The following is a 55,495-nucleotide window of genomic DNA, read 5'->3' on the forward strand; positions in this document are numbered from 1 at the left end:
CCATTGGCACCAGGCTGTGATCGGTCATGCCCGGTACGGTATTCACTTCCAGCAGCCAGAATTTGCCGCTGGCATCCTGCATCACGTCGGCGCGCGCCCAGCCCTGGGTGCCCACGGCCTCGCAGGCACGCGCGGTGAGGTCCTTCAGCTCCGCTTCCTTCTCAGCCGAGAGGCCGCAGGGGATGCGGTACTGGGTATCACTGGCCAGGTACTTGGCGTCGTAGTCGTAGAAGGTATGCGGCGTGCCCAGAGCAATCGGTGGCAGCACCTGGTCGCGCAACATGGCGACGGTGAACTCGGGACCGTCGATCATCTGCTCGACCAACACCTGCGAGTCGTAACGGCTGGCATCCTTCCAGGCTGCGATCAGCGCCTCGAGATCGTTGACCTTGGCCATGCCGATGCTCGAACCCTCGTGGGCCGGTTTGACGAACAGCGGGAAGCCCAGCTCGGCAGCTGCGCGGCGACAGTCCTCTTCGCAGCTCAGGGCAGCGTGCGCCGGTGTCGGCAGGCCCAGGCTCAGCCACACGCGCTTGGTGCGCAGCTTGTCCATGGCCAACGCCGAAGCGAGGATGCCGCTGCCGGTGTAGGGAATGCCGGCGCACTCGAGCAGACCCTGCATGGAGCCGTCTTCGCCGCCGCGGCCGTGCAGCACGATGAAGGCACGGTCGATCTTCTCGCTGTTCAGGCGAGCCAGAAAATCATCCCCCACATCGATGCCGAAGGCCTCCACGCCAGCCGCCTGCAGGGCGCTGAGCACGGCGTTGCCGGATTTCAGCGACACCTCACGCTCGGCGCTCTTGCCGCCGAACAGCACGGCAACGCGGCCGAATGCCTTGGGGTCGAGGGTATTGTGCAAACTCATTTCGACTCCCCCACGAACAGCGGGTGCTTGATCAGTTGCGGCGCCACCGCGCCGATATCGCCGGCGCCCTGGCACAGCAGGATGTCGCCGGCGCGCAACAGCGGTCTGAGCAGCGGCGCCAGGTCGACACCACGTTCGACATAGATCGGGTCGAGCTGACCGCGCTGACGGATGCTGTGACACATCTGCCGGCTGTCTGCGCCCGGAATCGGCTCTTCGCCGGCCGGATAGACCTCAACCAGCAGCAGCACATTGGCTTCGCTCAGCACCTGCACGAAGTCGTCGTACAGGTCGCGGGTGCGGGTATAGCGGTGCGGCTGGTAGACCATCACCAGGCGGCGCTCCGGCCAGCCACCACGCACGGCCTTGATCACCGCAGCCACTTCACGCGGGTGATGACCGTAGTCGTCCACCAGCATCACGCTGCCACCGTCCACCGGCAGCTCGCCGTAGACCTGGAAGCGTCGGCCGACGCCCTGGAAATCCGCCAGCCCGCTGACGATGGCAGCATCCTCGATGCCTTCGTCGGTGGCGATGGCAATGGTCGCCAGTGCATTGAGAACGTTGTGGTTGCCCGGCATGTTGACCGACACGTCGAGCGGTTCGCACTCCGGACGCAGCACGGTGAAATGGGTACGCATGCCTTCCTGGCGCACGTTGATTGCGCGCACGTCGGCGTCTTCGCTGAAGCCATAGGTCACGGTCGGGCGGCCGATCTGCGGCAGCAGTTCGCGCACCACCGGATCGTCCACACAGAGCACCGCCAGACCGTAGAACGGCAGGTTGTGCAGGAACTCGACGAAGGTCTTCTTCAGCTTGTTGAAGTCGCCGCCATAGGTGCTCATATGGTCGGCATCTATATTGGTGACCACCGAAACCATCGGCTGCAGGTGCAGGAAGCTGGCGTCGCTCTCGTCGGCTTCGGCGATCAGGAAACGGCTGGAGCCGAGCTGGGCATTGGTCCCAGCCGCGTTCAGACGACCACCGATGACGAAGGTCGGATCCAGACCGCCGGCGGCGAACACCGAGGCCAGCAGACTGGTGGTAGTGGTCTTGCCATGGGTTCCGGCCACGGCGATACCGTGGCGATAGCGCATCAGCTCGGCAAGCATCTCGGCCCGCGGGACCACCGGAATACGCCGCTCCAGAGCGGTGGCGACTTCCGGGTTACTGGTATTGATTGCGCTGGAGACCACCAGCACGTCGGCCTGCTCGGCATTTTCCGCGCGGTGGCCAATGAAGATGGTGGCGCCGAAGTTCGCCAGGCGCTCGGTCACGGCCGAGGCCTTGAGGTCGGAGCCGGACACTTCGTAACCCAGGTTGAGCAACACTTCGGCGATACCGCACATGCCGACGCCGCCGATACCGACGAAGTGAATGCGGCGGATACGGCGCATGCGCCGTACTTCGGCCTTGACTGCAGCAGGGGACTTAGCCACGCATCACCTCCTGGCAGATGTCGACCACCGTGCGGGTTGCATCGGGCTTGGCCAGGCGACGCGCGGTGGCGCCCATGACAGTGAGTTTTTCCAGGTGCATCAGAACCTCGGTGAGCTGCGCGGCAAGCCTGTCCGCGTCAGTGGCATGTTGCGGAAGAAGAACGGCTGCGCCCTCCTTCGCCAGATATTCGGCATTGCGGCTCTGGTGGTCGTCGATGGCGTGCGGCAATGGCACGAGAAACGACGGCAAGCCAGCGGCTGCAAGCTCGCTGACAGTCAGCGCACCGGCGCGGCAGACCACCAGATCGGCCCAGCCATAGGCGCGAGCCATGTCCTTGATGAAGGGCGCGACCTCGGCTTCGACCGCAGCATCTCGATAACGCTCCGCAGTGATCTCGGCATGTTGCTTACCGGCCTGATGGAACACCTGCGGACGCACATCGACAGGGATTTTCCCCAGCGCGGCCGGCAGCAGTTTGTTCAGCGGCTCTGCGCCGAGGCTGCCGCCGAGCACCAGCAGTTTCGGTTGACGCCCGGCCAGCGGCTCGCGCGGCGTCTCCAGGAACAGCTCTTCACGCACCGGGTTGCCGGTGGTGCGGCGCTTGTCGGATGCGCCGAAGGTATTCGGGAAGGCTTCGCAGATGCGCGTGGCGATGCGCGACAGCAGGCGATTGGCAGTGCCGGCCACGGCGTTCTGCTCGTGAATCACCAGCGGCACACCGGCCATGCGCGCAGCCAGTCCGCCCGGCCCCGTGACATAGCCGCCCATGCCCAGCACGCAGACCGGCTGCAACTCGCGCACGATACGACGCGCCTGCAACAGCGAGCGCAGCAACTGGAACGGCGCCTTGAGCAGGGACAGCTTGCTCTTGCCACGCAGGCCGCTGACGTTGATCAGGTGCAGCGGCAAACCGGCTTGCGGCACCAGCTCGTTCTCGATGCCACGCGGCGTACCCAGCCAGTGCACGCTGTAACCACGGGCCTGGAATTCGCGCGCGCAGGCCAGCGCCGGGAATACATGCCCGCCGGTGCCGCCGGCCATGATCAGGACATTACCGCGCATGGGCGACCTCCTGGTTCGGATCGGCGAAATCCTCTTCGCTGAACTCGATATCCTCGTTGCCCAACACGTTGCGCCGCTCCCATTCGATACGCAGCAGAACCGCCAGACTGACGCAGCAGATCACCAGCGACGAACCACCGTAGCTGAGGAACGGCAAGGTCAGACCCTTGGTCGGCAGCAGGCCGGTGTTCACCCCGATATTGATCAGGAACTGCCCAATCCACAGGAAGGACAGGCCGTAGGCCACATAGGCGGAGAAGAACTGCTTGGCCTTCTCTGCCCACAGGCCGATATACAGGCCGCGCACGCAAACGAAGACGAACAGCGCCAGGGTCGCCAGCGCGCCGACGAAACCCAGCTCCTCGGCCAGTACCGAGAACACGAAGTCGGTATGCGCTTCCGGCAGGTAGAACTGCTTCTGGATGCTGTTGCCCAGGCCGACGCCGAACCACTCGCCGCGACCGAAGGCGATCAGCGCCTGGGTCAGCTGATAGCCCGAGCCATACTGGTCGGCCCAGGGGTCGGTGAATGTGATAAGACGCTGCAGGCGATATTCCTGGGTCTGCACCAGCACGAACACCGCGCCGACCGCCAGCGCTACCATCAGGCCGAAACGCAGCATGCCGACGCCGCCGAGGAACAGCATGGCCATGGCCGAGCCCATCATCACCACGGTGGCGCCGAAGTCCGGCTCCAGCAGCAGCAGACCGGCCATCGGCAGCAACACCACGAACGGTTTGAAGAAGCCCATCCAGCTTTCGCGCACTTCCTCCTGACGGCGCACCAGATAGCCAGCCAGATAGACCACCACGAACACCTTGGCAATTTCCGACGGCTGCACGTTGAAGGCACCGAAGCCGATCCAGCGCCGCGCACCGTTGACCTCGCGGCCGATACCGGGAATCAGCACCAGCACCAGCAGGCCGAAGGCCGCCAGCAGCATCATCCAGCCATAACGCTGCCAGAAACTCATGGGGATCATCAGCACGATGCCGGCGGCCCCCAGACCGATGATCAGGTAAACCAGGTGGCGAATCATGTGGTAAAGCGGATTGCCGGACAGCGCTGCCGCCACTTCCGACGAGGCCGAGGTGATCATCACCAGGCCCAGGCCCAGCAGGCCGAGGCAGCCGGCCAGCATCGGGAAGTCGACATCGAAGCCGCGACCGAGCAGCGGTGAGGGGCGAGCGCGCAGGAAGGCCAGCATCAGAACAGCCCTCCCACGGCCTGGGCGAACAGACGTCCGCGTTCTTCGAAGTTCTTGAACATGTCCAGGCTGGCACAGGCCGGCGACAACAGCACCGCATCACCGGCCTCGGCCAGTTCGCTGCAGCGCTGCACGGCTTCGTCCAGGGTCGCCACGCGCACCAGCGGCACGGCATCGCCCAGCGCTGCGGCAAGCAGTTCGGCATCCCGACCAAGCAGCACCACGGCGCGGCAGAAGCGCGCAACCGGCGCCTTCAGTGCGGAAAAATCGGCGCCCTTGCCATCGCCACCGGCGATCAGCATCAGCTTGCCATCGATGTCCGCGCCCAGGCCTTCGATGGCCGCCAGCGCAGCACCCACGTTGGTGGCCTTGGAATCGTCGTAGTAATTCACTCCGGCGCGCTCACCGACCCACTGGCAGCGGTGCGGCAAGCCGGCGAACTGGCGCAAGGTGGCCAGCATGGCGTCCATCGGCAGGCCGACGGCATGACCGAGCGCCAGCGCCGCCAGGGCGTTGGACTGGTTGTGTGCACCACGGATCTTCAGTTGGCTCACCGGCAGCAACGCGTCGAAACGAAACGCCAGGCACTTCTCGCCGTTCTCTTCGAGCAGGCCGAAGCGCTTGAAGTCGGGTTTGCCCAGACCGAATTCCCAGCAGGTCACCTGATCGGCGATCAGCGGACGCGACAGCGCGTCATCACGGTTGATCACCACCTGTCGGGCACCACGGAAGATCCGGTGCTTGGCCAGGTGATAGGCCGGCAGGCCGCTGTAACGGTCCATGTGGTCTTCGCTGACGTTGAGACAGGTGGCCACTTCGGCATTGAGCTGGTCGGTGGTCTCCAGCTGGAAGCTGGACAGCTCCAGCACGTACAGTTCGACATCATCCGCCAGCAGGTCCAGCGCCGGGGTACCGAGATTGCCGCCCACGGCGACGCGCTTGCCGGCCGCTGCTACCATCTCACCGACCAGGGTGGTGACGGTGCTCTTGGCATTGGAGCCGGTGATGGCGACGATCGGCGCCTTGGCATGACGGGCGAACAGGTCGATGTCGCCGGACAGCTTCACACCACGCGCGGCGGCCTCGGCCAGCGCCGGGGTGGCGATGGCCAGACCCGGGCTCACGTAGAGCTCCGAGGCGCGGCAGAGAAAATCCACGTCCAGTTCGCCGCAACGGACTTCCACCTGCGGGTAGTCACGCTTGAGCGTTTCCAGCTCCGGCGGGTTCGCGCGCGTATCGGCCACGGCAAAGCGCACGCCCTGCTGCGCCAGAAAGCGCACCAGGGACATACCGCTCTTGCCGAGGCCGACAACGATGCGGAACTGGTCGGAAGCGATCAACGACACGCTCAATTACCTCAGTTTCAGGGTGGCCAGGCCGATCAGCACGAGAATCACGGTGATAATCCAGAAGCGGACGATCACGCGTGGCTCGGGCCAGCCCTTGAGTTCGAAATGATGGTGGATCGGCGCCATGCGGAACACGCGCTTGCCGGTCAGCTTGAAGCTGGCGACCTGGATGATCACCGACAGGGTTTCCATGACGAACACGCCACCCATGATGAACAGCACGATTTCCTGACGCACGATCACGGCAATGGTGCCCAGCGCGGCGCCGAGGGCCAGCGCGCCGACGTCGCCCATGAATACCTGGGCCGGATAGGTGTTGAACCAGAGAAAGCCCAGACCGGCACCCACCAGAGCGGCGCAGAATATGATCAGTTCACCCGACCCCGGCACATACGGGATCAGCAGGTATTCGGCGAAATTCACGTTGCCCGACAGGTAGCAGAAGATACCCAGGGCGCCACCGACCATCACGGTAGGCAAAATGGCCAGACCGTCGAGGCCATCGGTGAGGTTCACCGCATTGCTCGAACCGACGATGACGAAGTAGGTCAGTACCACGAAGCCGATCCCCAGCGGGATACTCACGTCCTTGAGCAGCGGCAGGATCAGCGTGGTTTCCACCGGAGTCTGCGCGGTCATATAAAGGAAGCAGGCGGCGCCCAGGCCGAACACCGATTGCCAGAAGTACTTCCAGCGGCTCGGCAGACCACGCGAGTTCTTCTCGATCACCTTGCGGTAATCATCGACCCAGCCGATGGCGCCGAACAGCAGGGTGACGGCCAGCACCACCCAGACGTAGCGGTTGGACAGATCGGCCCAGAGCAGGGTGCTGACGGTGATGGCAGTGAGGATCAGCGCCCCGCCCATGGTCGGCGTGCCCTTCTTCGACAGGTGCGACTGCGGGCCGTCGTTGCGCACGGCCTGACCGATCTGACGCACCTGCAGGGTGCGGATCATCCACGGGCCGAGCCACAGCGACAGCGCCAGGGCGGTAAGCACGCCGAGGATGCCGCGCAGGGTCAGGTACTGAAAGACCGCGAAGCCCTTGTGGAACTGTTGCAGGTACTCCGCCAGCAGCAGCAGCATTTAGTGAATCTCCCCAGATACGCCACACAGCGCCGCCACGACCTTGTCCATGGCTGCGCTACGTGAACCCTTGATTAGTAATGTGCTGCCGGCCTGCTCGGCGCGAAGCGCTTCGATCAGCTCGGCCTGATCGGCGAAGTGGCGACCTTTTGAGCCGAACGCCTCGACAGCGAAACGCATCAGCGGACCTACGGCATACAGCGCGTCGACCTTGCCAGCAGCATGACGACCAACATCGCGATGGCCCTGTTCGGCCCACTCGCCCAGTTCGCCCATGTCTCCCAGCACCAGGACAGTGCGACCGGAGAAGCCGGCGAGTATATCCACCGCCGCACACATGGACACGGGGTTGGCGTTGTAGCTGTCATCGATCACCCGCACTCCATTCGGAGCCAGCTGCGCTACGGCGCGGCCCTTGACCGGCTGCAGGCTTTCCAGCCCCTGAACCATGGCGACCAACGGCATGCCTAGAGCATGGGCTGCCGCGCAGGCCGCCAGCGCGTTGGCCACATTGTGCTCACCCAGCAGATTGAGCTGGATAGGTGCGCTGCCAACCGGGCTGCGCAGGATGAAACCCTGGCAACCGCGCTCATCACGCGCCAGATCACTGGCGTGGAAGGCTGCGCGGGTATCGCGCAGTGCGAAGCTGAAGACCCGGCGACCGGCAGCACGGCGCTGCCAGATGGCAAAGGCCTTGTCATCCAGATTGAGCACCGCCACGCCATCGTCCGGCAGGCCTTCGAGAATCTCGCCCTTGGCCTCGACGATCTTGTCCGGGCCACCGAACTCACCGACATGGGCATTGCCGGCATTGGTAATGATGGCCACCTGCGGTCGGGTCAGACTGACGGTGTAGGCGATCTCGCCGACATGGTTGGCGCCCAGCTCGATCACCCCGGCACGATGCTCCGCAGCCAGCTCCAGCAGGGTCAGCGGTACACCGAGATCATTGTTGAGGTTGCCACGAGTAGCCAGCACCGCGCCGTTCAGGCCGGCACGCAGGATGGACGCCAGCATCTCCTTGACGCTGGTCTTGCCGCTGGAGCCGGTCACCGCCGCCAACGGACCAGTGAAGGCATGGCGGTTCAGCGCGCCCAGCTGACCGAGTGCCATGCGCGTATCGGCCACCAGCAATTGCGGCAACGGCGCATTCGCCACTTCGCGTTCCACCAGCGCAGCTACAGCACCCTTGGCAGCAACCTCGGCCAGGTAATCGTGACCGTCAAAACGCGGCCCGGTCAGCGCAACGAACAACTGGCCGGCGGCGATGGTACGGCTGTCGGTACCGACGGCGGAGAAGGCGACATCCGCGCCGATCACGCGGGCGCCCAAGTCAGCAGCGACATCGCTGAGCAGCCAGGACTTAAGCATGAGCCGCCTCCCAGGCCGCCAGGGCCTTGTTCGCTTCGATCAGATCGGAAAACGGCTGGCGCACGCCCATGATTTCCTGGTAATCCTCGTGCCCCTTGCCGGCCAGCACCAGTACATCGGTGGTTTCAGCCTGAGCGACCAGTCGCGCAATGGCATCGCCCCGGCCGTGAATGAACTGCACCTGCTCCGGAGCAACGAAGCCCGCACGGATATCGTCAACGATCTGCGCCGGATCTTCGCTACGCGGATTGTCATCGGTTACCCACACCACATCGGCCAGACGCTCGGCCACCGCGGCCATCAGCGGGCGCTTGCCGCGATCGCGGTCACCGCCACAGCCGAACAGACAGACCAGACGCCCCTCGACATGCGGACGCATGGCTTCAAGTACTTTTTCCAGGGCATCGGGGGTGTGCGCGTAGTCGACCACCACCAGCGGCTTGTCGCCGCCGCCGAGGCGCTGCATGCGGCCAGCCGGCCCCTGCAGTTGCGGCATGACCTTGAGAATCTCGTCGAGGGCGTAATCCAGCCCCAGCAGGGCACCGACCACCGCCAGCAGATTGCTCAGATTGAAACGACCGAGCAGGTTGCTGCGCAGCACACCCTCGCCACGCGGCGTCACCAGGCGCGCGCGCACGCCGTGGTCATCGAAATGCGCTTCGCTGCAATAGAGGAAGGCGCCAGCATCGTTCAGGCTGTAGCCGATCAGGCGTGACTCCTGCGACTGCTGCGCCAGCTCGCGGCCGAATGCGTCATCAAGGTTGATCACCCGGCAACGCAGATTTGGCCAGGCGAACAGCTTGGCCTTGGCTGCGCCATAAGCCTCCATGCTGCCGTGGTAGTCGAGGTGGTCACGCGACAGGTTGGTAAACACCGCCACGTCGAACTCCAGCGCGGCGACACGGGCCTGATCCAGACCATGGGAAGAGACTTCCATGGCCACGGCGCGCGCACCGGCCTGTTTGAGCGAGGCCAGAGTCGCCTGAACACCCACCGGATCGGGCGTGGTGTGCTTGCCCTGCTCCAGTGCACCATGGAAACCGTTGCCCAGAGTGCCGACGATACCGCACGGCTGACCGAGCAGATCCAGTGCCTGCGCCAGCAACTGGCTGACACTGGTCTTGCCGTTGGTACCGGTAACGCCGATCAGATTCAGGCCACGGCTTGGCTCGCCGTAGAAGCGCCCGGCAATGGCCGAAAGCTGGCCGGCCAGTCCTTTCACGGAAACCAGCACAGCGCTGTCGGCATGCATAGCCGGCGCGCCTACGGCCTCGAAGGCAACGGCGGCAGCGCCGCGGGCGATGGCGTCGGCGATATGCACGCGGCCATCCTGCTGGGTGCCGGGCACGGCCAGAAACAGATCACCCGGACGCACCTTGCGACTGTCCAGGGTCAGTTCACGAATCAGCACGCCGCTCTCGGCAGCGGGCAGCAATTGATTGAGTGGCATGGGCATCAGTTACGCCCTCCCTGACCCACGGCGGCCATCTTCTGCTCGGGCGGCGGCAGGTTGTCCGGCGCGATGTTCATCAGACGCAGCGAACCGGCCATCACCCGGCTGAACACCGGCGCGGAGATCAGACCACCGTAGTAGGCGCCCTTGCCCGGCTCGTCGATGACCACGACCAGCGCAATGCGCGGGTCCTGCGCCGGCGCGAAGCCCGCGAACAGGGAACGATAGGAATTGGTCTGGTAACCCTTGGCCCCGGAGTTGGTCTTGCGTGCAGTGCCGCTCTTGCCCGCTACGTGATAACCCGGCACCTGGGCGCGGAATACGCCACGCGGCGCCTCGGTAACCTGCTGCAGCATGCCCTGCAGGGTCTTGGCCACATCCGCCGGCACCACCTGCATCGAACCGGGTTTTTCATCCACGCGGATCATCGACAGCGGGGTCATGCGCCCACCATTGCCCAGCGCTGCATAGGCATGCGCCAGTTGCACCGCAGTCACCGACAGGCCGTAGCCGTAGGACAGCGTGGCCGTTTCCGCTTCGCGCCACTTGCGATGGTTGGGCAGATTGCCAACGCGCTCGCCGGGGAAGCCCAGACCGGTATCGCGACCGAAACCGAGATTGCTGAATACCTGGTGCAGCTGCTCGCCGCCCACATCGAAGGCGATCTTGCTCATGCCGACGTTGCTGGAGTTGATCAGAATGCCGGTCAGATCCAGTGCCGGCCCCTGGGTGCGGGACACGTCACGAATGGTGTAGCGGCCAATCTGCAGCGTGCCGTTGCCCACCTGGACGATATCGCTGGGCTTCCAGCGGCCGGTTTCCAATGCGGCGGCCATCGACAGCGGCTTGATGGTCGAGCCGGGCTCGAACACATCGATCATTGCGCGGTTGCGCATGGCTGCCGGGGTCAGGTTGCGGCGGTTGTTCGGGTTGTAGGTGGGATGGTTGACCATCGCCAGCACTTCGCCGGTTTTCACGTCGACCATGACCAGGCTACCGGCCTTGGCGTCGTTTTCCAGCAGTGCATTGCGCAGCTCGCGGTGGGCCAGATACTGCAGGCGCAGATCAATGGACAACGCCAAGGCCTTACCGGCCTTGGCGTTCTGCGTGACCTGTACATCCTTGATCAGCTTGCCGCGACGGTCCTTGAGCACCTGACGCTTGCCCGGCACACCGGCCAGCCAGTCTTCGTAGGCCAGCTCCATGCCCTCACGCCCGCGGTCGTCGATATCGGTGAAGCCGACGACATGCGCAGCGACTTCGCCGGCCGGATAGAAGCGACGGAATTCCTCGATGGCGTATACGCCCGGCACCTTGAGATCGAGCACCGACTGGCCCTTCTCCGGGGTCAGACCGCGCACCAGATACATGAACTCGCGTTCCTTGTTCTGCTCCAGACGTGCAGCGAAGCTGGCCGGGTCCTGTCCGAGGGCGGCGGCCAGTGCCGGCCAATGTTCACGACCGGCCTGCAGTTCCTTGCCGTTGGCCCACAGCGTGGTCACGGGGGTACTGACCGCCAGCGGCTCGCCATTGCGGTCGGTGATCAGGCCACGGTGCGCCGGAATCGGGATATGACGGACACTGCGGGCATCGCCATGGGCCTTGAGGAAGTCATGGTCGAGCACCTGCAGATCGAGCATGCGCCAGGCAATGGCGCCGGCCATCAGGGCGAGCAATGCCAGCACCAGGCGGAAACGCCAGGGATAGAGCGCGCCTTCGAGACCGATCATGGTTGCACCATGCGCACGGCGGCGGGGTCGGGAATGTGCATTTTCAGCTGCTCGGTCGCCAGCGCCTCGATGCGGTTGTGCGCAGTCCAGGTGCTCTGCTCGAGAATCAGCCGGCCCCACTCGGCCTGCGCCTTGTCGCGCACGCTCAGTTCGCCATACAGCTCGTTGAGCAACAGGCGATTCCAATGCGCGCTGTAGGACACCGCCACAGCGGAAACCAGAATGGCGATGAACAACAGCAGCATCAGAAAGCTGCCGTTGGGCATGGATTTGATCAGCCGGCGGCTCACCGCAACTTCTCCGCGATGCGCATCACCGCGCTGCGCGAGCGCGGATTGGCCTTGAGTTCCGCTTCGCCAGCGTAGACCGGCTTACCGATCAGCTTGAGACGCGGCTCGAAGGCCTTCGGAATAATCGGCAGATCACGTGGCAGCTTGTCCGCCTCGCCCTTGGCCTGGCGTTTCATGAATTGCTTGACGATGCGGTCTTCCAGCGAGTGGAAGCTGATCACCACCAGGCGGCCACCCACCTCGAGGGTTTCCAGCGCAGCCTCGAGGCCGCGCTCGAGATCACCGAGTTCGTTGTTGACGTGGATACGGATGCCCTGAAACGCCCGAGTGGCCGGATTCTTGCCCTTTTCCCAGGCGGGATTGGCATCGGTCAGCACTTTTGCCAAATCCGCAGTGCGGGTGAATGGCTGTTCGGCGCGACGCTGCACAACGGCACGCGCCATACGTTTGGCAAAACGCTCCTCGCCGTAATCCTTCATCACACGGGCGATTTCGTCTTCGGCAGCCGTGGCGATCCAGTCCGCCGCACTCACACCGGCATCCGGATTCATGCGCATATCCAGTGGGCCGTCGTTGAGGAAACTGAAGCCGCGCTCCGGGTCATCCAGTTGCGGAGAAGACACGCCGAGATCCAGAAGGATGCCGGAGACCTGCCCGGAAATGCCGCGGACAACGGCCTCGTCGCCAAGTTCCGCAAAACTGCGCTGCACAACGACAAAGCGGCCGTCTTCGGCCGCCAATGCTTCCCCGGTAGCTATTGCCAGGGGATCCTTGTCGAATCCCAGCAACCGTCCACCTGGTCCGAGTTTTTGCAGGATCAGCCGGCTGTGCCCGCCACGCCCGAAGGTGCCATCCATATAGCAACCGTCAGCGCGCACGGCGAGCCCCTCGACGGCCTCGTCGAGCAGCACGGTGATATGGCGCAAGGTATCGGTCATGGTCACAGGATCAGGCTACGCAGTTCATCGGAAAGGGCTCCCGGCTGCTTGATGGCGGCCAGGTCGTTTGCAGCTTGGTCATTCCAGGTTTGTTCATCCCACAGCTGGAACTTGTTCAGGTGGCCGACCAGCATCGCGTGCTTGTCCAGCTTGACGTGTTCGCGCAGACGCGGCGGGATCAGGATGCGCGCACTGCCGTCCATTTCGAGATCCACCGCGTTACCTACCAGCAGACGCTGCAGGATCCGGTTCTTCTCATCCAGGGAGGCCAGTACGCTGAGCTTTTCCTCGATCCGCTCCCACTCGACCAGGGGATAGATGTTCAGGCAGGGGTCATTGATGTCGATGGTCACGATGAGCTGGCCTGCACAACGCGAAACGAGCTCGTCACGATACCGACTCGGCATCGCGAGGCGCCCTTTGGCGTCGAGACTGATGGCATTAGCTCCGCGAAACACGCTTGCGCTTCCCCTTTATCTAGCTTTCCGCGCCCATAAAAACCCACTTCATGCCACTTTTCACCACTTGCGCACACTATAGAAACGCCTACGCCCCACCGTCAAGGCGCGGTGAAACGGAAAAATCCTTACAGGACGGAGATTTAGCGAACAAAAGCGAGGGGAAAAGGGATGCCGGAGCCGGCTTTGACAGATAAATTTCAGCCAATCCAGCGAGCTGAAATTCGAACTTAAAGTAATTTGTTAAGAGTAAGAATTTTTCGGTATCAGACGAGCGGGGAATAGAAGAGCAAAACGAGAAGGGAAGGAGGAGAGTCGATCTGTAAGCCGGGTTCTGTCGAGGACAGCCATTCCTCTACGACGTACATCACTGCACGCCTTTAGCAACCTACCCGGTTCCAGCGCGGGCCACGCCGATGGAACCCTATTTGGTCTTGCTCCGAGTGGGGTTTACCTAGCCACGGACTGTTGCCAGCCGTGCGGTGCGCTCTTACCGCACCTTTTCACCCTTACCGGCGCCGAAGCGCTTAGGCGGTTATTTTCTGTGGCACTTTCCGTAGGCTCGCGCCTCCCAGGCGTTACCTGGCACTCCGCCCTATGGAGCCCGGACTTTCCTCCCCCTTCTTGCGAAGGCAGCGACTGTCCGATCGACTCTCCGCCGGCAAGGGTACCGGTCGTGATGGCAAGCTGCAAGCGAGACAGCGCTACCCCTTGCGCTCCAGAGCCACCTGATAGAGCAGGTTCTTGCGCACCCCGGTGATCTCTGCCGCCAGCGCCGCTGCGCGCTTGAGGGGCATTTCGGCCATCAGCAGATCGAGCACGCGCAGCGCTTCGGCACTGACCGCCTCCTCACCTTCCGGCGCCTGCCAGCCCGCCACCAGCACCACGCACTCGCCCCGCTGCTGATTGCTGTCGGCGGCCACCCATTCGCACAGCTCGGCCAGTGGCAACCCCTGCAAGGTCTCGAAGGTTTTGGTCAGCTCGCGTGCGAGCAATGCCGGGCGCTCGCTGCCAAACACGTCGCGCATATCCTGCAGGCATTCGAGAATCCGGTGCGGCGCCTCGTAGAAGATCAGCGTGCGCGGTTCCTCGCTCACCTGCTCCAGGCGCGCGCGTCGCCCCGCAGCCTTGGCCGGCAGGAACCCCTCGAAGATGAAGCGATCCGACGGCAGACCGGCTGCCGACAATGCCGCGATCAGCGCGCAGGCCCCCGGCACCGGTACCACCGCGAATCCTGCCGCACGCGCCTGGCGCACCAGGTGGTAACCCGGATCGGAAATCAACGGCGTACCGGCATCGGAAATCAGCGCAACATCCTCACCGGCCTGCAACCTCGCCAAAAAACGCCCGCCCTGATCGCGCTCGTTGTGCTCGTGACAGGCAGCCAACGGCGTTTCGATACCGAAGTGCTGCAGCAGCCGCGCCGAATGCCGGGTGTCCTCCGCTGCGATCAGTGCCACCTCGCGCAGAACCCGCAAGGCCCGTGCACTGATGTCATCCAGGTTGCCGATCGGCGTGGCCACCACATAAAGGCTGCCGGGCTGGACGCTTGCGACTGCGGGCTGACTCACTGGAAACACCTCGTTAATTGAATGAGCGCTCATTCTAGCCGGTTCCGACCCAGCGGCATCGCACCGATCTCGGGGCTTGGGTACAATTGCCGCTTGATTTGCTCAAGTATCAGGATGACCCGATGATCGCTAGCCTGCGCCCTCTTTCCGCTCTTTTCCTGGCCGGCCTGCTCGCCGCCTGCGCCAGCTCGCCCTCCAGCAACCTGGGTCAACTGCCGCGCACACCCCAAGCCAGCATCGAGCAGATGCTCCAGCAGGCCGCCGAGAGCAAACCGGAACAGGCCGCCCTGCTGCGTCTGTCGGCAGCCGATCAGAGCTACCAGCAGAATGACGTGGCGCGCGCCACGCGCATCCTCGAGCAGATCGACATCGCCAGCCTGCAGCCTGCACAACAGATCTTCGTCAGCACCCTGCAGGCTGAGCTGGCCATGGCCCGCAAGCAACCCAAGAGTGCGCTGAAAGCCCTGCAACACCCCAGCCTCGAGCGCCTGGGCGAACTGCCGGTCGAGCAACAGATCCGCACCCAGCTGGTTCGTGCACGCGCCCTCGAGGCCAACGGCCAGACCCTGGCTGCCGCCCGCGAGCGCGTGTTCACTGCACCGCTGCTGAGCGGCCTGGCCGCGCACGACAACCACGAGAACATCTGGGCACTGGTCACCGCCCTGCCGGCACAAACCTCTGCCGGTGCCGACAGCGACCTTGCCGGCTGGCTGGAGCTGGCTCGCCTGACCAAAGGCAGCGCCACCCTCGAACAGCAGCAGGCAGCCATCGACCAGTGGGTCGCGCAGAACCCGCAACACCCGGCGGCCGAGCAACTGCCCGAAGCGCTGGGCAAACTGCGCGAGCTGGCCAGCCAACCACTGACCCGTATCGCCCTGCTGCTGCCACAGGAAGGCCAGCTGGCCAGCGTTGCCCGCGCCCTGCGCGACGGATTCCTCGCCGCGCATTACGAGGCGCAGCAGGCCGGACAGACCCCACCGGACATCAAACTGTACGACAGCGCCCGCATCGGCTCGCTGGATGCCTTCTACCAGCAGGCACAGGCCGACGGTGTACAACTGGTGGTCGGCCCGCTGGAGAAGCCGCTGGTCAAGCAGCTCAGCGACCGCGAACAACTTCCCATCACCACCCTGGCCCTGAATTACAGCGACGCCGGCCAGGAAGGCCCCGCGCAGCTGTTCCAGTTCGGCCTGGCCGCTGAGGATGAAGCCCGCGAAGTGGCGCGCCGCGCCTGGAATGACGGCATGCGCCGCGCCGTAGCGCTGGTACCGCGTGGTGACTGGGGCGACCGAGTACTGGATGCCTTCCGCCAGAGCTGGCAGGCCCAGGGTGGAACCCTGATCGCCGCCGAGCATGTCGACCAGCCAGTGGAGCTGGCCCGCCAGATCGCCGACCTGTTCCAGCTGCGCGAAAGCGAAGTCCGCGCACGTCGCCTGCAGAACACCCTGGGCTCGAGCCTGGATGCGCAACCGGCACGCCGCCAGGACATCGACTTCATTTTCCTCGCCGCCACCCCGCAACAGGCGCAGCAGATCAAGCCGACCCTGGCCTTCCAGTACGCCGGGGATGTGCCGGTCTATGCCACCTCGCACCTGTTCACCGGCGCCCACAGCCAGGCTCAGTATCAGGACCTGGAAGGCATCCGCTTCTGCGAAACCCCCTGGCTGCTCGACGCCCACGCTCCGCTGCGCCAGGAAGTCAGCAACCAGTGGCCGCAGGCTGGCGGCAGTCTGGGTCGCCTGTATGCAATGGGCGTCGATGCCTACCGCCTGGCGCCGCGCCTGGGCCAGCTCAAGGCCCTGCCCGAGTCGCGCATCGAAGGGCTGTCCGGCAGTCTCAGCCTCAACCCTGCGCAACGCATCGAACGCCAGCTGCCCTGGGCCGAATTCCGTGGCGGCCAGGTTCAGCGCCTTCCCGACAGCATCAATTGAGCGCACACAACGATCTGGGCCGAGCCGCCGAACAGGCGGCCCGGCAGCATCTGGAACGTAACGGCCTGCGCCTGATCGAACAGAACTGGAGCTGTCGGCGTGGCGAGCTCGATCTGGTCATGCTCGACGGCGATACAGTAGTATTCGTCGAAGTCCGCGCCCGCCGCCACAGCGCCTGGGGCGGCGCCCTGGAGAGCATCGATGCGCGCAAGCGTGGCAAGCTGGTCATCGCCGCAGAACTCTTCCTCCAGCAGCACTCACGCTGGGCCCGCCACCCCTGCCGCTTCGACGTGGTCGCCATCAGCACTGACGGCGCCGCTCGCCTCGACTGGATCAAGAACGCTTTCGATGCCTGACGGCCGTACATTCAAGGTTTAACCGATGGACATGCAATCCCGAATCCGCCAGCTCTTCCAAGCCAGCATCGACACCAAGCAGCAGGCCATGGAAGTCCTCGCGCCCTATATCGAGCACGCCAGCCTGGTGATGGTCCAGGCCCTGCTCAACGAGGGCAAGATTCTCTCCTGCGGCAACGGCGGCTCCGCCGGCGATGCCCAGCACTTTTCCTCCGAGCTGCTCAACCGCTTCGAGCGCGAGCGCCCAAGCCTGCCGGCCATCGCCCTGACCACCGACAGCTCGACCATCACCTCGATCGCCAACGATTACAGCTACAACGAGGTGTTCTCGAAACAGATTCGCGCACTCGGCCAGCCCGGTGACGTGCTGCTGGCGATTTCCACCAGCGGCAACTCGGCGAATGTCATCCAGGCCATCCAGGCTGCGCATGACCGCGAGATGATTGTCGTCGCCCTCACCGGCCGCGACGGCGGCGGCATGGCCTCGCTGCTGCTGCCGGAAGATGTCGAGATCCGCGTTCCAGCCAAAGTCACCGCACGCATTCAGGAGGTCCATCTGCTGACCATCCACTGCCTGTGCGACCTGATCGACAGTCAATTGTTTGGGAGTGAAGAATGAAGCGTTCTGCCCTGATTCTGGCCGCCCTGGCCGTTACCCTGACCCTGGCAGGCTGCGGCAGCCGCAGCATCGGCAACAAGATCGACGATCAGTTCCTCGGCCCCGAGGTTGCCTCGCGCATCAGCAATGCTCACGCCGACCTGACCAGCCCGACCTCGCGCATCGTGGTAACCAGTTACAACGGTGTGATCCTGCTCGCCGGACAGACTCCACGCAGCGAGCTCAAGGACCAGGCCGCGCAAACCGCCCGCGGCGTACAGGGCGTGAAGAAGGTCTACAACGAGCTGCAGGTGCAGCAACCGGCCTCCCTGCTGGCGCGCAGCAACGATTCGCTGCTGACCACCAAGATCAAGACGCAGATGCTGGCTGACAGCAACGTGCCAAGCGCACGCATCAAGGTGGTTACCGAGAACGGTATCGTCTACCTGCTCGGCCTGGTCACTCGCGAAGAAGCCAACGCCGCCACTCAGGTCGCTCAGACCGTATCCGGCGTGCAGCGGATCGTGCGCCTGTTCGAATACACCAACTGATTCGAACCTGAAGAGACGACAAGGGCGCCCCATGGGCGCCCTTTTGATTTTCCTACTTGACCACTTTCAGACTGGGTCGACCGCTTGGGCGCGGCGGCTCGTCACCGGACGGACCATCGTCATCCGGCCCCGGCTCTTCAGGACCACCGGCAACCGGCGATTCCATATCGAAGACCATGCCCTGACCATTTTCCCGTGCATAGATCGCCAGGATCGCCGCCGCGGGGATGTAAAGGCTATGCGCCACACCACCGAAGCGCCCCTCGAAGCTCACGGCCTCGTTATCCATGTGCAGATGACGCACGGCACTGGGCGACGCATTGAGCACGATCTGGCCGTCACTGGCAAAGCCGGACGGCACCTGCACCCCAGGGTGCTCGGCATTGACCAGCAGGTGCGGCGTGCAGTCGTTATCGACGATCCATTCGTACAGGGCGCGAACCAGATAGGGACGACTGGAATTCATGATCTCCTCCTTCTCAGCGCATCGCGCGCTCGGCAGCGGAAAGACTGGCCTGAAACGCCTCACGGGCGAACTGGCGCTCCATGTAGTCGAGCAATGGCTTGGCCGGACGCGGCAACTCGATGCCCAGCACCGGCAAGCGCCAGAGAATAGGCAATAGACAGCAATCCACCAGGCTCAACTCCTCGCTGAGGAAAAAAGCCTTCTCGGCGAACAACGGCGAAACACCTGTGAGACTCTCACGCAGCTCCTTGCGCGCCAGCTGGCGCTCGGCCTCCTTGCTGCGCTTGTCGAGAATACGGTCGACCAGCACGCACCAGTCCCGCTGAATACGGTGCATCAACAGACGACTATTGGCACGCGCCACCGGATAAACCGGCAACAGGGGCGGATGCGGATAGCGCTCGTCGAGATACTCCATCACCACGGACGCTTCGTACAGCGCCAGATCGCGATCGACCAGCGTCGGCAGAGTGCCGTAGGGGTTGACCTCGGCAAGCTTGGGCGGGCAGTTGCCCTGTACGACATCGACGATCTCGACGCTGACACCTTTCTCGGCGAGCACCAGACGCACGCGATGGGAATAGTGGTCGGCGGGGTCGGAGTAGCAGGTCAACCTGTTGGTCACCGCCATGGCGATCCTCCTCGCTTTTTTATGATTTGCAGAAACAGGAAAAATTGCCGCAGCAATTTGTCGTCGCAGACACGGCACCCTGGGGTGGCCGTCAGAAATGGCAGGGTAGAAAAACCTGCGCGCCCCTAAGGGGCGCGCAGTTTCGCTACAACTCGAACGACTTAGTGAACGTCCTTCCAGTACTCACGCTTGAGCAGGTAGGCGAACACGAAGAAGAACGCCAGGTACAGCAGCACGTAGGTGCCGATGCGCTGGGACTTCAGCTTGACCGGGTTGGCCGAGTAGGCCAGGAAGGTCACCAGGTTCTTCACCTTCTCGTCGAACTCGGCCTCGCTCAGCTTGCCGGTGTTCGGTTCGATGGTCAGCTGATCACAGGCTTCGTGAGTGATCGGCGCGCCGGTCAGAGGGTCGAACTGCTTCTTGCCTTCGGTGACGACCTGAACCTGCTTGCAACCGATGACCTGATTGCCCTGCAGACCAACCAGAACGTTCGGCATACCCACGTTCGGGAACACCTTGTTGTTGGAACCCAGCGGGCGGCTCGGGTCGGCATAGAAGCTGCGCAGGTAGGTGTACAGCCAGTCGTTGCCGCGTACACGAGCCACCAAGGTCAGATCGGGCGGAGCAGCACCGAACCAGACCTTGGCATCTTCCGGCTTCATGCCGATCTTCATGTGGTCGCCGATCTTGGCATCGTTGAACACCAGGTTATCCAGCATGATTTCGTGCGGGATGCCGAGATCATCGGCAACGCGCTCGTAGCGCTGGTACTGGGCCGAGTGACAGCCCATGCAGTAGTTGGCGAAAGTACGCGCGCCGTCCTGCATGGCAGCCTTGTCGGTCAGGTCGATATCGACCTTGTCCAGGTGGACTGCAGCGCCGGCGGCGAAGCCGGCAACTGGCAGTACAGAGAGAATCAGTGCAGCGAAGAGCTTTTTCATCAGCCAGTCACCCTTTCCGGAACCGGTTTGGTCTTCTCCATCCTGGTGTAGAACGGCATCAGGATGAAGTACGCGAAGTACAGGATGGTGCACACCTGCGACAGCAGGGTACGACCCGGAGTCGGCGCCAGCACACCCAGTACGCCGAGGATGACGAAGGAGATGCAGAAGATCACCAGCCAGATCTTGCTCAGCCACCCCTTGTAACGCATCGACTTGACCGGGCTACGGTCGAGCCATGGCAGCACGAACAGCACGGCGATGGCGGCGCCCATGGCGATAACGCCGAGCAGCTTGTCCGGTACCGCACGCAGAATCGCGTAGAACGGGGTGAAGTACCAAACCGGAGCGATGTGCTCAGGAGTCTTGAACGGGTTGGCCGCTTCGAAGTTCGGCTTCTCGAGGAAGTAACCGCCCATCTCAGGGAAGAAGAACACCACGAAGCAGAACACGAACAGGAAGACCACGACACCGACGATATCTTTCACGGTGTAGTACGGGTGGAACGGAATGCCATCCAGTGGAATGCCGTTCTCGTCCTTGTTCTTCTTGATCTCGACGCCGTCCGGGTTGTTCGAACCGACTTCGTGCAGCGCGAGAATATGCAGCACGACCAGGCCGAGCAGGACGATCGGCAGAGCGATCACGTGCAGGGCAAAGAAGCGGTTCAGGGTAATGCCGGAGATCAGGTAGTCACCACGGATCCACTGAGTCAGGTCATCACCGATCACCGGGATGGCACCGAACAGCGAGATGATCACCTGGGCACCCCAGTAGGACATCTGGCCCCAGGGCAGCAGGTAGCCCATGAAGGCTTCCGCCATCAGACACAGGTAGATCAGCATGCCGAAGATCCACACCAGCTCGCGCGGCTTCTGATAGGAGCCGTAGAGCAGACCGCGGAACATGTGCAGGTAGACCACCACGAAGAACGCCGAAGCACCGGTGGAGTGCAGATAACGCAGGATCCAGCCGTATTCGACGTCACGCATGATGTATTCGACCGAGGCGAAAGCGCCTTCAGCCGAAGGTTCGAAGCTCATGGTCAGCCAGATGCCGGTAACGATCTGGTTGACCAGCACCAGCAGTGCCAGCGAGCCGAAGAAGTAGAAGAAGTTGAAGTTCTTCGGTGCGTAGTACTTGGAGAGATGGTCTTCCCACATCTTGGTGGCGGGGAAGCGCGCATCCACCCATTCCATGAATTTGCTCATCACGCGTTCTCCTGGTCCACACCGATGATGATCACATCATCTGTCTCGTAGGCGTGCGGCGGCACCGGCAGGTTCAGCGGCGCCGGCTGCGCCTTGTAGACACGACCAGCGAGGTCGTAACGGGAACCGTGGCAGGGGCAGAAATAGCCGCCAACCCAGTCCGGCCCCATATCGGCCGGTGCCACTTCCGGCCGGAAGGACGGCGAGCAGCCCAGGTGGGTGCACAGACCTACCAGCACCAGCAACTCCGGCTTGATCGAGCGGTTTTTCTTGTCCACGTACTCCGGCTGCACGGAAGCAGCGGATTCGGGGTCAGCCACGCTACCTTCGATCTTGGTCAGGTTGGCCAGGATCTCCTCGGTACGGCGCACGATGAACACCGGCTGACCGCGCCACTCAGCAACCATCTGCTGACCCGCCTCGATCTTGCTGACGTTCACCTTCACCGGTGCACCGGCCGCCTTGGCCTTGGCACTGGGGAACCATGACCCCACGAACGGAGTCGCAGCACCTACCGCCCCTGCTGCACCCACCACGGAGGTGGCTGCAACCAGGAAGCGACGCCGGCCTGCATTCACGCCGTCATTGCTCATTCAGTCGTCTCCCATCAGCTTTGTGGCCTGTTGTTCAGGCCTCTACTAAGTAAAAATCGGGCCGCGCAAAAAATTCGCCAAATGGTAAAGAAAAGCCCCTTTTCTGACAAGGTAATTACCCCGCAAGAGATCAGCGAAAGCCTTGGCGCGCGCGGCTTGCGCGTCTGCGGCACGTTGTCGCAGCACTTTGCCATGCCCATAAAAAACGCCCAGCTCCGTAAGGAAACTGGGCGCTTTTGGAAGCGTAGACGCGATTAACGCTTCGAGTACTGCGGACGCTTACGCGCTTTACGCAGACCGACTTTCTTACGCTCGACTTCACGGGCGTCACGAGTGACGTAACCGGCTTTACGCAGCGGGCTGCGCAGGGTTTCGTCGTACTCGATCAGAGCGCGAGTGATGCCATGACGGATGGCACCGGCCTGACCACTGACACCGCCACCGGCAACGGTAACGAAGATGTCGAACTTCTCGACGGTCTCGGTCAGCTCCAGCGGCTGACGCACGACCATGCGAGCGGTCTCGCGGCCGAAGAAGGTATCCAGGCTGCGATTGTTGATCGAGATGTTACCAGTACCCGGACGCAGGAATACGCGTGCGGTAGCGGTCTTGCGACGGCCAGTGCCGTAATTTTGAGTCGCCGACATAATGAACTATTCCGTTAAATCTTCAGTTCTTGGGGCTGCTGAGCAGTGTGCGGGTGAGCGGCACCCTTGTACACCTTCAGCTTACGGTACATGTCGCGACCCAGCGGGTTCTTCGGCAGCATGCCTTTGACCGCGGTCTCGATCACGCGCTCAGGAGCACGAGCGATCAGCTTCTCGAAGTTGATCTCTTTGATGCCGCCCGGGAAACCGGAGTGGGAGTAGTACTTCTTGTCGCTGGCTTTGGCACCAGTTACACGCACCTGTTCGGCATTGATAACGACGATGTAATCGCCGGTATCAACGTGCGGGGTGTACTCAGGCTTGTGCTTGCCACGCAGACGGCTCGCGATTTCGGTGGCCAGACGACCCAGGGTCTGACCAGCAGCATCAACGACGAACCAATCGCGTTTTACTGTTTCCGGTTTAGCAGTAAAAGTTTTCATTCTTTATAGCCTCAGGGGCCGCCCAGCAAAAAATAGACGGCGGATCTTACTGGATAGTGCGTACTTTGACAAGTCAAAGGCAGCCGCATACGGACGCTATCGGGGGCTCGGGTCAGCGCGTCCACAATACGGCAAGATTCTTCGGCAGGCGGCGCATCACTTCCACCGCAGAAAGAGGTGCCGGATTATCCGGATTGCGAAAAAAAATTCAACCTGCTTGTATGACTCTTTTACCCAAGGAGCACTTCATGGAATACCGCAAGCTAGGCCAAACCGGTCTCGATGTCAGCGCACTGTGCCTTGGAACCATGACCTGGGGCGAGCAGAACAGCGAGAGCGAAGGCCATGCCCAGATCGAGCGGGCCAAGGCCAGCGGCATCAATTTCATCGATACCGCCGAGATGTATCCGGTACCACCGCGCGCCGAAACCTACAGCAGGACCGAACAGATCATCGGCAGCTACTTCAAGCGCCACGGCGACCGTGGCGACTGGATTCTGGCCAGCAAGATCGCCGGCCCCGGCAACGGCATCAGCCATATCCGCGACGGCCAGCTGAAGTTCAACCGCGAGCACATCGTCGCCGCGCTGGACGCCAGCCTGAAACGCCTGCAGACCGACTGGATCGACCTGTATCAGCTGCACTGGCCGGAGCGCCCGACCAATTTCTTCGGCCAGCTCGGTTACAGACACCGGGAGACGGACTTCACGCCACTGGAAGAAACCCTGGAAGTGCTCGACGAACAGGTCAAGGCCGGCAAGATCCGCCATATCGGCCTGTCCAACGAAACGCCGTGGGGCACGATGAAGTTCCTGCAACTGGCCGAGAGCCGCGGCTGGCCGCGCGCGGTATCGGTCCAGAACCCCTACAACCTGCTCAATCGCAGCTTCGAGGTGGGCCTGGCCGAGGTGGCGATTCGCGAGCAGTGCGGCCTACTGGCTTATTCCCCCCTTGCATTCGGCATGCTCAGCGGTAAGTACGAAGGCGGTGCACGCCCGGCTGGCGCACGCATCAGCCTGTTCAGCCGCTTCGCCCGCTACACCAATCCGGAAGCCGAAGCGGCCTGCTCACGCTATGTCGCCCTGGCCCGCGAACACGGCCTGGATCCGGCGCAGATGGCCCTGGCCTTCGTCACCGCGCAGCCTTTCGTGACCAGCAACATCATCGGAGCCACCAGCCTGGAGCAACTGGACAGCAACCTGGCCAGCGCCGAGCTGAAGCTCTCCGAAGAAGTGCTCGCCGGCATCGAGGCGATTCACAAGGCGCAGCCCAACCCGGCGCCTTAAAAGAGTGAAGGCTGATCGTTCCTGGCGTCGCGGCGCGAGGCCAGGCGGTCAGCCAGGCGGGTAGGCTCGGGCAAACGGTGACGCCTGACACAGGCCATGACCAGCTCCGGCGCACGCTCAAGGCTGACCCGATTGCCCGGCGAGACGATCAGCGGCCGCACGCGATCCTTGCTGCGCAGCACCCAGCCGATTCGTTCGCCTCTCCTGCTCAGCAGCTCGACACGCGAACCGCGCGCCTCGTTCAGCTCGGCGTGATGCCCGGTCAGAATCTTCTTGGCCACCCCAATGGTCGGCAAGCCACTGACCACACCCAGGTGCGCGGCGATACCCAGGCCGCGCGGATGGGCGATGCCGTGACCGTCGACGAAGACCAGATCCGGCTCATGCGGCAGGCCGGCCAGCGCCCGAAGCAGAGCGGGCAACTCGCGAAAGGACAGCAGCCCGGGCACATAGGGCATGCTGGTGGGAATGCGCGCCACGCACTCGGCCAGCGGCTCCAGGGTATCGGCGTCCAACAGCAGCGCAGCTGCGCGGGTGATGCTTCCGCCCTCCTCGAAGCCGACATCCACGCCCGCTAGACATCGTAGCGGCGGATAGTCGTCATCAAGCTGTACTTGCCGGGCCAGCTGCGTCTGCAGCTCGCGGGCGGCCGCCGGACTGCCGTCCCAGCCCGTGAACGGGGCGGCAGCCAGCTCACTCAATCGCCTCATGAGGTTCTCCAGGCATTTCTGCCTTGGAACCGCGGAACGACAGCCGAGTTCGCCCCGCGGATCAAGCCCGACTAGACCAGCGAGCGGGAAATGATTTCCTTCATGATCTCGTTGGTGCCGGCATAGATGCGCTGTACCCGCGAGTCGGCCCAGGCGCGGGCGATCGGGTATTCCCACATGAAGCCGTAGCCGCCGTGCAGCTGCACGCACTCATCGATCACCTTGCACTGCAGATCGGTGGTCCAGTACTTGAGCATCGCCGCAGTCGGCACATCAAGCTTGCCCTGCAGGTGCAACTCCAGGCAGCGGTCGATGAACACCCGCCCGACCTGGATCTCGGTAGCCATCTCGGCCAGCTTGAAGCGCGTGTTCTGGAAGTCCGCTACGGCCTTGCCGAATGCCTTGCGCTCGCGGGTGTAGTCCAGCGTCCATTTGAGCGCCGCTTCGGCCGAAGCCAGCGCACCAATGCCCACGGTCAGGCGCTCCTGCGGCAACTCCTGCATCAGATAGGCGAACCCCATACCCGCCTGCCCCAGCAGGTTCTCCTTGGGTACGCGCACATCCTGGAAGAACAGCTCGGAGGTGTCCTGCGCCTTCATGCCCACCTTTTCCAGGCGCTTGCCCTTGGAGAAGCCCGGCGTATCGGCTTCCACCAGGAACAGGCTGGTGCCCTTGGCGCCGGCCTTCGGGTCGGTCTTGGCCACGACGATCACCAGATCGGCCAGCCAGCCATTGGTGATGAAGGTCTTCGAGCCGTTGATCACGTACTCATCGCCATCGAGCACGGCGGTGGTCTTCACGCCCTGCAGGTCGGAGCCGGCGCCCGGCTCGGTCATGGCGATGGCGCTGACCATCTCGCCGCTCACCAGCTTGGGCAGGTAGTACTGCTTCTGCGTCTCGCTGCCGTAATGCAGGATGTAGGGCGCAACGATGTCCGAGTGCAGCGAGAAGCCGATGCCGGTCAGCCCCAGACGACCGATTTCCTCGATCACGACGGTGCTGTAGAGGAAGTCGGCTGCCATGCCGCCATACGCCTCGGGAATGTGCGAGCAGAGCATGCCGGCCTCGCCCGCCTTGTTCCACAGCGCCCGATCGACATGACCGTCCTTCTCCCACTGGTGATGGTAAGGCACCGCTTCCTGTTCGAGAAACTTGCGCACGCTGTCTCGGAACAGTTCATGGTCGGAGCTGAATAGGGTTCTGGGGATCATGGCACTACCTGTGGGTCATCTGGATTCAGCGCTCGACTTTAGCCAAGCAAACGCTTGCTTACACTGGACACAAGCGCCAAAAAATAAGACGATCCAGCCACCTAGTGACCACTTAGCCTTTATAAAAACAACATATGGTTAATCATCAGTCAGGCGCGTTACGGCGCGTCAGCATTCTCGCCACCGATGGCGTGTTCGCATCCACCCTCATGCAGGCCAAGGATTTCTTCCATATGGCCGGCATCCGTTACGCCAAACAGCAGGGCCTTGGCAATCAGCCCCCTTTCGAGATCCGCCTGGTCAGCCCCGACGGTAAACCGGTGGACAGTTTCAGCAACGTCCGAATCCCGGTCGACGGCGGCCTTGAGGCCTGCGACGTGATCATCCTGCCAGCCTTCTGGGACGACTTCGATGTACTCAGTCGCCGTTACCCACAGGTATTGGACTGGCTCAAGCGCCAGCATGCCAGTGGTACTGCAATCTGCGGCGAGGCCAGCGGGGTGTTCTGGATGGCCGAAGCCGGCCTGCTCGACGGCAAGGAGGCAACCACCTACTGGCGCTTCTTCCGCGAATTCGCCGAACGTTTCCCCAAGGTCCTGCTTAATCAGGACAAGCACCTGTCGGATGCAGACAACCTGTATTGCGCTGGCGGCGTCACCTCGGCCTGCGACCTCTACATCTACCTGATCGAGCGTTACTGCGGTGCGGGTGTGGCCCAGGGCGTGGCCCGCGACATTCTCTACGAGGTACAGCGCAGCTATACCCCCGGACGCATCGGCTTCGGCGGGCAGAAGCTGCACCAGGACGTTACCGTGCTGCAGATCCAGCACTGGCTGGAAGAGCACTATGCCGACAAGTTCCGCTTCGAGGACGTCGCCCGCGAGCACGGCATGAGCATTCGCAACTTCATGCGCCGCTTCCAGGGCGCCACTGGCGACAAACCGCTGCATTACCTGCAACGCCTGCGTATCGAAACCGCCAAGAGTCTGCTCTCCTCTACCCGCAAGAGCATCAAGACCATCAGCTACGAGGTCGGCTACGACGACGCCAGCTTCTTCGCCCGTCTGTTCCGCCAGCACACCGAGCTGTCGCCCAACCAGTACCGTCGGCAGTTTCAGCAGAAGGACCAGAGCTGAGCGTCTCATGACGGGGGCGGCAAAGCGCCAGCCCACCCTTGGTTAGGTTGGCGCCTCGCAGCAGCGCCCTATGATCGGCGGTGAACATAACAACAACAGGTTCACCGCCATGCGCCGTTTATTGATTGCCCTGCTTGCCGCCTGCAGCCTCAGCGCTGCGGCGGCCGATGACTGGAAACCCTTTCCCTTCGAACAGAGCGCCTACGACTACAGCGGCGACAAGCTGCGCCAGGCCTGGCCGCAACTGACCCGCGGCTTCGGCGCCTATCCCTTCCCCGACGCAGGCTGGGTGATGAGTATGGCCGCCCGGCATCCGCAGGCTCTGGAGAAGACCGCGGCCGCCGGCACCGGCTTTGCCGACAAGCCCGAAGACGCCGAGGCCTATGCGCAGAAATTGCAGGATGTCTGGCGCCTGATGTTCCGTGGTGACTTCGCCCAGGCCCGGGAGCAGGGCATGGCGCTCGGCGTCGGCGGGCAGATACCGGCGATGTTCGCCCAGGTCATGCATGCCGTGTTCCTCGAGCCGGATCAGGCCGAGAAGCACCGCCTGCTGGAAGAGGTGATCGCCCACACCGATGCGGCCGGCGACCTGGTGCAGACCGATGCCGTCGCACAATTCGGCCGCGTCTATGCCAAGGCACGCCTTGGCGAGGAACTCTCGGTGCCGGTGGTGCTCAAGCACGGCTACACCTCGCAGATCCCCCGGGAGCTGGACAGCCTGCTGGCCGGAAACCCCAGACAACCCTTCGCCCTGGCCCTCTACGGCGGATACGAGGCCGGCGTGATCCGCAAGGTCGGCAAGCTGGTGGGCAAGATGACCTACGGCGTCAGCGCCGACAAGATGGAGACCTACTTCCAGCGCAGCTTTCAGGCTCGCGACGACCTGCCCATCAGCCACTACGAATATGCCAACGCGCTGACCTACGTGTACGGCGACGCTGAACAAGACAAGGTCGTCGAACACCTCGAGCGTGCCGTGGCAATCGAGCCGATCAGCGCCATGGAAGCCCTGGAGGTGGCCCATGCGCGAGACCTGCTGGCCCAGCACCGGCAGAAACTGGCGAACAACTGAAAGAGCCGCCACATGGCGACCCCGGCCCGCCAACGAAAAAGGCGACCTTGTGGGGCGCCTTTTTCGTATCGCTGAACCTCAGGGCCGGTGTGGGCGCGAGAGGAACTCGTGCGACTGCATTTCCAGCAGACGGCTCAGCGTACGCTGGAACTCGAAGCTGAGGCGACCGCCGGTGTAGAGATCCTTCAACTCCACTTCGGCAGAGATGATCAGCTTGACGTTGCGGTCGTAGAACTCGTCCACCAGGTTGATGAAGCGGCGCGCCATGTCGTCCTTGGCCACGCCCATCTGCTCGACGTTGGCCAGGATCACCGCGTGGAAGATCTTGCCCAGCTCGATGTAGTCGTTCTGGCTGCGCGGGCCATCGCAGAGCTCGCGGAACTCGAACCAGGCCACGTCCTCGCACACGCGCACGGCATTGATCGCGCGATTCTCGATCATCAGCGGCTCGTTCTCGAGCATGTGGGTGCAGTCCGGCAGCAGACTCTGGAAGCTCTTGCGCAGGCTCTCCTCGGCCGCCGGGCCGAGCGGGAAGTGGAACAGCTCGGCCTGCTCCAGCGCACGCAGGCGATAGTCGACGCCGCTGTCGACGTTGACGATGTCGGTGTGTTCCTTGAGCAGGGCGATGGCCGGGAGGAAACGCGCGCGCTGCAGACCATCCTTGTACAGACCGTCCGGCACGATGTTGGAGGTAGCCACCAGCGATACGCCATTCTTGAACAGCTCTTCGAGCAGCGTGGCGAGGATCATCGCGTCGGTAATGTCGCTGACGAAGAACTCGTCGAAGCAGATTACCCGCGCCTCGTCGGCGAAGCGCTTGCCGATGATGGTAAGCGGGTTCTTCTCGCCCTTGAGGGTTTTCATCTCCTCGTGCACGCGCTTCATGAAGCGGTGGAAGTGGGTACGCATCTTCTGCTTGAACGGCAGCGCCTCGAAGAAGGTATCGACCAGATAGGTCTTGCCGCGCCCTACCCCGCCCCAGAAGTACAGGCCCTTGACCGGCCCCTGCGGCTTCTTGCCGAACAGCTTTCCTATCAGCCCGGACTTGCCCTGTTCGCGCGCGATCAGATCGTCATACAGACGCTGCAAATGGCGGACAGCATTTTCCTGGGCCGCATCATGGAAGAAGTCGGGCCGCTTGAGGTCGGCCTGATAACGCTCTAGGGGGGTCATGATTCGTTAGCCGGGCAAGTAAAAACGGGGGCGTCACTTTAGCGACGCCCCCGTTTGTTGGCAATCATGGCCGTAGCCCGGATTTCATCCGGGCTACTTCACTCCTGCGGGGCCAATGCCTCGCGCAGGCGGGCGATGGCAGCCTCCACGGCCTGAGCATCGGCGAATTCGGGGCTGCTGGCCACGTTTTCACCGTCGATCCACACCGAGAAAGCCAGGCCTTCGGCGCGCACATCAAGCGTTTCGCCGGACTGCAAACGCTTGTTGACCATGCCGGCAGACTTGCCATCAGCGAAGGACTTCGATAGCAGCAGTTGCTCGCCGTCGGCGTCCAGCAGACGGAAGCGGAAGCTGCCGTCGTCATCACGGAAGCTGACGAAGCGCGCACTCTTGCTGACTTTCTTCTTCTCGCCGGTAGCCACCTGCACCTGCTCACGGAACGAGCGCAGGCCCACCGCCTCGCGCAGTTCACCGAGGAACGGCGTGGCGATCCTGCGAGCCTTGGCTGCACCGGCGAGGAGAATGTCCTCCAAGTCGGCCGGCTTGGCGATCAGCGCGTTGTAGCGCTCGCGCGCCTCGCCAAGGGTGTCTTCGAGCAGTTGGTACAGGCGATTCTTCGCCTCGCCCCAGGCCAGACCACCTTCCAGGTCGGCGCGGAACTCGGCCTGCTGCGACTGGCTGGCGAAGGCCTGGTACAGGGTGAACAGGTGCGAACCCTCGGCATCCTTCGGTTCGCCCGGTGCGCGCGAGTCGGTAACGATACGCGCCACGGCATCCTTGAGCTGCTTGGCGGTGCCGAACAGCGGGATGGTGTTGTCGTAGCTCTTGCTCATCTTGCGCCCATCGAGGCCCGGCAGGGTCGCCACCTCCTCCTCGATCACCACCTCGGGCAGGACGAACAGATCCTTGCCCTTGCCGAACAGATGGTTGAAACGCTGCCCGATATCGCGGGCCATTTCCACGTGCTGGATCTGGTCACGGCCAACCGGCACCTTCTGGGCGTTGAACATCAGGATGTCCGCCGCCATCAGCACCGGGTAGCTGAACAGGCCCATGGTCACGCCGGCATCCGGGTCTTCACCGGCTTCGATGTTCTTGTCCACCGAGGCCTTGTAGGCGTGGGCGCGGTTGAGCAGGCCCTTGCCGGCCACGCAGGTCAGCAGCCAGCACAGCTCGGGAATCTCGGGGATATCGGACTGGCGGTAGAAGGTCGCCTTGTCGGTATCCAGTCCCAGCGCCAGCCAGGTCGCTGCGATCTCCAGGCGCGAACGCTGGATGCGCGCCGGGTCATCGCACTTGATCAGCGCGTGATAGTCGGCAAGGAAGTAGAACGAGTCCATCTGCGGGTCGCGGCTGGCCGCGATGGCGGGGCGAATGGCACCGGCGTAGTTGCCCAGGTGGGGAGTGCCGGTGGTGGTGATACCGGTGAGGATACGGGTGGTCATGAGTTTCGCTTAGAAATGACTGAAAGAACTTACAGGCGAGGCAACAGCAGATCCTTGAGATCCGTCAGCTTGCCGTGAAAAAAGTGACCGCATTCTGCCACTTTCAACAGCTCATGGGCACGCCCGAGCTTGGCCGACCAGTCGTAGACGACCTGTGGCTCGATCACTTCGTCGGTATCGGGTTGGATCACCACCAGCGGGCATTGGCTGGCCGGCGGCGTATCGGCCGTCAGGCGATGCACTGCCGGCGCGACCATGAACAGCTTGCTCGGCACTCGCCCCTGCGCCTCAAGACGCGCGCCCAGCGCAGCGGCGACGAAACCACCAAAGGAAAAGCCCAGCAGCGTGATGGGCAGATCCGGATACTTTTCCAGCAGCCAGGTGGCGACGGCTTCGGCGTCGTCCACTTCGCCGGTGCCCATGTCGTGGCTACCGGCGCTGGCACCAACGCCGCGATAATTGAAACGCAATGTGTGATAGCCACAATCACGCGCAGTGCGCTGCAGCGTGGACACCACCTTGTTGAGCATGGTGCCACCCTGCACCGGGTTGGGATGGCAGACCAGCGCCACGCCTCGGGCGTCGGCTACCTCCAGCAAAAGGGCTTCGAGCTGGCCCGCCGGGCCTGGAATGAAAAGAGGGGTTTCGCGACTGAGCAACACTGAACTCCGTGACCCCGCACCGGGTCGACTCGTCTAGCAAACTGCCTGTGCGGTAAACGTATACAGCACAGGTTCGAGCCGCTAACGTAAAGCAAAGCCGTTTTGAGAGGAAGGACTCGTGGAACAGACCGTTACTGCCTGGTTGATACCCGCTCTGACCCTGGTGGTCGGCATCGCCGTGGGCTTTGTGCTCGCCCGCCTGGCCCCCAATGCTGCACCGGGCCGTACCCAGCGGCAGATGGATGAAATGCAGGCGCGCTTCGAGGCCTACCAGAACGAAGTGGTGACCCACTTCAACACCACCGCCAGCCTGGTGAAGAAACTCACCCAGAGCTATCAGGAAGTGCAGGAGCACCTGTCCGACGGCGCCAACCGTCTGGCCCTGGACGAGCTGACCCGTCAGCGCCTGCTGGCCACCCTCAACAGCACCGAAGCAGGCGAAAAACGCGACCGCCTGACGCCGCCGAAGAACTACGAAATGCCCAAGGACTACGCACCGAAGAGCGACGGCCCGGGCATGCTGGACGAAAGCTACGGGTTGAAGAAGTAACCCGCCGGCCGGAAACAACGAGCCCCGCAATCGCGGGGCTTTTTATTGACCGCGGTTGTGGACTACGCGGGACGGTAGAAGCGAATTCATTCGCGATCATCGTAAGCCCATATCGCGAATGAATTCGCTCCTACAAAAGAAACCCCACAAACGATGAGCCCCGCTAATAAGCGGGGCTCATCATGCAGCATCGCGAATGTCAGATCGCGCCGCGGCTACGCAGCAGATCGAGCACCGCCTTGACGCCCTCCTCGACCGACTGGGTCTGGGTGTCGATCACCAGATCGGCATCCAGCGGTACGTCGTAAGGGAAGCTTTCGCCCGGGATATTGTCACCACCGGCAGCATACAGCCCCTGCGGGTCGCGCTCGGCGCAGATCTGCGGCGAAGCCTGGACGTAAACGGTAACCAGACGCTCGCTGCCGATCAGCGCCTTGGCCTGTTCGCGGCCTTCGGCATCCGGGGCAACGAACGCAGCCAGGGCGATCAGGCCCGCTTCGTTGAACTGACGCGCCACATGAGCGGCGCGGCGCCAGTTCTCGGCACGGCCGGCGCGATCCTGCGGCAGCCCCTTGTTCAGATCGTGACGCAGGTTCTGACCGTCGAGTACGTAAACGGCACGGCCCATGTCGAACAGCTTGCGCTCGACCGCATAGGCCAGGGTGCTCTTGCCGGCGCCGGACAGGCCGCTGAACAGCACGGTGGCCGGCTGCTGGCCGAAGCGCGAGGCACGCTCCTCGGTCGATACGTGTGCCAGACGGCCATGCTGGCCGCTGCCATGGGCGACCGGGTCGGCGATGATCATGCCGGCACCGACAGTGCCATTGGTCAGGCGGTCGATGACGATAAAGGCACCGGTGGTGCGGTTGTACTCATAACCGTCCAGCGCAATGGGCGCGTCCAGCGCGATCCTGACCCGGCCGATTTCGTTGAGTTTCAGCTCGCTGGCGGCACCCTGCTCCAGGGTGTTCACATCGACGCGATGAGCGATGCTCGGAATCGAACCCGGCACATAGCTGGTGGCGCGTTTGAAGTCGTATTTCTTGCCCGGCAGCATCGGCTCCTCGCCCATCCATACCAGCATGGCCTCGAAGCTGTCGGTCACCTGCGGCAGGTTGTCGGCATGCACCAGCATGTCGCCACGCGATACGTCGATCTCGTCTTCCAGGGTCAGGGTGATCGCCTGGCCCGGACCGGCATGTTCCAGCTCGCCCTCGAAAGTGACGATGGACTTGACCTTGCTGGTCTTGCCTGAAGGCAGCGCCATGACCTCATCGCCCTTGCGCACGATGCCGCTGGCCAGGGTGCCGGCGAAGCCGCGGAAGTTGAGGTTGGGGCGGTTGACGTACTGCACCGGGAAACGCAGGTCGTCGAAGTTGCGGTCACCCGCCACTTCCACGGTCTCGAGAATCTCCATCAGCGACTGGCCGGTGTACCAGGGCGAGCGCTCGGACCTGTTGACCACGTTGTCGCCCTTGAGCGCCGACATCGGCACGAACGCGAGGGTGGTCGGGCGCAGGTTGATCTTCTCGGCGAAGGCCAGGTAGTCGGCCTTGATCTGCTCGAACACGCCCTGATCGAAGTCCTTCAGGTCCATCTTGTTGACGGCAACGACGATGTGCTTGATGCCCAGTAGCGAGGCGATGAAGCTGTGGCGCCTGGTCTGGGTCTGCACGCCGTAACGGGCGTCGATGAGGATGATGGCCAGGTCGCAGGTCGAGGCGCCGGTGGCCATGTTACGTGTGTACTGCTCGTGGCCGGGTGTGTCGGCGATGATGAACTTGCGCTTGGCGGTGGAGAAGTAGCGGTAGGCGACATCGATGGTGATGCCCTGCTCGCGCTCGGCCTGCAGGCCGTCGACCAGCAGCGCCAGGTCGATGTCATCGCCGGTGGTGCCGACCTTCTTCGAATCCTTGGTAATGGCTTCCAGATGATCTTCGTAGATCATCTTGGAATCATGCAGCAGACGGCCGATCAGCGTGCTCTTGCCGTCGTCGACGTTGCCGCAGGTGAGAAAGCGCAGCAATTCCTTGCGCTCGTGCTGAGCCAGGTAGGCAAGAATGTCCTGGCTGATCAAATCGGATTGGTGACTCATGATGCGCGATCCTCAGAAATAGCCCTGACGTTTCTTCTCTTCCATCGAACCGGCCTGGTCGTGGTCGATGACCCGGCCCTGGCGTTCGCTGGTCTTGGTCAGGAGCATCTCCTGGATGATGTCCGGCAGGGTCGCCGCCGTGGACTCCACCGCGCCGGTGAGCGGGTAGCAGCCAAGGGTACGGAAACGCACCATCTTCTTGGTGATGCGCGCCTTCTCCTCATCGGAGAGATGCTCGAGGATGCGTTCATCGTCGATCATGATCAGCGTACCGTTCTTCTCGATCACCTCGCGTTCGGCGGCGAAGTACAGCGGCACGATCGGGATCTGCTCCAGATAGATGTATTGCCAGATGTCCAGCTCGGTCCAGTTCGACAGCGGGAACACGCGGATCGACTCGCCCTTCTTGACCTTGCCGTTGTAGATGTTCCACAGCTCGGGACGCTGGTTCTTCGGATCCCAGCGGTGCTTGCTGTCGCGGAAGGAGTAGACACGCTCCTTGGCGCGGGACTTCTCTTCGTCACGGCGCGCACCACCGAAGGCGGCGTCGAAGCCGTATTTGTCCAGCGCCTGCTTGAGGCCCTCGGTCTTCATCACGTCGGTGTGCTTGGCACTGCCGTAGGTGAAGGGGTTCATGTCCTGCGCCACACCATCGGGGTTGATGTGGGTGATCAGGTCCAGGCCCATCTCGCTGACCATCTTGTCGCGGAAGCTGTACATCTCCTGGAACTTCCAGCGCGTATCGACGTGCATCACCGGAAACGGCAGCTTGCCGGGAAAGAACGCCTTGCGGGCCAGATGCAGCATCACGGCTGAATCCTTGCCGATGGAATAGAGCATCACCGGGTTATCGAATTCGGCGGCCACTTCACGAATGATGTGGATGCTTTCCGCCTCCAGCTGCTTCAGATGGGTCAGTTTGTCGAGCATGGCTACTCACGGTTTGCTGTTATGGGCCGGCGGGCCGTGGACGAGCGCGCACTCTAACACAGCACCTGCTTATACTCAGGGCGCTGCTTAGATCGAAACGATCTAGAGTTATACCCGCTGGTGCGGGCGTTTCAGATCGGATTGGGACAGTCGATGAACAGGTGCTCGAGGGCGAAACGCCTCGCCAGATAATCACCCAGCGCCTGCACGCCATAGCGCTCGGTGGCGTGATGACCGGCGGCGATGAAGCTCACGCCATTTTCCCGTGCGCTGTGGAAAGTCTGCTCGGAGGCTTCGCCAGTCAGGTACAGGTCGACTCCGGCAGCGATGGCCTGGTCGATATAGCCCTGGCCACCGCCCGTGCACCAGCCAACCCGACGGATCAGGCCTCCGCCTTCGACCAGCAGCGGCTCACGCCCCAGCGCCTGCTGAACGTGGCGGGCAAAATCGCGGGCGTTCATCGGCTCAGGCAGTGAACCGACCAGACCGACGGTACGAGGATTTTCCGGCTCCAGCGGGCCTTCGACGACGATGCCGAGCTGGCGCGCCAGCTGCACATTGTTACCCACCTCGGGATGCACATCGAGCGGCAGGTGATAGGCCAGCAGGCTGATGTCGTGAGTCAGCAGCGCTTTCAGGCGACGCTGCTTCATACCGGTGACGCTGGGGTTCTCGCCCTTCCAGAAATAGCCGTGATGCACCAGCAGAACATCGGCTTGCGCCTCGATGGCGGCCTCGATCAGCGCCTGGCTGGCGGTAACCCCGCTGACGATACGGCTGACCTGCGGGCGCCCCTCCACCTGCAGGCCATTAGGGCAATAATCGCTGATGCGCGACGCGTTCAGAAACGCGTCAGCTTCTTCCACTAGCGTGGACAGGGCAATGGCCATGAAGATTCCTCTCAAGCTGTTGCGGGCCGCTGCCTTATTGGCGAGCTCCTCACTATAATGCGCCACCTTAAGGGCCGCATTTGGCCCCCGCAACCCTCAGGATTGTCCCGATGCCCCAGGCACTGCGTTTTCTCGGTTGGCCATTGCTGGTCGGTGTGTTGCTCGCACTGCTGCTGATCCAGCGCTACCCGGAATGGGTAGGCCTGCCGAGCCAGGACGTGCAGCTGGTGCAGGCACCGGTCTACGGTCGCCTGCAGGAAGGCCCCGTGTCCTACGCCGAGGCGGTCGATACCGCGTCGCCAGCGGTGGCCAACCTCTACACCACCAAGCTGGTGAGCAAACCGGCGCACCCGCTGTTCGAAGACCCGACGTTCCGCCGCTTCTTTGGCGACAACCTGCCGCGCCAGCAACGTATGGAATCGAGCCTCGGCTCGGCGGTGCTGATGAGCCGAGACGGTTATCTGCTGACCAACAACCACGTGGTCAGCGGCGCCGACCAGATCGTCGTGGCCCTCAAGGACGGCCGCGAAACCCTGGCACGGGTAATCGGCAACGACCCGGAAACCGATCTGGCGGTCCTGAAGATCGACCTGCCCAATCTGCAGGCCATCACCCTCGGTCGCTCCGACAACATACGCATCGGCGACGTCACCCTGGCCATCGGCAACCCCTTTGGCGTCGGCCAGACCGTGACCATGGGCATCATCAGCGCTACCGGGCGCAACCAGTTGGGCCTCAATACCTACGAGGACTTCATCCAGACCGATGCCGCCATCAACCCGGGCAACTCCGGCGGTGCGCTGGTCGATGCCCACGGCAATCTGGTGGGGATCAACACGGCGATCTTCTCGAAATCCGGTGGTTCTCAAGGTATCGGCTTCGCCATACCGGTGAAGCTGGCACTGGAGGTGATGCGCGCGATCATCGAACACGGCCAGGTGATCCGCGGCTATCTGGGCGTCGAGGTACAACCGCTGACGCCGGAGCTGGCGGAGTCCTTCGGTCTGGAAGGCCGCCCGGGCATCGTCGTCGCCGGCGTTTACCGCGACGGCCCGGCGCAGAAGGCCGGGCTGCAGCCTGGCGACCTGATCCTCAGCATCGACGGCGAACCGGCCAGTGACGGCCGCCGCTCGATGAACCAGGTAGCGCGGACCAAGCCGGGCGACAAGATCAGCATCGAAGTGCTGCGCAACGGCAAGTCGCTGCAGCTGACTGCAGAGATCGGTATTCGTCCTCCCGTCAACGGCAACTGATCGACCAGCATTTTCATCTGGGAATTTTTCTCGACTGAGTTTAATGTAATGTTATTACATTAAACTCAACTTCGGAGATTTCCCTTGCGCACCACCACCATCCTGCTTGCCGGCAGCCTTCTGACTCCCTGCGTTCCTGCTGCCGAACCTCCGGCGCAGCTGGCCGACAGCATCGTCACCGCCCCCGGCGAACAGGCCGACGGCCCCGTGCAGGGCTACCGCGCCAAACGCTCGGCCAGCGCAACCCGCACCGATACACCGATCAGCGAAATACCCCAGGCCATCAGCGTGGTCCCTGCTCAGGTGCTTGAAGACCTTGGCAGCGCACGCATCGACCGTGCTCTGGATTTCGCCGGCGGCGTATCGAGGCAGAACAACTTCGGCGGCCTGACCTTTCTCAACTACAGCGTGCGCGGCTTTACCACCGGCGAGCTGTATCGCAACGGCTTCGCCATCAACCGCGGCAGCTACGGCTCGCCGGACACCTCATCCATCGAACGTCTGGAGGTGCTCAAGGGGCCGGCTGCCGCACTGTACGGGCGCGGCGATCCGGGCGGGCTGGTCAACATCGTCACCAAGCGCCCTCAACAGGAAGCCTTCACCCAGTTCAAGGCCAGTGCCGGCCGCTGGGATCGCTATCGCAGCAGTCTCGACGTCAACAGCCCGCTGAATGACGACGGCTCTCTGCTTTCGCGGGTCAATCTCGCAGTGGAGGACAACGGCAGCTTTCGCGATCATGTAGGCAGCCAGCGACAGATCGTCAACCCGACGCTGACCTGGCAGCTTTCCCCCGACACCCTGTTGATGATCGACAGCGAGTTTTCGCGCACCGACTCGGTATTCGACCGTGGCATCCCCGCCGTGGACGGCAAGATGGGGGCGGTCAGGCGTTCCACCTACCTCGGCGAACCCAACGACGGCAAGATTCGTAACGACAATCAGCTGCTACAGGCCAGCCTCGAGCACTACCTGAACGACGCCTGGAAGCTGCGCCTGGCCAGCCACTACAGCCAGGGTACGCTGGACGGTGCCAGTTCCGAGCCGTCGCGGCTGATCGGCGATCATGTCACGCGCTTCTACCGCGAGCGCAGCTTCGAATGGAACGACAGCATCACCCAGGCCGAGCTGCATGGACAGTTCGAGTTGGCCGGCTGGCAGCACCAGACGCTGCTGGGCCTGGAGTACGAGAACTACCGCAACAGCCAGAAGTATCCGCAAAGCGTCACCGGCCTGGGCTACGGCCAGGACATCTACAACCCGATCTATGGTCGGCCCAAGCCTGCCATCGTCAATCCCAACGACTTCCACGAGCACACGCAAAGCTACGCGCTCAATCTGCAGGACCAGATCATCTTCAGCGAGCGCTGGAGCGGCCTGCTCGGCCTGCGCCTGGAGCGATTCGAACAGACCGCACTGAACCGCAGCACGCAGGTCAGCAACGAGCAGACCAAGGACGTCGCCACGCCGCGCGCCGGCGTGCTCTACCAACTGACGCCGCAGATCGGCGTGTTCGCCAACGCCTCGATGTCGTTCAAACCCAACTCCATTGGCGCGCAGGGACAGGTATTCAAACCGGAGAAAGGTCTCGGCTACGAAACCGGCCTCAAGCTCGACCTGTTCGACAGTCGCATCGGCGCCACGCTGGCGCTGTTCCACATCGAGAAGGAAAACGTACTAACCGCCGACCCGAACAATCCTGGCGACAGCATCGCCGCCGGCGAGGCACGCAGCCAGGGTCTGGACCTGCAGATCAGCGGCCAGCTCAGCGACGCGCTGCGAGTGATCGGCGCCTATGCCTACATCGACGCCGAGGTGACCAGAGACAACAGCATTCCCGAAGGCAGCGACCTGCTCGGCATCGCTCGCAACAGCGCCAGCCTGATGGGTGTCTACCAGTTCCAGAACGGATCGCTAAGAGGCTCTGAACTCGGCGCCGCCCTCAACTATGTCGGGGATCGTTCCGGGCAGACCGGCAGCGACTTCGAACTGCCGGCCTACACCACCGTCGACCTGCTCGCCCGCTGGCAGGCCACGAACGACCTGAGCCTGGGCCTGAATCTCAACAACCTGTTCGACCGCAAGTACTACGAGCGCTCCTTCAACAACGTCTGGGTAATGCCCGGCGACCCACGCAACCTCAGCCTCAGCCTGACCCTCAACCTCTGAATCGGAGATTCATATGCGTATTCCTGCCTACCTGCTCCTCGCCAGCCTGTTCGCCAGCAGCAGCGCCCTCGCCCACGGCCTGTGGACCGAAGAGCGCCGCGGCAACATCGAAGTCGTCTATGGTCATGGCGCCGAGGATGACGCCTTCAAGGCGGAGAAGATCAGCGGCGCCTGGGCCTACGATGCCGCCGGCAAGATGATCCCGGTGACCGTCGAACGCCTTGCAGACCATGCCCGTCTCCACCCCGTGAGAAAACCGGCCGTGCTCGGCGTGGCACTGGACAATGGCGCCTGGTCGAAGACCCCGGACGGCGAGTGGATCAACCAAGGCCGCAGCCAGGTGGCGGACTCCACCGAGTCACTACATACCTACAAGTACAGCCTGGCGATCTACGCCGAAGGCGCCAAGCTACCCGATCTCAAGGCGCTGAAACTGGTCATCCTTCCGGAGACCGACCCGCTCAAGGTCGGCCCTGGCCAACCGCTGCCGGTACGTGTGCTGGCAGACGGCAAGCCGCTCGCCGGCGTCGAGCTGGTCGGCGATTACCGTGGCGCGCCCCATCAGGTCAGCGCCAGGACCGATGCCGAGGGTCGTGCTCAGGTGGTGGTACGCAACGAGGGGCTGAACATCATCAGCGCCTCGGTCTACCTGCCGGTGGAAAACGATCCGGACATCGAAAGCCGGGGCCTGTTCACCTCGCTGACCTTCCTCGGCGCGCCGCATCACGAGTAACCCGCCATGAAAAAAGCCGGTGACGCTGGAGCGACACCGGCCTTATTTCAATAGCGCCTGGTTACAAGTCTTGCAGAGCGTCCAGCAGCGCCTGATTCTGCTCTGCAGTACCAATGGTGATACGCAGGAACTGGGCGATGCGCTGCTGCTTGAAATGACGCACGATCACGCCCTGCTCGCGCAGCCCGGCCGCCAGGGTAGCGGCATCCTTGTCCGGATGACGGGCGAAGACGAAATTGGCTGCCGACGGCAATACTTCGAAGCCCAGCCCCTGCAGGCCTGCCACCACCGCTTCGCGGCTGGCGATCACCTGCTGGCAGGTCTGTTCGAAATACTCGCGATCCTCGAATGCCGCCGCCGCACCGGCGATGGCCATGCGATCGAGCGGATAGGAGTTGAAGCTGTTCTTGATCCGCTCCAGCGCCTCGATCAGATCGGCATGACCGACCGCGATGCCTACGCGCAGACCGGCCAGCGAGCGCGACTTGGACAGCGTCTGGGTGACCAGCAGGTTCGGGTACCTGTCGACCAGGGCGATGGCGCTCTGGCCGCCGAAGTCGATATAGGCCTCGTCCACCAGCACCACCGAATCCGGGCTGCCCTGCAGCAGGCGCTCGACTGCCTCCAGCGGCAACAGGCAACCGGTCGGCGCATTGGGGTTGGGGAAGATGATGCCGGCGTTGGGCCGGGCATAGTCCTCGACGCGAATCTGGAACTGCTCGTCCAGCGGCAACGCCTGGTACTCGATACCGTACAGGCCGCAATAGACCGGATAGAAGCTGTAGGTGACATCCGGGAACAGCAGCGGCTTGTCGTGCTGGAACAGACCATGGAAAGCGTGCGCCAGAACCTCGTCGGAGCCATTGCCGACGAACACCTGGCTGGTCTGCACCCCGTAATAGTCGGCCACGGCCTGCTTCAGGCGCTCACCATTGGGGTCCGGATACAGGCGCAGGTCATCGTTCAGCTCGGCCTGCATGGCCGCGATGGCCTTCGGCGACGGGCCATAGGGATTCTCGTTGGTGTTGAGCTTGACCAGCTTGCTCAGCTTGGGCTGCTCGCCCGGCACATAAGGCACCAGGTCCTTGACGAAGGGGCTCCAGAACTTGCTCATCTGCCCTTCTCTCCTCGAATACAGGGAATCATGAGGTGCGCCAAGCGCACCCGGTCACTTGATACGGTACTCGGCACTACGCGCATGCGCGGTCAGCGATTCGCCGCGGGCCAGCACCGAGGCGCTCTTACCAAGCTCCGACGCGCCGTCCGGCGAGCAGAAGATGATCGACGAGCGTTTCTGGAAGTCGTAGACACCCAGCGGCGAGGAGTAGCGGGCGGTACCGGAAGTCGGCAGCACGTGGTTGGGACCGGCCACGTAATCACCCAGCGCTTCGGCGGTATAGCGGCCCATGAAGATGGCGCCGGCATGACGAATCTGCGGCAACCATGCTTCCGGCTCGGCCACCGACAACTCCAGGTGCTCCGGTGCGATGCGGTTGGCCACTTCGATCGCCTGAGCCATGTCGGCCACCTGGATCAGCGCACCACGGCCTTCCAGCGAGGCACGGATGATCTCGGCGCGCTCCATGGTCGGCAACAGCCTGGCGATGCTTTCGGCAACACGATCAAGGAAGGCCGCATCCGGGCTGATCAGGATCGACTGGGCATCTTCGTCGTGCTCGGCCTGAGAAAACAGGTCCATCGCGATCCAGTCCGGATCGGTCTGGCCGTCGCATACCACGAGAATCTCCGACGGGCCGGCGATCATGTCGATACCCACCTTGCCGAACACGTGGCGCTTGGCAGTGGCAACATAGATGTTGCCGGGGCCGACGATCTTGTCCACCGGCGGCACGCTCTCGGTGCCATAAGCCAGCGCAGCGACAGCCTGAGCGCCACCAATGGTGAACACGCGATCGACCCCGGCAATGGCGGCAGCAGCGAGGACGATCTCGTTGATCTCGCCGCGCGGAGTCGGCACCACCATCACCACTTCAGGCACACCGGCAACCTTGGCCGGGATGGCATTCATCAGAACCGAAGACGGATAGGAAGCCTTGCCACCCGGCACGTACAGGCCGGCGCGGTCAAGCGGAGTGACCTTCTGGCCGAGCACGGTGCCATCGGCTTCGGTATAGCGCCAGGAATCCTGCTTCTGTTTCTCGTGGTAGCTGCGCACGCGCTCGGCAGCCACTTCGAGGGCCTGGCGCTGCTCGGCGCTGATGCGGGTCAGGGCCAGTTCCAGACGCTCACGCGGCAGGATCAGGTCGGCCATGGAGGCAACCTCCAGCCCATCGAAACGCTGGGTGTATTCAACCAGAGCAGCGTCACCACGCTGGCGCACGGCCTGGATGATCTCCAGTACACGCTGGTTGACGCCATCATCGGACACGCTTTCCCAGCTCAGCAGATGATCCAGGTGTCGCGCGAAATCCTGATCAGCGGCGTTGAGTCGGCGGATGGCGATAGGAGCGGTCATGGCAAAGCCTCGTGTAAGGGTAAATCTCAGGCGCCGCAAGCGGACGGTTGAAAACTACCTGCGTTGCCGGTACGTCGTTGAAACAGGCTCGGAATGCTCATTTACAGCTCGTAGACTCCGCTTCCTCGCCTGTTTTTGCCTAGCACCGACTGCCTCGGATACGTTTTGCAACGGTCCGCTAGAGTAGCAAGCCCACCGTGCGGGCACCTGAGAATTTGGCTATGACACGGATAGGCTGCCGCGACCAGAAGTCGCGGTGAGGCGTCAGCCTTGGTGTCGCGCCTCGACGGCACCACGCAGGGTTTCGATCAGCGCCTGGATGCGCGCGTGCTGCATCTTCATCGAAGCCTTGTTGACGATCAGTCGCGAGCTGATGGTCGCGATCAGCTCCTGCGGTTCCAGACCGTTGGCACGCAGGGTGTTGCCTGTATCGACCACATCGATGATCTTGTCGGCCAGGCCAACCAGCGGAGCCAGTTCCATGGAGCCGTACAGCTTGATGATATCGACCTGACGCCCCTGCTCGGCGTAGTAGCGCTTGGCGACGTTGACGAACTTGGTGGCCACGCGCAGGCGACCTTTCGGCTCCGACGCACCGACCTTGCCGGCGGTCATCAGCTTGCACTTGGCGATCTGCAGATCCAGCGGCTCGTAGATGCCCTGACCGCCGTACTCCATCAGCACGTCCTTGCCGGCGACCCCCAGGTCGGCAGCGCCATGCTCGACATAAGTGGGCACGTCGGTGGCACGCACGATCAGCAGGCGCACGGCATCCTGAGTGGTGGGGATGATCAGCTTGCGGCTCTTGTCCGGGTTCTCGGTCGGCTCGATGCCGGCCGCGGCCAGCAATGGCAGGGTGTCATCGAGAATGCGGCCTTTGGACAGGGCGATGGTCAACATGAAACGGTTTCCTTGAACGGAAGCGGCCGCTCCGACAGGGAGCGGCCCGACGACAACGAACGCAGGCGATCAACCCGGAACGCGGCGGATCTTGGCACCGAGCAATTGCAACTTCTCTTCGATGCACTCGTAACCACGGTCGATGTGGTAGATGCGATCGATCAGCGTGTCGCCCTCGGCCACCAGTGCGGCCAGCACCAGACTCGCCGAGGCGCGCAGGTCGGTCGCCATCACGGGCGCGCCCTTGAGCCTCTCGACGCCTGTGACCACGGCCGTGTTGCCTTCGACCAGGATGTTGGCGCCCATGCGCAGCATCTCGTAGACGTGCATGAAACGGTTTTCGAAAACGGTCTCGATGATGGTGCCGGTGCCTTCGGCCACGGCATTCAGGGCAATGAACTGCGCCTGCATGTCGGTGGGGAATGCCGGGTACGGAGCGGTACGCAGGTTGACCGCCTTCGGGCGCTTGCCCTTCATGTCCAGTTCGATCCAGTCCGGACCGGTGGTGATCTCGGCACCTGCTTCCTGCAGCTTGGCCAGCACGGCCTCCAGGGTCGACGGATCGGCATCCTTGACCCTGACGCGACCACCGGTGACGGCAGCAGCAACCAGATAGGTACCGGTTTCGATACGGTCGGGCATCACGTTGTAACGCGCGCCATGCAGGCGCTCGACGCCGTCGATGATTATGGTGTCGGTACCGGCGCCCTGGATCTTCGCACCCATGGCGATCAGGCAGTTGGCCAGGTCGACCACTTCAGGCTCGCGCGCCGCGTTTTCCAGCACGCTGCGGCCCTTGGCCAGGGTCGCGGCCATCATGATGTTCTCGGTACCGGTCACGCTGACCACATCGAAGAAGAAGTGCGCACCGCGCAGGCCACCCTCCGGCGCCCGAGCCTTGATGTAACCGCCTTCGACATCGATGATCGCGCCCATGGCCTCGAGGCCACGGATGTGCAGGTCGACCGGGCGCGAGCCGATGGCGCAACCGCCCGGCAGTGCCACTTCGGCTTCACCGAAGCGCGCGACCATCGGGCCGAGCACCAGGATCGAGGCGCGCATGGTCTTGACCAGTTCGTAAGGCGCCACCAGGGTCTTGATCGCGCGAGCGTCGACTTCCACCGACAATTTCTCGTCGATCACCGGTTCGATGCCCATGCGACCGAACAGCTCGATCATGGTGGTGATGTCGTGCAGGTGCGGCAGGTTGCAGATGGTAACGGGCGCGTCACCCAGCAGGGTCGCGGCCAGAATCGGCAGTGCAGAGTTCTTCGCACCGGAAATGCGGATTTCGCCATCGAGGCGAGCGCCGCCGGTAATGATCAGTTTATCCATAGGAATCTCGTCGCCCGCAGGCTCAGGAACGCGCGGCCCAATCGGCCTGGCTGAAGAATTTCATGGTCACTGCGTGGATGCTGCCATCGGCGATCCAGGCATTGAGGTGGGCATAGATCTGCTGCTGACGCTTGACCGGGCTGAGGGCGGCCAGTTCGTCGCTGATCAGGTTGAGCTGGAAATTGCAGCCTTCGCCTTCGACTTCCACCTGGGTATTCGGGAGTTTTTCCTCTAGGAGGCTTTTTACTTCTGCAGCCTGCATGCTCGACCTCGACTGACGCATTCGGGCACCGGCGCCCACGGGTCGGCCATCATACAAAAAAGCCTCCCGCCTGCGAACCCCGCCAGCAGCGGCGCTGACGGAACGACGGGAAGCACTTCACTGTTGCAGCGGCAGCAATTCGAGCAGACCACTGACCTGGGCGATGTCACGCATGTCGGCGGGCAGCGCAATGATCGACAGTTCCCGGCCGGCCTTGCGCGCATCGCGAATGAAGGCGAGCAGCAACGCCAGACCGACGCTGCTGGACTTTTCCACCGCACTGCAGTCGAGCGCCAGACGCGTAGCGCTGCTGGCAGCGATCAGCCGCGCACCCTGCTCGCGCAGCTTCGGACCGGTGCTGTAATCCAGCACGCCGGCCAACTGCAGCTGACCGGCGGCGCGTTCGGTAATGCTGGCCTGACTCACGACTCGCCCCGAGCCTGACGCGCCCTGGCCACGGTATCGGCCCAGGTATCGATGACCTTGTCCAGATCGTTGCGATGGTTCTGCATCGACTGGGCGAACTGGTCACGGAACAGCTTGCCGACGTTGATGCCGTTGATCACCACGTTGCGCAGTTTCCAGCCGCCATCGATCGACACCATGGTGTAGGACAGCGGATAGACCACACCCTTGCCATCGCGGATTTCCATGCCCACGGAGGTACGATCATCCTCACTCTTGCCCGTGGCCGGCAGTACGCGAATGTCCTGGTTGTCGTACTCGAGCAGAGCGTTGCCATAGAACTGCATCAGGCTACGCTTGAAGTTTTCCTGAAAGCGGCTCATCTGCTCGGGCGAGGCCTGGCGCGAATAGCGCACCGTCATCACGCCACGGGAAATGCCGTCGACATCGACTACGGGACCGAGAATCTCGTTGAGCGAGTCATAGAAAGCATTGGGATCGCTGCGGTAGTGCTCCTTGTTGGCCTTGAGATCGGCCAGCAGGGTATCGGTGGTCTGCTGCACCACCTCATGGGCGCTTGGCGCAGCAACAGCCAGCAGCGGCATGGCGGCCAGCAACGCTAGCAGGGAATTACGCACGGTCTTGAACATCACCAGAGCCCTCATCAGTTGGCTTCGTCTTTATTGACCGAATTGAGCAGGAATTTGCCAATCAGGTCTTCCAGCACCAGCGAGGACTGCGTGTCGTGGATGGTGCCGCCATCCTTGAGCACCTCCTCGTCACCACCAACGCTGATGCCGATGTACTTCTCGCCGAGCAGACCTGCCGTCAGGATCGACGCCGTGGAATCCTCGGGCAGATTGTCGACGCTGCCATCGAGTTCCAGGGTCACCCGGCCCATGTAGCTGTCGCGATCCAGATCGATGGCGGTGACCTTGCCGATGCTCACACCGGCCATGGTTACCTTGGCGCGCACGGTAAGCCCGGCGATATTGTCGAAGTAGGCGTACACCTTGTAGGTATCACCCGCGCTGCCGACGCTCAGGCCGCTGACGCGCAGGGCCAGCAGCAGCAGGGCCAGCACACCGGCCATGAGGAACAGGCCGACACCAATCTCCAGCGTGCGGTTTTGCATCAGAAGTCTCCAAACATCAAAGCGGTCAAAATGAAATCCAGGCCAAGCACGGCCAGCGAGGCGTACACCACGGTGCGCGTGGTCGCGCGACTGATGCCCTCGGAAGTGGGTTCGCAATCGTAGCCCTGGAATACGGCGATCCAGGTCACCACGAAGGCAAAGACGATGCTCTTGATCACGCCATTGAGCACATCGTCATAAAAGGAAACGCTGTTCTGCATGTTGGACCAGAACGAGCCTTCGTAGACGCCCAGCCAGTCCACGGCAACCATCGCCCCGCCCCAGATGCCGACGACACTGAAGATCATCGCCAGCAACGGCATGGAGATGAAACCGGCCCACAACCGTGGCGCAACGATGTACTTGAGCGGATCGACGCCGATCATCTCCAGGCTGGAGAGCTGCTCGGTGGACTTCATGTTGCCGATCTCGGCGGTCAGCGCCGACCCCGCACGCCCGGCGAACAGCAGCGCGGTCACCACCGGACCCAGTTCCCGCAGCAGAGTCAGCGCAACCATCTGCCCGACCGCCTGCTCGGAACCGTAGCTGACCAGAATGTTGTAGCCCTGCAGGGCCAGCACCATGCCGATGAAGATGCCGGAGACGATGATGATCGCCAGCGACATCACGCCGACTGAAAACAGCTGCTTGATCAGCAATTGCAGCGGCTTGCCGGCGCGGCTGCGACCGAACAGTGCGCCCAAGAGGAACAGCACCGAACGCCCCAGCGTCGCGACCACATCGATACCCGCACGACCGAACAGACGCAGCTGCTCGATCGGTGAATTTCTGCGCATCAACCTCTCCCCAACAGATCTTCGCGATAATCCGGCGCCGGATAATGGAATGGCACCGGCCCGTCCGGACTGCCCTTCATGAACTGACGAATGCGCGGGTTGTCCGACTCCATCAGTTCGGCCGGCGTGCCATGCCCCAGCACCTGAGCATCACCCACCACATAGATGTAGTCGGCGATGCTGGCGGTTTCCGCCAGGTCATGGGATACCACCACGCTGGTGATCCCCAGCGCATCATTGAGCAGACGGATCAGGCGCACCAGCACTCCCATGGCGATGGGGTCCTGACCGACAAACGGCTCGTCGTACAGCAGAATCTGCGGATCGAGGGCAATGGCACGGGCCAGCGCCACACGGCGCTTCATACCGCCGGACAGTTCGTCCGGCATCAGATCCAGCGCACCGCGCAGACCAACGGCCTGCAGCTTCATCAGGACGATGTCGCGAATCATCTCTTCAGGGAGCTTGGTGTGCACGCGCAGTGGAAACGCCACGTTCTCGAACACGTCGAGATCGGTGAACAGCGCACCACTCTGAAACAGTACGCCCATCTGCTTGCGCACATCGAACAGCTCGTCCCGCGAGAGCTTCGGCAGGCTGACATCATTCACGCGCACATCACCCGCAGAGGGGCGCAGCTCCGCTGCAATCAGACGCAACAAGGTCGTCTTGCCACAACCGGAAGGGCCCATGATGCCCGTGACCTTGCCACGCGGGATACGGATATCGACCTTGTCGAAAATCGACCGGGTACCGCGCTGAAAGCTGACGCCCTGCAACTCGATCGCGTACTCGTGCTCGGCGCTCATCTGAACTCCTTGAAAATCAGGCCTTCCTTGCGGACGCCGCCTCCCGATGCGGGGACACGCGCCGGCCAGAGGGGGCCAAAATGGCGGCGAACTATAGCACTGGCTGAACATGCCGCCCAATAGCGCCACGATACGGCGTTCAGACTTGAGACAGTTTCGAAAGGGCGTGCGCACAGCAAAGGTGAGCGCGGACAGCTTTTCTCGTTATAATCGCGGTCTTTTTCGCCTGACAGCTCAGTCCAATGAACCAGACCCGCGACCTGATTGATTCCGCGCAACGCACCATTCGCCTCGAACTTGAAGCGGTACAGGAGCTGTTGCCCCGCATCAATGCCGATTTCATCAAGGCCTGCGAGCTGATTCTGAACTGCAAGGGCCGCGTGGTCGTGGTCGGCATGGGCAAGTCCGGACACATCGGCAACAAGATCGCCGCAACCCTGGCCAGCACCGGCACCACGGCATTCTTTGTCCACCCGGCCGAGGCCAGCCACGGCGACATGGGCATGATCACCCGGGACGACATCGTCCTGGCACTGTCCAACTCGGGCTCAACCGCCGAAATCGTCACCCTGCTGCCGCTGATCAAGCGCCTCGGCATCCGCCTGATCAGCATGACCGGAAACCCCGACTCACCACTGGCCAAGGCCGCCGAGGTCAACCTGGATGCACGTGTTTCGCAGGAAGCCTGCCCTCTGAACCTGGCGCCGACCTCCTCGACCACCGCCAGCCTGGTGCTGGGCGACGCCCTGGCCATTGCCCTGCTGGAAGCACGCGGCTTCACCGCCGAAGATTTTGCATTCTCCCACCCGGGTGGCGCCCTCGGCCGCCGCCTGCTGCTCAAGGTGGAGAATGTCATGCATCAGGGCGATGCGCTGCCACGCGTACGCCGCGGCACCAGCCTGCGCGAAGCCCTTCTGGAGATGACCCAGAAAGGCCTGGGAATGACCGTGGTGCTGGAGCAGGACGGTCGCCTGGCCGGCATCTTCACCGACGGCGACCTGCGTCGCACCCTGGACAAGGGCATCGACGTGCGCCAGGCGCTGATCGACGAAGTCATGACGCCGCACGGCAAGACCGCACGCGCGGACATGCTCGCAGCCGAGGCCCTGAAGATCATGGAAGACCACAAGATCAACGCCCTGGTGGTGGTCGACGATCAGAACAACCCGGTCGGTGCCCTCAACATGCACGACCTGCTGCGCGCGGGGGTGATGTGATGAGTGACCTGCTGCAACGCGCCCGCGCGGTAAAACTGGCGATCTTCGATGTCGACGGCGTGCTCACCGATGGCCGTCTGTACTTTCTCGAAGACGGCAGCGAATTCAAGACCTTCAACACCCTCGACGGCCACGGCATCAAGATGCTGATCGCCTCGGGCGTACGCACGGCCATCATCAGCGGACGCAAAACTCCGGTGGTCGAACGCCGCGCCAACAACCTGGGCATCCAGCACCTGTTCCAGGGACGTGAAGACAAGCTCGTCGTTCTCGACGGCCTGCTCGCCGAACTCGGCCTAAGCTATGAACAGGTCGCCTATCTGGGCGATGACCTTCCGGATCTTCCGGTCATCCGCCGAGTCGGTCTGGGAATGGCTGTGGCCAGTGCCGACAGTTTCGTGCGCCAGCACGCCCATGGCGTAACCCAGGCACGCGGCGGCGAAGGTGCGGCGCGCGAGTTCTGCGAACTGATCATGCGTGCCCAGGGCACCCTGGATGCGGCCCAGGCCGCCTACCTGTAGAGAACAGCATGCCGCGTAAAATCCTCAACACCTTGATCTTTGCCCTGATTGCAGTCGTGGTGGCTGCCCTGGGCTACTGGAACCTCGCTCCGGACAGCGCCCGCGTAGTCCAGCAGAGCAGCGATGACAATGTCGTCGATTTCTATGTCGTCGGCGCGCGCACCGTGCAATTCCAGGATGACGGCAAACTGCACTACCGGATGACCGCGGAGCGGCTCGAACACATCAAGAGCACCGACATCACCCTGATCGAAACCCCCAAACTGGATCTCTATCGCGGCACCGACCTGCCATGGCAAGTGACCAGTCAGCGTGCCGAGGTTTCTCCAGGCGGCGTCGAGGTAGAACTGATCGACGATGTGCGCATTGCCCGCACCGACGCCAAGAACCGTCCGACCATCATCACCAGCAGCCGCATGACCGTTATTCCCGAGAAGGAATATGCGCAGACCGAGCAAGCCGTTAGAATCGTCGCGGCCAACGGGGTGACCACGGCACAAGGAATGAAAGCGTACTTGAATGACGGCAGGATGCTCCTGCAGTCCAACGTAAGAGGCCAGCATGAGGTTCGTTAACACCCTCCCCCTGATTTTCAGCCTCGGCGCCGCATTGGGAAGCGCGACGGCCTGGGCACTGCCATCGGATCGCGATCAGCCGATTCGCATCCAGGCTGACAGTGCAGAACTGGATGACAAGCAAGGCGTAGCCGTGTACCGCGGTGACGTGATCATCACCCAGGGCACCCTGAAGATCACCGGTGACACCGTGACCATCACCCAGACCGCCGGCGGCGATATCGATGTGTTCACTTCGGTGGGCAACCTGGCCTACTACGAGCAGAAGCCAGCCGTGGACAAGGACATCGTCAAGGCGTACGGCAGGACCATCCAGTACTTCGCCAGCAACGAGCGCATCGTACTGATCGACCAGGCCAAGGTGATCCAGGAAGGCAATACCTTCGAAGGCGAGAAGATCGTCTATGACACCCGCCGCCAGATCGTCAATGCCGGTCGCGCCACGGGCGGCAACGTCAGTACGCCGCGCCCGCGCATCGACATGGTCATCCAACCGAAGAACAAACCCGCGGATCAGCAGCAGTAATGGCCATTCTCAAAGCCCAACACCTGGCGAAAAGCTACAAGAGCCGCCAGGTCGTGCGTGATGTCAGCCTGAGCATCGAAAGCGGGCAGATCGTTGGTCTGCTCGGCCCCAACGGTGCCGGCAAGACAACCTGCTTCTACATGATCGTTGGCCTGGTGCGTGCCGATCAGGGCCGCGTACTGATCGACGACCTGGATGTCAGCCATCAGCCCATGCATGGTCGTGCTCGCGCCGGCATCGGCTACCTGCCGCAGGAGGCTTCGATCTTCCGCAAGCTGTCGGTGGCCGACAACATCATGGCCATTCTCGAAACGCGTAAGGATCTGGACCGCGCAGGACGTCAGGCAGAGCTGGAAAACCTGCTGCAGGAGTTCCATATCCACCACATCGCCGACAGCCTCGGCATGAGCCTGTCCGGTGGCGAGCGACGCCGCGTGGAGATCGCCCGCGCCCTGGCGACCAACCCCAAGTTCATCCTCCTCGACGAACCCTTCGCCGGTGTGGACCCGATTTCGGTGGGCGATATCAAGCAGATCATCCATCACCTCAAGACCAAGGGCATCGGCATCCTGATCACCGATCACAATGTCCGCGAGACCCTGGATATCTGCGAGACCGCCTACATCGTCAATGATGGACGGCTGATCGCCGAAGGCGATGCCGAAACCATCCTGGCCAACCAGACAGTGAAAGAAGTCTATCTGGGCCACGAGTTCCGCCTCTAGATCGTCGCGGTTCCGCCACAGAAATAGTGCAACCCCTAGGCAAGAACAAGAAATTCAGGCATATAATTTGCTTCCTGGCGGCGCTTCGGCGCCCTGATGTGGAAGGCGTAACTCGCCAGTAAATTAAGGTCTGCAATGAAACCATCGCTAGTCCTCAAGATGGGCCAGCAGCTGACGATGACCCCGCAGCTGCAACAGGCTATCCGCCTCCTCCAACTGTCGACCCTGGACCTGCAGCAGGAAATCCAGGAGGCGCTGGAATCCAATCCCATGCTCGAGCGCCAGGAAGACGGCGACGACTTCGACAACAGCGATCCGATGGCCGATGGCGCCGAAAGCGCCACCCCTGCCCCGAGCAAGGAAGAGAGCTACCAGGAAACCAACCCGACAGTAGACAACCTGGAAGACGGCGAGTGGGGTGAACGCATCCCCAACGAGCTGCCGGTCGATACCGCCTGGGAAGACATCTACCAGACCAGCGCCAGCAGCCTGCCCAGCAACGACGATGACGAGTGGGACTTCACCACCCGCACTTCCAGCGGCGAGAGCCTGCAGAGCCATCTGCTCTGGCAACTGAATCTGGCCCCCATGTCGGACAAGGACCGGCTGATCGCCGCCACCCTGATCGACTGCATCAATAACGACGGTTACCTCGAGGAAACCCTCGAGGAAGTGACCGAGTCCTTCGATCCCGAGCTGGATATCGAGCTGGACGAAGTGGAAGTCGTGCTGCATCGCATCCAGCAGTTCGAACCTGCGGGTATCGGTGCCCGCGACCTGCGCGAATGCCTGCTGCTGCAGTTGCGCCAGCTGCCTGCCAGCACACCCTGGCTGAGCGAGACACAGCGCGTCGTCGGCGACTATCTGGAGCTGCTCGGCAGCCGCGACTACGCCCAGCTGATGCGCCGAACCAAGCTCAAGGAAGAAGAACTGCGCCAGGTCATCGATCTGATTCAGAGCCTCAATCCGCGCCCGGGCTCGCAGATCGAATCCAGCGAACCGGAGTACGTCGTGCCGGACGTGATCGTGCGCAAGCACAACGATCGCTGGCTGGTGGAACTGAATCAGGAAGCCATGCCGCGCCTGAGGGTCAATCCGCAATATGCCGGCTTCGTAAAACGCGCCGACTCCAGCGCCGACAACACCTTCCTGCGCAATCAGCTGCAGGAGGCCCGCTGGTTCATCAAGAGCCTGCAGAGCCGCAATGAAACGCTGATGAAGGTCGCCACACAGATCGTCGAACATCAGCGTGGTTTTCTCGACTACGGTGACGAAGCGATGAAACCGCTGGTACTGCACGACATCGCTGAAGCCGTGGGCATGCACGAGTCGACCATTTCACGTGTCACCACGCAGAAATTCATGCATACCCCGCGCGGTATTTACGAGCTGAAATACTTCTTCTCCAGCCACGTCAGCACCTCCGAAGGCGGCGAATGCTCGTCCACCGCGATCCGCGCAATCATCAAGAAACTGGTTGCCGCGGAAAACGCGAAAAAGCCATTGAGTGACAGCAAGATCGCTGGTTTACTGGAGGCACAAGGCATCCAAGTCGCCCGTCGGACGGTCGCCAAGTATCGCGAATCCCTCGGCATTGCGCCCTCCAGTGAGCGCAAGCGACTGATGTAAGCCAGATCGACTGAAAGCCATTGGCTTTCAGGCCAAAGTGTTCCGGCGGCGGGTCGAGCCTGACTCGCCTCTTACACAAGGCAACAAGGAGAAAGCGGTATGCAAGTCAACATCAGTGGACATCAGCTGGTTGTGACCGACGCCCTGCGTGACTATGTCGGCGAGAAACTGGGCCGACTGGAACGCCACTTCGACAAAATCACCAATGTTCAGGTGACCATGGAGGTCGAAAAGCTCAAGCAGAAGATCGAAGCCACCTTGCATGTTGCCGGCGGCGAAGTCGTCGCCAATGCCGAACATCAGGACATGTACGCAGCTATCGACCTGTTGGTCGATAAACTCGACCGTCAACTCATCAAGCACAAGGAAAAGCAGCTCGAGCGTCTGCAAGGCGCAACAGTCCGCTGACATTCCCAATCCATGATCCGACTTGAAAATATCCTGACCCCCGGCCGTTCCCTGGTGAACGTGCCGGGCGGCAGCAAGAAACGCGTGCTTGAACAGATCGCCAATCTGGTTGCGCGCGATCTGCCCGACCTGGATGCCCAGGACATATTCGAAAGCCTTATCGCCCGCGAGAAGCTCGGCTCCACCGGCTTCGGCAACGGCATTGCCATTCCCCACTGTCGCCTGGCCGGCTGCACTGCACCGATCAGCGCGGTATTGCACCTCGAAACCGCTGTCGACTTCGACGCCATCGACGGCGCACCGGTCGACCTGCTGTTCGTCCTGCTGGTGCCGGAGGCGGCAACTGACGCGCATCTCGAACTGCTGCGCCAGATCGCCAGCATGCTCGACCGCCAGGATGTACGCGAACGTCTACGCCAGGCCAACAGTGGCGAAGATCTCTATCAGGTTGTGGTGGACATTCAGAACGGTCAATGACATGCGCCTGATCATCGTCAGCGGTCGCTCGGGCTCGGGCAAGAGCACCGCCCTCGATGTACTTGAGGACAACGGTTTTTACTGCATCGACAATCTGCCGGCCGGCTTGCTGCCGGACCTCGCCGAGCGCTTCCTGCCGCACAGCGACCTGTTGCTGCCGCAGGTAGCCGTCTCCATTGATGCACGCAACCTGCTGAGTCAGCTCAAGCGTTTCCCGGAACTGCTCGAAGAAGTGCGCAAGCGCAACATTCGCTGCGACGTACTCTACCTCGACGCCGAAGACGAGACGCTGCTCAAGCGTTTTTCGGAAACCCGCAGACGCCATCCGCTGACCAACGACAACCGCTCGCTGGCCGAGGCCATCGCCTACGAAAGGCAGTTGCTGGCGCCGATCACTGATCGGGCCGATCTGAAGATCGATACGACCCGCCTGAACCTCTATCAGCTGCGCGATACGCTCAAGCTGCGCCTGCTCGGCCAGACGCAGACCGGGACTGCCTTCCTCGTCGAGTCGTTCGGTTTCAAACGCGGTATGCCGGTCGATGCCGATCTGGTGTTCGATGCACGTTGCCTGCCCAACCCCTATTGGAAACCTGAACTACGCGACTATTCCGGCCTGGATCAACCCGTGGTCGACTACCTGGCGGCGCAACCGGAGGTCGAGGAGATGTATCAGGATATCCTCGTCTACTTGGAAAAATGGCTGCCGCGTTTTGCCGCCAGCAACCGCGCCTACGTCACCATCGCCATTGGTTGCACCGGGGGTCACCACCGCTCGGTCTATCTGGCCAATCGCCT

At 62.6% G+C, this 55,495-nt stretch carries 58 protein-coding genes and 1 other RNA gene (2 of these 59 running past the window's edge); 20 read left to right on the top strand and 39 right to left on the bottom strand.

Annotation, left to right across the window (positions count from 1 at the left end):
* The 14 genes from OEG79_RS16750 to rsmI all read right to left on the bottom strand — a co-directional run.
* Window positions 1-865, bottom strand: the 5' portion of a protein-coding gene (locus tag OEG79_RS16750) for a D-alanine--D-alanine ligase (protein ID WP_264146083.1). 77 nt of this gene lie to the left of the window's left edge; the window shows 865 of its 942 coding nt (coding positions 1-865); it begins with the start codon at window positions 863-865; its stop codon lies off the left edge, out of view.
* Window positions 862-2,262 carry a UDP-N-acetylmuramate--L-alanine ligase gene (gene murC, locus OEG79_RS16755; RefSeq protein WP_264148739.1) on the bottom strand — a complete coding sequence of 467 codons (1,401 nt, stop codon included), beginning with the start codon at window positions 2,260-2,262 and terminating at the stop codon, window positions 862-864. The genes OEG79_RS16750 and murC overlap by 4 nt, the downstream gene beginning before the upstream one ends.
* A 34-nt stretch (window positions 2,263-2,296) precedes the next feature.
* Window positions 2,297-3,367: an undecaprenyldiphospho-muramoylpentapeptide beta-N-acetylglucosaminyltransferase gene (murG, locus tag OEG79_RS16760; protein ID WP_264146084.1), complete on the bottom strand. Its 1,071-nt coding sequence runs from the start codon at window positions 3,365-3,367 to the stop codon at window positions 2,297-2,299.
* Window positions 3,357-4,574 (bottom strand): putative lipid II flippase FtsW, encoded by a 1,218-nt coding sequence (gene ftsW / locus OEG79_RS16765; RefSeq protein ID WP_264146085.1) that lies wholly within the window; start codon window positions 4,572-4,574, stop codon window positions 3,357-3,359. The genes murG and ftsW overlap by 11 nt, the downstream gene beginning before the upstream one ends.
* On the bottom strand, window positions 4,574-5,920 hold the full coding sequence (murD, locus tag OEG79_RS16770; RefSeq protein WP_264146086.1) for a UDP-N-acetylmuramoyl-L-alanine--D-glutamate ligase: 1,347 nt from the start codon (window positions 5,918-5,920) through the stop codon (window positions 4,574-4,576). The genes ftsW and murD overlap by 1 nt, the downstream gene beginning before the upstream one ends.
* 6 nt (window positions 5,921-5,926) lie before the next feature.
* Window positions 5,927-7,009, bottom strand: coding sequence for a phospho-N-acetylmuramoyl-pentapeptide-transferase (gene mraY, locus OEG79_RS16775; protein WP_264146087.1), 1,083 nt, complete (start codon window positions 7,007-7,009; stop codon window positions 5,927-5,929).
* Window positions 7,010-8,380: a UDP-N-acetylmuramoyl-tripeptide--D-alanyl-D-alanine ligase gene (locus OEG79_RS16780; RefSeq protein WP_264146088.1), complete on the bottom strand. Its 1,371-nt coding sequence runs from the start codon at window positions 8,378-8,380 to the stop codon at window positions 7,010-7,012. It lies immediately after the preceding gene.
* Window positions 8,373-9,836 carry a UDP-N-acetylmuramoyl-L-alanyl-D-glutamate--2,6-diaminopimelate ligase gene (locus OEG79_RS16785; RefSeq protein ID WP_264146089.1) on the bottom strand — a complete coding sequence of 488 codons (1,464 nt, stop codon included), beginning with the start codon at window positions 9,834-9,836 and terminating at the stop codon, window positions 8,373-8,375. The genes OEG79_RS16780 and OEG79_RS16785 overlap by 8 nt, the downstream gene beginning before the upstream one ends.
* A complete protein-coding gene (locus OEG79_RS16790) occupies window positions 9,836-11,563 on the bottom strand; it encodes a peptidoglycan D,D-transpeptidase FtsI family protein (RefSeq protein WP_264146090.1) in 1,728 nt (575 codons plus the stop codon). The genes OEG79_RS16785 and OEG79_RS16790 overlap by 1 nt, the downstream gene beginning before the upstream one ends.
* Window positions 11,560-11,829 carry a cell division protein FtsL gene (gene ftsL, locus OEG79_RS16795; protein WP_413247548.1) on the bottom strand — a complete coding sequence of 90 codons (270 nt, stop codon included), beginning with the start codon at window positions 11,827-11,829 and terminating at the stop codon, window positions 11,560-11,562. The genes OEG79_RS16790 and ftsL overlap by 4 nt, the downstream gene beginning before the upstream one ends.
* A gap of 20 nt (window positions 11,830-11,849) precedes the next feature.
* Window positions 11,850-12,791: a 16S rRNA (cytosine(1402)-N(4))-methyltransferase RsmH gene (gene rsmH, locus OEG79_RS16800; protein ID WP_264146092.1), complete on the bottom strand. Its 942-nt coding sequence runs from the start codon at window positions 12,789-12,791 to the stop codon at window positions 11,850-11,852.
* 2 nt (window positions 12,792-12,793) lie between these two features.
* Complete coding sequence (gene mraZ, locus OEG79_RS16805) at window positions 12,794-13,249, bottom strand: division/cell wall cluster transcriptional repressor MraZ (RefSeq protein ID WP_264146093.1); 456 nt, start codon at window positions 13,247-13,249, stop codon at window positions 12,794-12,796.
* A gap of 307 nt (window positions 13,250-13,556) precedes the next feature.
* An RNA gene (gene rnpB, locus OEG79_RS16810) (RNase P RNA component class A) lies at window positions 13,557-13,904 on the bottom strand.
* A gap of 49 nt (window positions 13,905-13,953) precedes the next feature.
* Window positions 13,954-14,853, bottom strand: coding sequence for a 16S rRNA (cytidine(1402)-2'-O)-methyltransferase (gene rsmI, locus OEG79_RS16815; RefSeq protein WP_264146094.1), 900 nt, complete (start codon window positions 14,851-14,853; stop codon window positions 13,954-13,956).
* An 89-nt stretch (window positions 14,854-14,942) separates the two neighbouring features.
* Here rsmI and OEG79_RS16820 point away from each other — a divergent pair, with 89 nt between their 5' ends.
* From OEG79_RS16820 to OEG79_RS16835, 4 genes are read left to right on the top strand one after another with little or no spacing between them, the layout of a single operon-like run.
* On the top strand, window positions 14,943-16,751 hold the full coding sequence (locus tag OEG79_RS16820; RefSeq protein WP_264146095.1) for a penicillin-binding protein activator: 1,809 nt from the start codon (window positions 14,943-14,945) through the stop codon (window positions 16,749-16,751).
* A complete protein-coding gene (locus tag OEG79_RS16825; RefSeq protein ID WP_264146096.1) occupies window positions 16,748-17,107 on the top strand; it encodes a YraN family protein in 360 nt (119 codons plus the stop codon). Before OEG79_RS16820 ends, OEG79_RS16825 begins: the two co-directional genes overlap by 4 nt.
* 25 nt (window positions 17,108-17,132) lie before the next feature.
* Window positions 17,133-17,726, top strand: coding sequence for a phosphoheptose isomerase (locus OEG79_RS16830; protein ID WP_024307016.1), 594 nt, complete (start codon window positions 17,133-17,135; stop codon window positions 17,724-17,726).
* Complete coding sequence (locus tag OEG79_RS16835) at window positions 17,723-18,256, top strand: BON domain-containing protein (protein ID WP_264146097.1); 534 nt, start codon at window positions 17,723-17,725, stop codon at window positions 18,254-18,256. Before OEG79_RS16830 ends, OEG79_RS16835 begins: the two co-directional genes overlap by 4 nt.
* Before the next feature lie 52 nt (window positions 18,257-18,308).
* On the opposite strand, the gene OEG79_RS16840 is transcribed toward OEG79_RS16835, so the two are convergent.
* From OEG79_RS16840 to rplM, 7 genes are all read right to left on the bottom strand, one after another.
* Window positions 18,309-18,722 (bottom strand): ClpXP protease specificity-enhancing factor, encoded by a 414-nt coding sequence (locus tag OEG79_RS16840; RefSeq protein ID WP_264146098.1) that lies wholly within the window; start codon window positions 18,720-18,722, stop codon window positions 18,309-18,311.
* A 13-nt stretch (window positions 18,723-18,735) separates the two neighbouring features.
* Window positions 18,736-19,353: a glutathione S-transferase N-terminal domain-containing protein gene (locus OEG79_RS16845; protein ID WP_264146099.1), complete on the bottom strand. Its 618-nt coding sequence runs from the start codon at window positions 19,351-19,353 to the stop codon at window positions 18,736-18,738.
* 161 nt (window positions 19,354-19,514) lie between these two features.
* A complete protein-coding gene (locus tag OEG79_RS16850; RefSeq protein WP_264146100.1) occupies window positions 19,515-20,294 on the bottom strand; it encodes a cytochrome c1 in 780 nt (259 codons plus the stop codon).
* Complete coding sequence (locus OEG79_RS16855) at window positions 20,294-21,505, bottom strand: cytochrome b (RefSeq protein WP_264146101.1); 1,212 nt, start codon at window positions 21,503-21,505, stop codon at window positions 20,294-20,296. Before OEG79_RS16855 ends, OEG79_RS16850 begins: the two co-directional genes overlap by 1 nt.
* The gene (gene petA, locus OEG79_RS16860; protein WP_264146102.1) at window positions 21,505-22,098 is read right to left on the bottom strand and encodes a ubiquinol-cytochrome c reductase iron-sulfur subunit; all 594 of its coding nucleotides are present in this window, start codon (window positions 22,096-22,098) and stop codon (window positions 21,505-21,507) included. Before petA ends, OEG79_RS16855 begins: the two co-directional genes overlap by 1 nt.
* A 254-nt stretch (window positions 22,099-22,352) precedes the next feature.
* Window positions 22,353-22,745: a 30S ribosomal protein S9 gene (rpsI, locus tag OEG79_RS16865; RefSeq protein ID WP_013714129.1), complete on the bottom strand. Its 393-nt coding sequence runs from the start codon at window positions 22,743-22,745 to the stop codon at window positions 22,353-22,355.
* A gap of 14 nt (window positions 22,746-22,759) precedes the next feature.
* A complete protein-coding gene (rplM, locus tag OEG79_RS16870) occupies window positions 22,760-23,188 on the bottom strand; it encodes a 50S ribosomal protein L13 (protein ID WP_003242947.1) in 429 nt (142 codons plus the stop codon).
* Between the two features lie 248 nt (window positions 23,189-23,436).
* Between rplM and OEG79_RS16875 the strand changes: the two genes are divergently transcribed.
* A complete protein-coding gene (locus OEG79_RS16875; protein WP_264146103.1) occupies window positions 23,437-24,474 on the top strand; it encodes an NADP(H)-dependent aldo-keto reductase in 1,038 nt (345 codons plus the stop codon).
* Here the strand turns inward: OEG79_RS16875 and nfi are convergent.
* Both nfi and OEG79_RS16885 read right to left on the bottom strand, forming a co-directional pair.
* A complete protein-coding gene (gene nfi, locus OEG79_RS16880) occupies window positions 24,471-25,184 on the bottom strand; it encodes a deoxyribonuclease V (RefSeq protein ID WP_264146104.1) in 714 nt (237 codons plus the stop codon). The genes OEG79_RS16875 and nfi overlap by 4 nt on opposite strands.
* Window positions 25,185-25,255: 71 nt before the next feature.
* Window positions 25,256-26,395 (bottom strand): acyl-CoA dehydrogenase family protein, encoded by a 1,140-nt coding sequence (locus OEG79_RS16885; RefSeq protein ID WP_264146105.1) that lies wholly within the window; start codon window positions 26,393-26,395, stop codon window positions 25,256-25,258.
* A 233-nt stretch (window positions 26,396-26,628) separates the two neighbouring features.
* Here OEG79_RS16885 and OEG79_RS16890 point away from each other — a divergent pair, with 233 nt between their 5' ends.
* Window positions 26,629-27,531 carry a GlxA family transcriptional regulator gene (locus OEG79_RS16890; RefSeq protein ID WP_264148740.1) on the top strand — a complete coding sequence of 301 codons (903 nt, stop codon included), beginning with the start codon at window positions 26,629-26,631 and terminating at the stop codon, window positions 27,529-27,531.
* A 109-nt stretch (window positions 27,532-27,640) separates the two neighbouring features.
* Window positions 27,641-28,603 (top strand): hypothetical protein, encoded by a 963-nt coding sequence (locus tag OEG79_RS16895; RefSeq protein ID WP_264146106.1) that lies wholly within the window; start codon window positions 27,641-27,643, stop codon window positions 28,601-28,603.
* A 78-nt stretch (window positions 28,604-28,681) separates the two neighbouring features.
* On the opposite strand, the gene zapE is transcribed toward OEG79_RS16895, so the two are convergent.
* From zapE to OEG79_RS16910, 3 genes are all read right to left on the bottom strand, one after another.
* Complete coding sequence (gene zapE / locus OEG79_RS16900) at window positions 28,682-29,776, bottom strand: cell division protein ZapE (protein WP_264146107.1); 1,095 nt, start codon at window positions 29,774-29,776, stop codon at window positions 28,682-28,684.
* Window positions 29,777-29,874: 98 nt separating this feature from the next.
* Window positions 29,875-31,221: a tryptophan--tRNA ligase gene (locus tag OEG79_RS16905; protein ID WP_264146108.1), complete on the bottom strand. Its 1,347-nt coding sequence runs from the start codon at window positions 31,219-31,221 to the stop codon at window positions 29,875-29,877.
* Between the two features lie 29 nt (window positions 31,222-31,250).
* The gene (locus OEG79_RS16910) at window positions 31,251-31,880 is read right to left on the bottom strand and encodes an alpha/beta hydrolase (protein ID WP_264146109.1); all 630 of its coding nucleotides are present in this window, start codon (window positions 31,878-31,880) and stop codon (window positions 31,251-31,253) included.
* Between the two features lie 121 nt (window positions 31,881-32,001).
* Here OEG79_RS16910 and OEG79_RS16915 point away from each other — a divergent pair, with 121 nt between their 5' ends.
* A complete protein-coding gene (locus tag OEG79_RS16915; RefSeq protein ID WP_264146110.1) occupies window positions 32,002-32,433 on the top strand; it encodes a YhcB family protein in 432 nt (143 codons plus the stop codon).
* A gap of 199 nt (window positions 32,434-32,632) precedes the next feature.
* Here OEG79_RS16915 and cysN read toward each other — a convergent pair whose 3' ends face one another.
* The 3 genes from cysN to OEG79_RS16930 form a co-directional block, all read right to left on the bottom strand.
* Window positions 32,633-34,528: a sulfate adenylyltransferase subunit CysN gene (gene cysN, locus OEG79_RS16920; protein WP_264146111.1), complete on the bottom strand. Its 1,896-nt coding sequence runs from the start codon at window positions 34,526-34,528 to the stop codon at window positions 32,633-32,635.
* A gap of 12 nt (window positions 34,529-34,540) precedes the next feature.
* On the bottom strand, window positions 34,541-35,458 hold the full coding sequence (cysD, locus tag OEG79_RS16925; protein WP_264146112.1) for a sulfate adenylyltransferase subunit CysD: 918 nt from the start codon (window positions 35,456-35,458) through the stop codon (window positions 34,541-34,543).
* 131 nt (window positions 35,459-35,589) lie between these two features.
* A complete protein-coding gene (locus OEG79_RS16930; protein WP_264146113.1) occupies window positions 35,590-36,348 on the bottom strand; it encodes a Nif3-like dinuclear metal center hexameric protein in 759 nt (252 codons plus the stop codon).
* A gap of 110 nt (window positions 36,349-36,458) precedes the next feature.
* Here OEG79_RS16930 and algW point away from each other — a divergent pair, with 110 nt between their 5' ends.
* The 3 genes from algW to OEG79_RS16945 all read left to right on the top strand — a co-directional run bounded on the left by algW (window position 36,459) and on the right by OEG79_RS16945 (window position 40,500).
* Window positions 36,459-37,601 carry a Do family serine endopeptidase AlgW gene (gene algW, locus OEG79_RS16935; RefSeq protein ID WP_264146114.1) on the top strand — a complete coding sequence of 381 codons (1,143 nt, stop codon included), beginning with the start codon at window positions 36,459-36,461 and terminating at the stop codon, window positions 37,599-37,601.
* A gap of 84 nt (window positions 37,602-37,685) precedes the next feature.
* Window positions 37,686-39,767 (top strand): TonB-dependent siderophore receptor, encoded by a 2,082-nt coding sequence (locus OEG79_RS16940; protein ID WP_413247518.1) that lies wholly within the window; start codon window positions 37,686-37,688, stop codon window positions 39,765-39,767.
* A 13-nt stretch (window positions 39,768-39,780) separates the two neighbouring features.
* Entirely contained in the window at window positions 39,781-40,500 is a 720-nt protein-coding gene (locus OEG79_RS16945) for a DUF4198 domain-containing protein (RefSeq protein ID WP_264146115.1), read from the top strand.
* A 61-nt stretch (window positions 40,501-40,561) separates the two neighbouring features.
* On the opposite strand, the gene hisC is transcribed toward OEG79_RS16945, so the two are convergent.
* From hisC to OEG79_RS16995, 10 genes are all read right to left on the bottom strand, one after another.
* Window positions 40,562-41,614, bottom strand: a complete 1,053-nt coding sequence (gene hisC, locus OEG79_RS16950; RefSeq protein WP_264146116.1) for a histidinol-phosphate transaminase — start codon at window positions 41,612-41,614, stop codon at window positions 40,562-40,564.
* Window positions 41,615-41,668: 54 nt separating this feature from the next.
* The gene (gene hisD / locus OEG79_RS16955) at window positions 41,669-42,976 is read right to left on the bottom strand and encodes a histidinol dehydrogenase (RefSeq protein WP_264146117.1); all 1,308 of its coding nucleotides are present in this window, start codon (window positions 42,974-42,976) and stop codon (window positions 41,669-41,671) included.
* A gap of 264 nt (window positions 42,977-43,240) precedes the next feature.
* Window positions 43,241-43,876, bottom strand: a complete 636-nt coding sequence (gene hisG, locus OEG79_RS16960) for an ATP phosphoribosyltransferase (RefSeq protein WP_264146118.1) — start codon at window positions 43,874-43,876, stop codon at window positions 43,241-43,243.
* Window positions 43,877-43,945: 69 nt separating this feature from the next.
* The gene (murA, locus tag OEG79_RS16965) at window positions 43,946-45,211 is read right to left on the bottom strand and encodes a UDP-N-acetylglucosamine 1-carboxyvinyltransferase (protein WP_264146119.1); all 1,266 of its coding nucleotides are present in this window, start codon (window positions 45,209-45,211) and stop codon (window positions 43,946-43,948) included.
* Between the two features lie 22 nt (window positions 45,212-45,233).
* Window positions 45,234-45,473, bottom strand: a complete 240-nt coding sequence (locus OEG79_RS16970) for a BolA family protein (protein WP_003459267.1) — start codon at window positions 45,471-45,473, stop codon at window positions 45,234-45,236.
* A 117-nt stretch (window positions 45,474-45,590) separates the two neighbouring features.
* Window positions 45,591-45,899 (bottom strand): lipid asymmetry maintenance protein MlaB, encoded by a 309-nt coding sequence (locus OEG79_RS16975; protein WP_264146120.1) that lies wholly within the window; start codon window positions 45,897-45,899, stop codon window positions 45,591-45,593.
* Window positions 45,896-46,528: a phospholipid-binding protein MlaC gene (locus tag OEG79_RS16980; protein WP_264148742.1), complete on the bottom strand. Its 633-nt coding sequence runs from the start codon at window positions 46,526-46,528 to the stop codon at window positions 45,896-45,898. Before OEG79_RS16980 ends, OEG79_RS16975 begins: the two co-directional genes overlap by 4 nt.
* A gap of 14 nt (window positions 46,529-46,542) precedes the next feature.
* Complete coding sequence (gene mlaD, locus OEG79_RS16985) at window positions 46,543-47,013, bottom strand: outer membrane lipid asymmetry maintenance protein MlaD (protein WP_264146121.1); 471 nt, start codon at window positions 47,011-47,013, stop codon at window positions 46,543-46,545.
* Window positions 47,013-47,810: a lipid asymmetry maintenance ABC transporter permease subunit MlaE gene (gene mlaE / locus OEG79_RS16990; protein WP_264146122.1), complete on the bottom strand. Its 798-nt coding sequence runs from the start codon at window positions 47,808-47,810 to the stop codon at window positions 47,013-47,015. Before mlaE ends, mlaD begins: the two co-directional genes overlap by 1 nt.
* Complete coding sequence (locus OEG79_RS16995) at window positions 47,810-48,619, bottom strand: ABC transporter ATP-binding protein (protein ID WP_264146123.1); 810 nt, start codon at window positions 48,617-48,619, stop codon at window positions 47,810-47,812. Before OEG79_RS16995 ends, mlaE begins: the two co-directional genes overlap by 1 nt.
* 242 nt (window positions 48,620-48,861) lie before the next feature.
* Between OEG79_RS16995 and OEG79_RS17000 the strand changes: the two genes are divergently transcribed.
* The 9 genes from OEG79_RS17000 to rapZ form a co-directional block, all read left to right on the top strand.
* Window positions 48,862-49,836 carry a KpsF/GutQ family sugar-phosphate isomerase gene (locus tag OEG79_RS17000; protein ID WP_264146124.1) on the top strand — a complete coding sequence of 325 codons (975 nt, stop codon included), beginning with the start codon at window positions 48,862-48,864 and terminating at the stop codon, window positions 49,834-49,836.
* On the top strand, window positions 49,836-50,357 hold the full coding sequence (locus tag OEG79_RS17005; RefSeq protein ID WP_264146125.1) for a KdsC family phosphatase: 522 nt from the start codon (window positions 49,836-49,838) through the stop codon (window positions 50,355-50,357). Before OEG79_RS17000 ends, OEG79_RS17005 begins: the two co-directional genes overlap by 1 nt.
* An 8-nt stretch (window positions 50,358-50,365) precedes the next feature.
* Window positions 50,366-50,932 (top strand): LPS export ABC transporter periplasmic protein LptC, encoded by a 567-nt coding sequence (lptC, locus tag OEG79_RS17010; protein ID WP_264146126.1) that lies wholly within the window; start codon window positions 50,366-50,368, stop codon window positions 50,930-50,932.
* Complete coding sequence (lptA, locus tag OEG79_RS17015) at window positions 50,919-51,458, top strand: lipopolysaccharide transport periplasmic protein LptA (RefSeq protein ID WP_264146127.1); 540 nt, start codon at window positions 50,919-50,921, stop codon at window positions 51,456-51,458. The genes lptC and lptA overlap by 14 nt, the downstream gene beginning before the upstream one ends.
* Complete coding sequence (gene lptB / locus OEG79_RS17020) at window positions 51,458-52,183, top strand: LPS export ABC transporter ATP-binding protein (RefSeq protein WP_264146128.1); 726 nt, start codon at window positions 51,458-51,460, stop codon at window positions 52,181-52,183. Before lptA ends, lptB begins: the two co-directional genes overlap by 1 nt.
* Window positions 52,184-52,318: 135 nt before the next feature.
* On the top strand, window positions 52,319-53,812 hold the full coding sequence (locus OEG79_RS17025) for an RNA polymerase factor sigma-54 (RefSeq protein ID WP_264146129.1): 1,494 nt from the start codon (window positions 52,319-52,321) through the stop codon (window positions 53,810-53,812).
* Between the two features lie 99 nt (window positions 53,813-53,911).
* On the top strand, window positions 53,912-54,220 hold the full coding sequence (hpf, locus tag OEG79_RS17030; RefSeq protein ID WP_264146130.1) for a ribosome hibernation-promoting factor, HPF/YfiA family: 309 nt from the start codon (window positions 53,912-53,914) through the stop codon (window positions 54,218-54,220).
* A gap of 12 nt (window positions 54,221-54,232) precedes the next feature.
* Window positions 54,233-54,697 carry a PTS IIA-like nitrogen regulatory protein PtsN gene (ptsN, locus tag OEG79_RS17035; RefSeq protein ID WP_264146131.1) on the top strand — a complete coding sequence of 155 codons (465 nt, stop codon included), beginning with the start codon at window positions 54,233-54,235 and terminating at the stop codon, window positions 54,695-54,697.
* 1 nt (window position 54,698) lies between these two features.
* Window positions 54,699-55,495 carry the 5' portion of an RNase adapter RapZ gene (rapZ, locus tag OEG79_RS17040; RefSeq protein WP_264146132.1) on the top strand. The gene runs 61 nt beyond the window's last position, so only the first 797 of its 858 coding nucleotides appear in the window; the start codon lies at window positions 54,699-54,701; the stop codon falls past the right edge of the window.

It is taken from the genome of Pseudomonas sp. Z8(2022) (genome assembly GCF_025837155.1).
Lineage (GTDB): Bacteria > Pseudomonadota > Gammaproteobacteria > Pseudomonadales > Pseudomonadaceae > Aquipseudomonas.

Bases quoted from the DNA above. Each gene is read 5' to 3' on its own strand.
- OEG79_RS16835 (WP_264146097.1), top strand. From the start codon at position 17,723: ATGAAGCGTTCTGCCCTGATTCTGGCCGCCCTGGCCGTTACCCTGACC.
- OEG79_RS16850 (WP_264146100.1), bottom strand. From the start codon at position 20,294: ATGAAAAAGCTCTTCGCTGCACTGATTCTCTCTGTACTGCCAGTTGCC.
- OEG79_RS16945 (WP_264146115.1), top strand. From the start codon at position 39,781: ATGCGTATTCCTGCCTACCTGCTCCTCGCCAGCCTGTTCGCCAGCAGC.
- rpsI (WP_013714129.1), bottom strand. From the start codon at position 22,745: ATGTCGGCGACTCAAAATTACGGCACTGGCCGTCGCAAGACCGCTACC.
- OEG79_RS16970 (WP_003459267.1), bottom strand. From the start codon at position 45,473: ATGCAGGCTGCAGAAGTAAAAAGCCTCCTAGAGGAAAAACTCCCGAAT.
- lptA (WP_264146127.1), top strand. From the start codon at position 50,919: ATGAGGTTCGTTAACACCCTCCCCCTGATTTTCAGCCTCGGCGCCGCA.
- OEG79_RS17025 (WP_264146129.1), top strand. From the start codon at position 52,319: ATGAAACCATCGCTAGTCCTCAAGATGGGCCAGCAGCTGACGATGACC.
- OEG79_RS16995 (WP_264146123.1), bottom strand. From the start codon at position 48,619: ATGAGCGCCGAGCACGAGTACGCGATCGAGTTGCAGGGCGTCAGCTTT.
- OEG79_RS16875 (WP_264146103.1), top strand. From the start codon at position 23,437: ATGGAATACCGCAAGCTAGGCCAAACCGGTCTCGATGTCAGCGCACTG.
- ptsN (WP_264146131.1), top strand. From the start codon at position 54,233: ATGATCCGACTTGAAAATATCCTGACCCCCGGCCGTTCCCTGGTGAAC.
- OEG79_RS16905 (WP_264146108.1), bottom strand. From the start codon at position 31,221: ATGACCACCCGTATCCTCACCGGTATCACCACCACCGGCACTCCCCAC.
- rsmI (WP_264146094.1), bottom strand. From the start codon at position 14,853: ATGAGCGCTCATTCAATTAACGAGGTGTTTCCAGTGAGTCAGCCCGCA.
- cysN (WP_264146111.1), bottom strand. From the start codon at position 34,528: ATGAGTCACCAATCCGATTTGATCAGCCAGGACATTCTTGCCTACCTG.
- OEG79_RS16790 (WP_264146090.1), bottom strand. From the start codon at position 11,563: ATGATCGGTCTCGAAGGCGCGCTCTATCCCTGGCGTTTCCGCCTGGTG.
- murC (WP_264148739.1), bottom strand. From the start codon at position 2,262: ATGCGCCGTATCCGCCGCATTCACTTCGTCGGTATCGGCGGCGTCGGC.
- petA (WP_264146102.1), bottom strand. From the start codon at position 22,098: ATGAGCAATGACGGCGTGAATGCAGGCCGGCGTCGCTTCCTGGTTGCA.
- zapE (WP_264146107.1), bottom strand. From the start codon at position 29,776: ATGACCCCCCTAGAGCGTTATCAGGCCGACCTCAAGCGGCCCGACTTC.
- mlaE (WP_264146122.1), bottom strand. From the start codon at position 47,810: ATGCGCAGAAATTCACCGATCGAGCAGCTGCGTCTGTTCGGTCGTGCG.
- OEG79_RS16895 (WP_264146106.1), top strand. From the start codon at position 27,641: ATGCGCCGTTTATTGATTGCCCTGCTTGCCGCCTGCAGCCTCAGCGCT.
- hisD (WP_264146117.1), bottom strand. From the start codon at position 42,976: ATGACCGCTCCTATCGCCATCCGCCGACTCAACGCCGCTGATCAGGAT.
- rsmH (WP_264146092.1), bottom strand. From the start codon at position 12,791: ATGACCGATACCTTGCGCCATATCACCGTGCTGCTCGACGAGGCCGTC.
- cysD (WP_264146112.1), bottom strand. From the start codon at position 35,458: ATGCTCGACAAACTGACCCATCTGAAGCAGCTGGAGGCGGAAAGCATC.
- OEG79_RS16780 (WP_264146088.1), bottom strand. From the start codon at position 8,380: ATGCTTAAGTCCTGGCTGCTCAGCGATGTCGCTGCTGACTTGGGCGCC.
- OEG79_RS17005 (WP_264146125.1), top strand. From the start codon at position 49,836: ATGAGTGACCTGCTGCAACGCGCCCGCGCGGTAAAACTGGCGATCTTC.
- OEG79_RS16830 (WP_024307016.1), top strand. From the start codon at position 17,133: ATGGACATGCAATCCCGAATCCGCCAGCTCTTCCAAGCCAGCATCGAC.
- mlaD (WP_264146121.1), bottom strand. From the start codon at position 47,013: ATGCAAAACCGCACGCTGGAGATTGGTGTCGGCCTGTTCCTCATGGCC.
- OEG79_RS16930 (WP_264146113.1), bottom strand. From the start codon at position 36,348: ATGGCCATTGCCCTGTCCACGCTAGTGGAAGAAGCTGACGCGTTTCTG.
- murG (WP_264146084.1), bottom strand. From the start codon at position 3,367: ATGCGCGGTAATGTCCTGATCATGGCCGGCGGCACCGGCGGGCATGTA.
- hisC (WP_264146116.1), bottom strand. From the start codon at position 41,614: ATGAGCAAGTTCTGGAGCCCCTTCGTCAAGGACCTGGTGCCTTATGTG.
- ftsL (WP_413247548.1), bottom strand. From the start codon at position 11,829: ATGCCCAACGGCAGCTTTCTGATGCTGCTGTTGTTCATCGCCATTCTG.
- hpf (WP_264146130.1), top strand. From the start codon at position 53,912: ATGCAAGTCAACATCAGTGGACATCAGCTGGTTGTGACCGACGCCCTG.
- hisG (WP_264146118.1), bottom strand. From the start codon at position 43,876: ATGTTGACCATCGCCCTGTCCAAAGGCCGCATTCTCGATGACACCCTG.
- OEG79_RS16785 (WP_264146089.1), bottom strand. From the start codon at position 9,836: ATGCCCATGCCACTCAATCAATTGCTGCCCGCTGCCGAGAGCGGCGTG.
- OEG79_RS16845 (WP_264146099.1), bottom strand. From the start codon at position 19,353: ATGGCGGTGACCAACAGGTTGACCTGCTACTCCGACCCCGCCGACCAC.
- nfi (WP_264146104.1), bottom strand. From the start codon at position 25,184: ATGAGGCGATTGAGTGAGCTGGCTGCCGCCCCGTTCACGGGCTGGGAC.
- OEG79_RS16980 (WP_264148742.1), bottom strand. From the start codon at position 46,528: ATGTTCAAGACCGTGCGTAATTCCCTGCTAGCGTTGCTGGCCGCCATG.
- OEG79_RS16890 (WP_264148740.1), top strand. From the start codon at position 26,629: ATGGCCGGCATCCGTTACGCCAAACAGCAGGGCCTTGGCAATCAGCCC.
- murA (WP_264146119.1), bottom strand. From the start codon at position 45,211: ATGGATAAACTGATCATTACCGGCGGCGCTCGCCTCGATGGCGAAATC.
- OEG79_RS16840 (WP_264146098.1), bottom strand. From the start codon at position 18,722: ATGAATTCCAGTCGTCCCTATCTGGTTCGCGCCCTGTACGAATGGATC.
- algW (WP_264146114.1), top strand. From the start codon at position 36,459: ATGCCCCAGGCACTGCGTTTTCTCGGTTGGCCATTGCTGGTCGGTGTG.
- mraY (WP_264146087.1), bottom strand. From the start codon at position 7,009: ATGCTGCTGCTGCTGGCGGAGTACCTGCAACAGTTCCACAAGGGCTTC.
- ftsW (WP_264146085.1), bottom strand. From the start codon at position 4,574: ATGCTGGCCTTCCTGCGCGCTCGCCCCTCACCGCTGCTCGGTCGCGGC.
- lptC (WP_264146126.1), top strand. From the start codon at position 50,366: ATGCCGCGTAAAATCCTCAACACCTTGATCTTTGCCCTGATTGCAGTC.
- OEG79_RS17000 (WP_264146124.1), top strand. From the start codon at position 48,862: ATGAACCAGACCCGCGACCTGATTGATTCCGCGCAACGCACCATTCGC.
- OEG79_RS16855 (WP_264146101.1), bottom strand. From the start codon at position 21,505: ATGAGCAAATTCATGGAATGGGTGGATGCGCGCTTCCCCGCCACCAAG.
- rplM (WP_003242947.1), bottom strand. From the start codon at position 23,188: ATGAAAACTTTTACTGCTAAACCGGAAACAGTAAAACGCGATTGGTTC.
- OEG79_RS16885 (WP_264146105.1), bottom strand. From the start codon at position 26,395: ATGATCCCCAGAACCCTATTCAGCTCCGACCATGAACTGTTCCGAGAC.
- OEG79_RS16820 (WP_264146095.1), top strand. From the start codon at position 14,943: ATGATCGCTAGCCTGCGCCCTCTTTCCGCTCTTTTCCTGGCCGGCCTG.
- lptB (WP_264146128.1), top strand. From the start codon at position 51,458: ATGGCCATTCTCAAAGCCCAACACCTGGCGAAAAGCTACAAGAGCCGC.